This window comes from Vibrio sp. vnigr-6D03 (assembly GCF_002835515.1).
Taxonomy (GTDB): Bacteria; Pseudomonadota; Gammaproteobacteria; order Enterobacterales; family Vibrionaceae; genus Vibrio; species Vibrio penaeicida.
On record NZ_PIZL01000007.1, the window covers coordinates 133552 to 191222 of the forward strand.

Annotated in this window: 55 protein-coding genes and 8 tRNA genes (2 of these 63 only partly in view); 26 read left to right on the top strand and 37 right to left on the bottom strand. The window is 44.4% G+C overall.

What is annotated here, in order from left to right; translation table 11 throughout:
- Positions 1-1343 carry the 3' portion of an ABC transporter ATP-binding protein gene (locus CW749_RS06395; protein ID WP_101111203.1) on the top strand. It extends 574 nt beyond the left edge of the window, so the window shows 1343 of its 1917 coding nt (coding positions 575-1917); its start codon lies beyond the left edge, outside the window; its stop codon occupies positions 1341-1343.
- A gap of 1 nt (position 1344) precedes the next feature.
- A complete protein-coding gene (locus CW749_RS06400) occupies positions 1345-1815 on the top strand; it encodes a TIGR02444 family protein (RefSeq protein WP_101111204.1) in 471 nt (156 codons plus the stop codon).
- On the opposite strand, the gene CW749_RS06405 is transcribed toward CW749_RS06400, so the two are convergent.
- Together CW749_RS06405 and CW749_RS06410 are read right to left on the bottom strand one after the other, a co-directional pair.
- Complete coding sequence (locus CW749_RS06405; RefSeq protein WP_180958335.1) at positions 1773-2255, bottom strand: pyridoxamine 5'-phosphate oxidase family protein; 483 nt, start codon at positions 2253-2255, stop codon at positions 1773-1775. The genes CW749_RS06400 and CW749_RS06405 overlap by 43 nt on opposite strands.
- Before the next feature lie 5 nt (positions 2256-2260).
- Positions 2261-2857: a LysE family translocator gene (locus tag CW749_RS06410; protein ID WP_101111206.1), complete on the bottom strand. Its 597-nt coding sequence runs from the start codon at positions 2855-2857 to the stop codon at positions 2261-2263.
- A gap of 121 nt (positions 2858-2978) precedes the next feature.
- On the opposite strand from CW749_RS06410, the gene CW749_RS06415 reads away from it, so the two are divergent.
- The 6 genes from CW749_RS06415 to crp all read left to right on the top strand — a co-directional run bounded on the left by CW749_RS06415 (position 2979) and on the right by crp (position 7512).
- Positions 2979-3923 carry a PLP-dependent aminotransferase family protein gene (locus CW749_RS06415; protein ID WP_343232551.1) on the top strand — a complete coding sequence of 315 codons (945 nt, stop codon included), beginning with the start codon at positions 2979-2981 and terminating at the stop codon, positions 3921-3923.
- A 30-nt stretch (positions 3924-3953) separates the two neighbouring features.
- The gene (locus CW749_RS28570; protein ID WP_343232552.1) at positions 3954-4370 is read left to right on the top strand and encodes a hypothetical protein; all 417 of its coding nucleotides are present in this window, start codon (positions 3954-3956) and stop codon (positions 4368-4370) included.
- Positions 4367-5383, top strand: a complete 1017-nt coding sequence (locus CW749_RS06420) for a hydrolase (RefSeq protein ID WP_101111207.1) — start codon at positions 4367-4369, stop codon at positions 5381-5383. Before CW749_RS28570 ends, CW749_RS06420 begins: the two co-directional genes overlap by 4 nt.
- 15 nt (positions 5384-5398) lie before the next feature.
- The gene (locus CW749_RS06425; RefSeq protein ID WP_101111208.1) at positions 5399-5611 is read left to right on the top strand and encodes a YheU family protein; all 213 of its coding nucleotides are present in this window, start codon (positions 5399-5401) and stop codon (positions 5609-5611) included.
- Between the two features lie 155 nt (positions 5612-5766).
- Positions 5767-6636: a phosphoribulokinase gene (locus CW749_RS06430; RefSeq protein WP_101111209.1), complete on the top strand. Its 870-nt coding sequence runs from the start codon at positions 5767-5769 to the stop codon at positions 6634-6636.
- A gap of 243 nt (positions 6637-6879) precedes the next feature.
- Positions 6880-7512: a cAMP-activated global transcriptional regulator CRP gene (gene crp, locus CW749_RS06435; RefSeq protein ID WP_101111210.1), complete on the top strand. Its 633-nt coding sequence runs from the start codon at positions 6880-6882 to the stop codon at positions 7510-7512.
- A gap of 97 nt (positions 7513-7609) precedes the next feature.
- On the opposite strand, the gene rlmB is transcribed toward crp, so the two are convergent.
- On the bottom strand, positions 7610-8347 hold the full coding sequence (rlmB, locus tag CW749_RS06440; RefSeq protein WP_101111211.1) for a 23S rRNA (guanosine(2251)-2'-O)-methyltransferase RlmB: 738 nt from the start codon (positions 8345-8347) through the stop codon (positions 7610-7612).
- Positions 8348-8364: 17 nt separating this feature from the next.
- Complete coding sequence (gene rnr, locus CW749_RS06445) at positions 8365-10824, bottom strand: ribonuclease R (protein ID WP_101111212.1); 2460 nt, start codon at positions 10822-10824, stop codon at positions 8365-8367.
- Positions 10825-11100: 276 nt separating this feature from the next.
- Between rnr and CW749_RS06450 the strand changes: the two genes are divergently transcribed.
- On the top strand, positions 11101-12951 hold the full coding sequence (locus CW749_RS06450; protein WP_101111213.1) for a DUF3413 domain-containing protein: 1851 nt from the start codon (positions 11101-11103) through the stop codon (positions 12949-12951).
- 65 nt (positions 12952-13016) lie between these two features.
- Here the strand turns inward: CW749_RS06450 and nsrR are convergent, their stop codons facing one another.
- Positions 13017-13439 carry a nitric oxide-sensing transcriptional repressor NsrR gene (gene nsrR / locus CW749_RS06455; RefSeq protein ID WP_101111214.1) on the bottom strand — a complete coding sequence of 141 codons (423 nt, stop codon included), beginning with the start codon at positions 13437-13439 and terminating at the stop codon, positions 13017-13019.
- A gap of 111 nt (positions 13440-13550) precedes the next feature.
- Between nsrR and hmpA the strand changes: the two genes are divergently transcribed.
- On the top strand, positions 13551-14723 hold the full coding sequence (gene hmpA / locus CW749_RS06460) for an NO-inducible flavohemoprotein (protein ID WP_101111215.1): 1173 nt from the start codon (positions 13551-13553) through the stop codon (positions 14721-14723).
- A 47-nt stretch (positions 14724-14770) separates the two neighbouring features.
- On the opposite strand, the gene CW749_RS06465 is transcribed toward hmpA, so the two are convergent.
- The 11 genes from CW749_RS06465 to tsaE all read right to left on the bottom strand — a co-directional run bounded on the left by CW749_RS06465 (position 14771) and on the right by tsaE (position 26457).
- Positions 14771-15409: a tetratricopeptide repeat protein gene (locus tag CW749_RS06465; RefSeq protein ID WP_101111216.1), complete on the bottom strand. Its 639-nt coding sequence runs from the start codon at positions 15407-15409 to the stop codon at positions 14771-14773.
- Positions 15410-15587: 178 nt separating this feature from the next.
- The gene (locus tag CW749_RS06470; RefSeq protein WP_101111217.1) at positions 15588-16904 is read right to left on the bottom strand and encodes an adenylosuccinate synthase; all 1317 of its coding nucleotides are present in this window, start codon (positions 16902-16904) and stop codon (positions 15588-15590) included.
- 199 nt (positions 16905-17103) lie between these two features.
- Positions 17104-17289, bottom strand: coding sequence for a DUF2065 domain-containing protein (locus CW749_RS06475; RefSeq protein ID WP_101111218.1), 186 nt, complete (start codon positions 17287-17289; stop codon positions 17104-17106).
- A 76-nt stretch (positions 17290-17365) separates the two neighbouring features.
- Entirely contained in the window at positions 17366-18415 is a 1050-nt protein-coding gene (gene hflC / locus CW749_RS06480) for a protease modulator HflC (protein WP_101111219.1), read from the bottom strand.
- A 2-nt stretch (positions 18416-18417) separates the two neighbouring features.
- Entirely contained in the window at positions 18418-19599 is a 1182-nt protein-coding gene (gene hflK, locus CW749_RS06485; protein WP_101111220.1) for an FtsH protease activity modulator HflK, read from the bottom strand.
- Positions 19600-19644: 45 nt separating this feature from the next.
- Positions 19645-20934: a ribosome rescue GTPase HflX gene (gene hflX, locus CW749_RS06490; protein WP_101111221.1), complete on the bottom strand. Its 1290-nt coding sequence runs from the start codon at positions 20932-20934 to the stop codon at positions 19645-19647.
- A gap of 26 nt (positions 20935-20960) precedes the next feature.
- The gene (gene hfq, locus CW749_RS06495; protein ID WP_101111222.1) at positions 20961-21224 is read right to left on the bottom strand and encodes an RNA chaperone Hfq; all 264 of its coding nucleotides are present in this window, start codon (positions 21222-21224) and stop codon (positions 20961-20963) included.
- Between the two features lie 115 nt (positions 21225-21339).
- Positions 21340-22272, bottom strand: coding sequence for a tRNA (adenosine(37)-N6)-dimethylallyltransferase MiaA (miaA, locus tag CW749_RS06500; protein WP_101111223.1), 933 nt, complete (start codon positions 22270-22272; stop codon positions 21340-21342).
- Entirely contained in the window at positions 22272-24287 is a 2016-nt protein-coding gene (gene mutL / locus CW749_RS06505) for a DNA mismatch repair endonuclease MutL (RefSeq protein WP_101111224.1), read from the bottom strand. Before mutL ends, miaA begins: the two co-directional genes overlap by 1 nt.
- Positions 24287-25966 (bottom strand): N-acetylmuramoyl-L-alanine amidase, encoded by a 1680-nt coding sequence (locus tag CW749_RS06510; protein ID WP_237322350.1) that lies wholly within the window; start codon positions 25964-25966, stop codon positions 24287-24289. The genes mutL and CW749_RS06510 overlap by 1 nt, the downstream gene beginning before the upstream one ends.
- A gap of 26 nt (positions 25967-25992) precedes the next feature.
- Positions 25993-26457: a tRNA (adenosine(37)-N6)-threonylcarbamoyltransferase complex ATPase subunit type 1 TsaE gene (tsaE, locus tag CW749_RS06515; RefSeq protein WP_101111264.1), complete on the bottom strand. Its 465-nt coding sequence runs from the start codon at positions 26455-26457 to the stop codon at positions 25993-25995.
- Between the two features lie 438 nt (positions 26458-26895).
- Here tsaE and queG point away from each other — a divergent pair, with 438 nt between their 5' ends.
- Positions 26896-28008, top strand: a complete 1113-nt coding sequence (queG, locus tag CW749_RS06520; RefSeq protein ID WP_101111226.1) for a tRNA epoxyqueuosine(34) reductase QueG — start codon at positions 26896-26898, stop codon at positions 28006-28008.
- A 702-nt stretch (positions 28009-28710) separates the two neighbouring features.
- Here queG and CW749_RS06525 read toward each other — a convergent pair.
- The 9 genes from CW749_RS06525 to orn form a co-directional block, all read right to left on the bottom strand.
- A tRNA-Gly gene (locus CW749_RS06525) sits at positions 28711-28786 on the bottom strand.
- 32 nt (positions 28787-28818) lie between these two features.
- A tRNA-Met gene (locus tag CW749_RS06530) sits at positions 28819-28895 on the bottom strand.
- A 64-nt stretch (positions 28896-28959) separates the two neighbouring features.
- Positions 28960-29035 (bottom strand) — tRNA-Gly (locus CW749_RS06535).
- 49 nt (positions 29036-29084) lie between these two features.
- Positions 29085-29160 (bottom strand) — tRNA-Gly (locus CW749_RS06540).
- Positions 29161-29192: 32 nt separating this feature from the next.
- Positions 29193-29269, bottom strand: a tRNA-Met gene (locus CW749_RS06545).
- Between the two features lie 64 nt (positions 29270-29333).
- Positions 29334-29409: transfer RNA gene (locus CW749_RS06550), tRNA-Gly, on the bottom strand.
- Positions 29410-29441: 32 nt separating this feature from the next.
- A tRNA-Met gene (locus tag CW749_RS06555) sits at positions 29442-29518 on the bottom strand.
- A 63-nt stretch (positions 29519-29581) separates the two neighbouring features.
- Positions 29582-29657: transfer RNA gene (locus CW749_RS06560), tRNA-Gly, on the bottom strand.
- Between the two features lie 242 nt (positions 29658-29899).
- Positions 29900-30445, bottom strand: a complete 546-nt coding sequence (gene orn / locus CW749_RS06565; RefSeq protein WP_101111227.1) for an oligoribonuclease — start codon at positions 30443-30445, stop codon at positions 29900-29902.
- Positions 30446-30525: 80 nt separating this feature from the next.
- Between orn and rsgA the strand changes: the two genes are divergently transcribed.
- The 5 genes from rsgA to CW749_RS06590 all read left to right on the top strand — a co-directional run bounded on the left by rsgA (position 30526) and on the right by CW749_RS06590 (position 35864).
- Entirely contained in the window at positions 30526-31581 is a 1056-nt protein-coding gene (rsgA, locus tag CW749_RS06570) for a small ribosomal subunit biogenesis GTPase RsgA (RefSeq protein ID WP_101111228.1), read from the top strand.
- Positions 31582-31715: 134 nt separating this feature from the next.
- Positions 31716-32582, top strand: coding sequence for an archaetidylserine decarboxylase (asd, locus tag CW749_RS06575; protein ID WP_101111229.1), 867 nt, complete (start codon positions 31716-31718; stop codon positions 32580-32582).
- Between the two features lie 182 nt (positions 32583-32764).
- On the top strand, positions 32765-34180 hold the full coding sequence (locus tag CW749_RS06580) for an SLC13 family permease (RefSeq protein ID WP_101111230.1): 1416 nt from the start codon (positions 32765-32767) through the stop codon (positions 34178-34180).
- A 17-nt stretch (positions 34181-34197) separates the two neighbouring features.
- On the top strand, positions 34198-34911 hold the full coding sequence (locus tag CW749_RS06585; protein ID WP_101111231.1) for a glycerophosphodiester phosphodiesterase family protein: 714 nt from the start codon (positions 34198-34200) through the stop codon (positions 34909-34911).
- 65 nt (positions 34912-34976) lie between these two features.
- On the top strand, positions 34977-35864 hold the full coding sequence (locus CW749_RS06590) for a DMT family transporter (protein WP_101111232.1): 888 nt from the start codon (positions 34977-34979) through the stop codon (positions 35862-35864).
- Positions 35865-36198: 334 nt separating this feature from the next.
- Here CW749_RS06590 and epmA read toward each other — a convergent pair whose 3' ends face one another.
- Positions 36199-37173, bottom strand: a complete 975-nt coding sequence (epmA, locus tag CW749_RS06595) for an elongation factor P--(R)-beta-lysine ligase (RefSeq protein WP_101111233.1) — start codon at positions 37171-37173, stop codon at positions 36199-36201.
- 321 nt (positions 37174-37494) lie between these two features.
- Here epmA and frdA point away from each other — a divergent pair, with 321 nt between their 5' ends.
- The 5 genes from frdA (at position 37495) to CW749_RS06620 (ending at position 42165) form a co-directional block, all read left to right on the top strand.
- Complete coding sequence (gene frdA, locus CW749_RS06600; RefSeq protein ID WP_101111234.1) at positions 37495-39300, top strand: fumarate reductase (quinol) flavoprotein subunit; 1806 nt, start codon at positions 37495-37497, stop codon at positions 39298-39300.
- Positions 39300-40055, top strand: coding sequence for a succinate dehydrogenase/fumarate reductase iron-sulfur subunit (locus CW749_RS06605; protein ID WP_101111265.1), 756 nt, complete (start codon positions 39300-39302; stop codon positions 40053-40055). The genes frdA and CW749_RS06605 overlap by 1 nt, the downstream gene beginning before the upstream one ends.
- 2 nt (positions 40056-40057) lie before the next feature.
- The gene (gene frdC / locus CW749_RS06610; RefSeq protein WP_101111235.1) at positions 40058-40441 is read left to right on the top strand and encodes a fumarate reductase subunit FrdC; all 384 of its coding nucleotides are present in this window, start codon (positions 40058-40060) and stop codon (positions 40439-40441) included.
- A gap of 10 nt (positions 40442-40451) precedes the next feature.
- Entirely contained in the window at positions 40452-40829 is a 378-nt protein-coding gene (frdD, locus tag CW749_RS06615) for a fumarate reductase subunit FrdD (RefSeq protein WP_101111236.1), read from the top strand.
- Positions 40830-41184: 355 nt separating this feature from the next.
- Positions 41185-42165 (top strand): hypothetical protein, encoded by a 981-nt coding sequence (locus CW749_RS06620; RefSeq protein WP_145997829.1) that lies wholly within the window; start codon positions 41185-41187, stop codon positions 42163-42165.
- Between the two features lie 33 nt (positions 42166-42198).
- Here CW749_RS06620 and CW749_RS06625 read toward each other — a convergent pair whose 3' ends face one another.
- The 3 genes from CW749_RS06625 to efp all read right to left on the bottom strand — a co-directional run bounded on the left by CW749_RS06625 (position 42199) and on the right by efp (position 44395).
- Positions 42199-42879: a nitroreductase family protein gene (locus CW749_RS06625; protein WP_101111238.1), complete on the bottom strand. Its 681-nt coding sequence runs from the start codon at positions 42877-42879 to the stop codon at positions 42199-42201.
- 198 nt (positions 42880-43077) lie between these two features.
- The gene (locus CW749_RS06630; RefSeq protein WP_101111239.1) at positions 43078-43659 is read right to left on the bottom strand and encodes a carbohydrate-binding protein; all 582 of its coding nucleotides are present in this window, start codon (positions 43657-43659) and stop codon (positions 43078-43080) included.
- Positions 43660-43828: 169 nt separating this feature from the next.
- Positions 43829-44395, bottom strand: coding sequence for an elongation factor P (efp, locus tag CW749_RS06635; protein ID WP_101111240.1), 567 nt, complete (start codon positions 44393-44395; stop codon positions 43829-43831).
- Positions 44396-44427: 32 nt separating this feature from the next.
- Between efp and epmB the strand changes: the two genes are divergently transcribed.
- The gene (gene epmB, locus CW749_RS06640) at positions 44428-45450 is read left to right on the top strand and encodes an EF-P beta-lysylation protein EpmB (RefSeq protein ID WP_101111241.1); all 1023 of its coding nucleotides are present in this window, start codon (positions 44428-44430) and stop codon (positions 45448-45450) included.
- A gap of 35 nt (positions 45451-45485) precedes the next feature.
- Here the strand turns inward: epmB and CW749_RS06645 are convergent, their stop codons facing one another.
- A complete protein-coding gene (locus tag CW749_RS06645) occupies positions 45486-46049 on the bottom strand; it encodes a phaC PHA synthase (protein ID WP_101111242.1) in 564 nt (187 codons plus the stop codon).
- A gap of 217 nt (positions 46050-46266) precedes the next feature.
- Between CW749_RS06645 and CW749_RS06650 the strand changes: the two genes are divergently transcribed.
- Positions 46267-46746 carry an MgtC/SapB family protein gene (locus CW749_RS06650; RefSeq protein WP_101111243.1) on the top strand — a complete coding sequence of 160 codons (480 nt, stop codon included), beginning with the start codon at positions 46267-46269 and terminating at the stop codon, positions 46744-46746.
- 27 nt (positions 46747-46773) lie between these two features.
- Here CW749_RS06650 and CW749_RS06655 read toward each other — a convergent pair whose 3' ends face one another.
- The 3 genes from CW749_RS06655 to CW749_RS06665 form a co-directional block, all read right to left on the bottom strand.
- Positions 46774-48231, bottom strand: a complete 1458-nt coding sequence (locus CW749_RS06655) for a PDC sensor domain-containing protein (protein WP_101111244.1) — start codon at positions 48229-48231, stop codon at positions 46774-46776.
- A 207-nt stretch (positions 48232-48438) separates the two neighbouring features.
- Positions 48439-50085 carry a chaperonin GroEL gene (gene groL, locus CW749_RS06660; RefSeq protein ID WP_101111245.1) on the bottom strand — a complete coding sequence of 549 codons (1647 nt, stop codon included), beginning with the start codon at positions 50083-50085 and terminating at the stop codon, positions 48439-48441.
- 76 nt (positions 50086-50161) lie between these two features.
- Complete coding sequence (locus tag CW749_RS06665; RefSeq protein WP_005417156.1) at positions 50162-50452, bottom strand: co-chaperone GroES; 291 nt, start codon at positions 50450-50452, stop codon at positions 50162-50164.
- Positions 50453-50734: 282 nt separating this feature from the next.
- On the opposite strand from CW749_RS06665, the gene CW749_RS06670 reads away from it, so the two are divergent.
- Positions 50735-52093, top strand: coding sequence for an MATE family efflux transporter (locus tag CW749_RS06670; RefSeq protein ID WP_101111246.1), 1359 nt, complete (start codon positions 50735-50737; stop codon positions 52091-52093).
- 89 nt (positions 52094-52182) lie between these two features.
- Here the strand turns inward: CW749_RS06670 and pfkA are convergent, their stop codons facing one another.
- From pfkA to CW749_RS06695, 4 genes are all read right to left on the bottom strand, one after another.
- Complete coding sequence (pfkA, locus tag CW749_RS06675) at positions 52183-53145, bottom strand: 6-phosphofructokinase (RefSeq protein ID WP_101111247.1); 963 nt, start codon at positions 53143-53145, stop codon at positions 52183-52185.
- 295 nt (positions 53146-53440) lie between these two features.
- Entirely contained in the window at positions 53441-54367 is a 927-nt protein-coding gene (fieF, locus tag CW749_RS06680) for a CDF family cation-efflux transporter FieF (RefSeq protein WP_101111248.1), read from the bottom strand.
- Positions 54368-54574: 207 nt separating this feature from the next.
- Entirely contained in the window at positions 54575-55354 is a 780-nt protein-coding gene (locus CW749_RS06685) for a transporter substrate-binding domain-containing protein (protein WP_237322347.1), read from the bottom strand.
- Between the two features lie 454 nt (positions 55355-55808).
- Positions 55809-56309 (bottom strand): CpxP family protein, encoded by a 501-nt coding sequence (locus CW749_RS06695; RefSeq protein WP_101111249.1) that lies wholly within the window; start codon positions 56307-56309, stop codon positions 55809-55811.
- Positions 56310-56493: 184 nt separating this feature from the next.
- Here CW749_RS06695 and CW749_RS06700 point away from each other — a divergent pair, with 184 nt between their 5' ends.
- Positions 56494-57186, top strand: coding sequence for a response regulator (locus CW749_RS06700; protein ID WP_101111250.1), 693 nt, complete (start codon positions 56494-56496; stop codon positions 57184-57186).
- Positions 57186-57671, top strand: partial view of an envelope stress sensor histidine kinase CpxA gene (cpxA, locus tag CW749_RS06705; protein WP_101111251.1) — the start only. Its footprint extends 927 nt past the window's final position; the window shows 486 of its 1413 coding nt (coding positions 1-486); its start codon is at positions 57186-57188; its stop codon lies beyond the right edge, outside the window. The genes CW749_RS06700 and cpxA overlap by 1 nt, the downstream gene beginning before the upstream one ends.

Below are 57671 nucleotides of genomic sequence, written 5' to 3' on the forward strand. Positions count from 1 at the left end.
TGCAAAATTACCCCGGCACCTTAATTTTAATCTCACACGATAGGGACTTTCTTGATCCTATCGTTGGTCGAATCATACACGTAGAAAATCAGCTTCTTAATGAGTACACCGGTAACTACTCATCGTTTGAAAATCAACGTGCGCAAAAGCTTATTTTGCAACAAGCCATGTTCCAGAAGCAGCAAAAGCAAATGGCGCATATGCAGAGCTACATTGACCGGTTCCGTTACAAAGCTTCCAAAGCACGTCAGGCCCAAAGCCGAATAAAAGCGTTGGAGAAAATGGAAAAGGTATTGCCTGCTCAGTTTGATAATCCATTCAATTTTGAATTTAGAGAGCCCGCTGCGTTACCCAATCCGATTTTAATGATGGATCAGGTCTCCGCCGGATACGATGAAAACTTAATCCTCGAGAAAATTCGGCTTAATCTTGTACCGGGCAGCCGTATTGGTTTGCTTGGTCGAAATGGCGCTGGTAAATCAACACTGATAAAACTGCTTTCAGGCGAACTGCAATCGCAATCGGGTGACTTTACTTATTCTCAAGGCGTAAAGATTGGTTACTTTGCGCAGCACCAACTTGAAACTCTGCACCCTGAAGAAACACCGCTTCAACACATGATGCAGATTGCGCCTGACAAAAATGAACAGCAACTCCGAGATTACTTAGGCAGCTTTGGCTTCCAAGGAGATAAGGCTCTGGAAAAAGTCGCCCCGTTCTCCGGTGGTGAAAAAGCCCGTTTGGTATTGGCGTTAGTTGTGTGGCAAAAACCCAACCTTTTGTTACTTGATGAACCGACCAACCACCTTGATTTAGATATGCGCCAAGCACTCACCATGGCACTACAAACCTTTGAAGGCGCCATGGTAATAGTAAGCCACGATAGGTACTTACTGCGCGCAACCACCGATGATTTGTATTTGGTTCACGATCGTCAAGTTGCCCCTTTCGACGGTGACTTGAGCGACTACTACAAATGGCTGACAGAACAGCAAAAAGCAGAACGTAAAGAACTGCAAGCAGCCACTCCAGAAAAAAGTACGGATAACAGTGCAGCAGCGCGAAAAGAGCAAAAGCGAAAAGAAGCGGAGTTTCGTAAACTGACTGCGCCAATTCGCAAAAACCTGACAAAGCTGGAACAAAAGATGGATAAACTCGGTCAAATTTTGTCAGACACCGAAACACAGCTTGGCGATACCGATCTGTATCAAGCGGAAAATAAAGCTAAGCTTAATGAAGTACTGGCGCAACAAGCCTCTGCAAAGTCCGAGCTCGAAGACATAGAAATGGAGTGGATGGCAGAGCAGGAAGCCCTTGAGCAGATGGAACTGGAGATGAACTAGAATGCCCAAAGACACGCAATTAATGTCGCTCACTTTAGAACGTTTGTGGCAATTTAGCCTACAGTACTACAGTGTGCGTCAGGTAAAAGAAGCGTGTCTTACTCTTCAAAACCAGTACCAAGGAAATGTAAACCTTCTTTTATTGCTGAAATGGCTGGACGAGCAGAAGCTGGCTTTTGATAAAGAAGACTGGCACCTAGTACAAGATTGCCTGATTCGATCCGAGAACTTATTGGTAAATTACCGAGAACTGCGGCGTAAATCCAAGTCTCACCTGCCCGATACACTCTACCGAGAAACCTTGCAATTTGAATTGCTGCTGGAAAAACAGCAGCAATCTGATTTAGTTGATTGCCTCAATAACCTCAAACTGTCAGCAAACCATGGCGATTCTATGGTGAGTACATATTGCCAATACCTACAAGCCGATCACTTAATTTCATTTTTTGAAGATTCATCTTCTACTGGCTGAACCCCATAAGACGCCATCGCGTCGGCTACTTTCTCTTCCACACTTTGCTCTGGTTTTACCCAATAACTTGGTGCAATCACGGAAGAAATACTGGATATTTCAATGGTAATAATCCCTTTCAATGGGAAATTACCCGCTTTTTGAACCAGTATTCGTTCGCTCTCCAAGACAGATTCCCCCCGCCAACGTGCGTATTTTCCTTTTCCAGTTAATTTAACGCCGCGCTGGCGAAAAATATCCAACATACAAACGCAAACATTAGCGTTTTCCCTCAAATTCGTTACGGACTGAGGAGAGGCAATATCTGCGATCAATAACGTATTTGAATCCACTAAATGAAAAATTTCTTTTGGTGAGACATTAGGTTGCCCTGATAAATCAGACGTTGATAGCCAGCAAAGAACGCTGTTTTTAGCAATATCATTCAAATCAAATTGCATCGGCATCACCAAATAAACACAACACAACTAGCGGTAAGCAAACCCATAGTGACATTAAAACACTTCCACGCAGTGACACTCGACAGCCATCGTCGAATCAAAGTACCGAAACCCACCCACACTGATGACGTATGCAGCTGTACAAGCCAAAAAATCATTCCCATAGCCACAACAGACCACCAGAATTGGTCACCCGAAAATGAAAAGGTCCCTACAGCGGTAAGTGACATGATCCAAGCTTTAGGGTTAAGGTACTGGAACAGTGCTGCTTCAAACAGAGTCATTGGCCTTGAACTATCATCATCGCGACCTGTTGGTGGCGCTGCTGTGCCAATTCGCCACGCCAAAAGCAGTAAATAGGCACTGGATGCCACTCTCAGTATTTGCTGCACTTCCGGGTAACGTTCAAACACAACACCAAGCCCTGCCGCAATCAAGATCATTTGAGTCAAAAGCCCAAAGCCAATTCCAACAAAGTGTGGCACCGTTCGGCGGTACCCAAAGTTAGCTCCCGAAGCCGTCAACATAACGTTATTAGGCCCCGGGGTTCCAGTCATCACGGTTGCAAACAATGCGACCGAGGTAAAAAACTGCCAATCCATAAATTTGCTCCTCTTCACATTGTATCGATACAATTTGGTATTTAAGTTGAATAATTAAAATTGTGTGCACATATTGACCATAACAATGGAATAATCTCAGTGCAAAAGGTTTATTGTCACCATGACAATTGAAACAATCATCGTCGATAAAACGTTATCCTCCCCTTTGTATCATCAAGTGGCGGATGCCATTGCTCTGCAAATAGAAGAAGGCATCATCCGTGCTAACGATAAACTGCCAACCCATAGGGCATTAGCGGATAAGTTAGGGGTTACAGTTGGTACCATTACTCGTGCCTATGCAGAAGCCGAAAGGCGAGGGTTAGTCGAAGCGCGCGTGGGTGCTGGTACCTATATTCGAGATAATTCGAAAGCCAATTGGGTATTTGAAGAGAGTGTGGAAGAAGCCGAAGAGTGTAATTTTGGCTACAACATTCCCCCTTTACTGGATAGAGCCGGTATTTTGTCGGAAGCAATGAATTCTCTATCTCACAATAACGCGGCGTTGAATCAATTTATGCTGTACCAAAAACCTACAGGTATCGATTCGCATCGCATGATCGTAGCCAACTGGCTGAAAACCCAAGGGGTTCATGTGCAAGCTCAAAAGCTGTTGTTTAGTAGTGGAGCACAACACGCGATTCAAATGGTACTAAGCGCATTTACGCGAGCGGGAGATACCATTTTATGTGAGAAACTCACCTACCCAGGACTACTGAGTTTGGCGCGGCAAAACCAGTTGTCTTTAAAAGGCGTAGATATGGATGAAGAAGGCATTACGCCTACCGCTTTAGAGTCTGCATGTAAACAGAACCAGTCAGCGCGCTTTATCTACCTTACACCCACTCTGCAAAACCCAACCACCGCGACAATGAGTGTGGAGAGACGTGAAGCCATTCTTAACGTCTGTAAACAATACCAAGTCATTGCTATTGAAGACGACGTTAACGGTCTATTGCCAAAACAAGCGCCCCCTCCTTTGGTTAATTCTATGCCAGAACAAGTTATCCATATTGGTGCTTTTTCTAAATGTTTAGCACCGGGGCTGCGTGTAGGTTTCGTGTAAGCACCTGATCATTTGTATCAGCAATTGAGTATGACATTGCAAAACCATAGCTGGATGATCAGCCCACTGTTGACCGCATTAACGTGCCAAATGATACAAACCAACCAAGCCGAACATGTCATAGACACCATACGTAAAGAAATGGATGTTAGGCTCGCACTGGCAAAGCAATACCTTGGTTCGTTCGATATCAGCTACCAGAAAGATTGTTTCCATTTGTGGTTAACGCTTCCAGAGCAATGGCGATTAAGTGATTTCGTTCAACAAGCGGCTTCAAGGAATGTCATTATCAAATCAGGGGAGCTTTTTGTCCCTCCTGGTGGTGCCGTTCCTCCAGCTATTCGTTTATCTCTCAGTTCACCAGTTACTCACCAACAATTGGAACAAGGGCTTAACGTTCTGGCAGAATTACTTCACAGTAACCCTATTTCGGACTTTTCATTATGATCCCATTTAAACCCGCATTTGGGTTAAGCAATGCGCACATTCAAACGTTAGTCTCACGCTTTATCCGACGTAAGCCGTTGTTTGAACCAATAAGAGAAAGGCTTGAGCTGCCCGATGGTGATTTTGTTGATCTGGCGTGGAGTGAAGCCCCTACAGCCAACACCTCCAAACCCATATTTATTTTATTTCATGGTTTAGAAGGCAGTTTTGATAGCCCTTATGCCAATGGATTAATGCACGCATTTGCAAAAGAAGGGTGGTTAGCAGTAATGATGCATTTTCGTGGTTGCAGTGGTGAGCCAAACCGACTCCCTCGAGCCTACCACTCGGGTGAAACAGAGGATGCTCGCTTTTTCATCGAACACCTAACACAACGTTTTCCTCGGCAAGTAAAAGTAGCAGTAGGTGTCTCCTTAGGGGGGAATATGCTGGTCAACTACCTCGCAAAGTACACAGAAAACACTCTGCTTAATGCGGCATCGGTTGTGTCCGCTCCACTGGATTTATTGGCATGTTCTCAGCGCATTAATCGAGGCTTTTCCAAAGTGTATCAAAGCTACCTGCTCTCATCACTCAAAGAGAATGCCGTCGCTAAGCTGCCCTTAGTTCAGAAAGTCTTGCCCCTTACAGAAAGAGAAGTCAACGAGATTGATTCCATGTTTGATTTCGATGACGTCATTACCTCTCGGTTGCATGGATTTGAGGATGCACACCATTATTATCAAACTTGTTCTGGGCTTCCGATGCTCAAAAGAATTCGGATTCCAACGGACATCATTCATGCACAAGACGATCCTTTCATGACAGAAGCGGTTATTCCAACTACGCCTCTTCCTGAACATGTGAAGTACCATTTGCTCCCTAAAGGTGGGCATGTAGGATTTGTTAGTGGTCACCTCTTTAAGCCAACGTTTTGGTTAGAAGAAGCATTACCTGAAAATTTTTCTCATTACTTAAAAGAGGAAGCCTGTAACGCGCAGAGTGCGATTAATGGTAAGATTGCGACGACATAAAATTTTGAGGTATTTATGATCGTCCCTTGGGAACAAATTGAGACTGATACACTCACGAATTTAATTAAAGAGTTCGTACTAAGAGAAGGTACTGATTACGGTGCCAGTGAAATCAGCCTAAATGAAAAAGTGGACCATGTGCGTGCTCAACTGCAAAGTGGTCAAGCGGTTGTCGTGTTTTCTGAGCTTCATGAAACGGTTGATATACAAGTACATCCCAGTCGCTGAAATCAAGCGTTGCCTCAAGCTCCGATTCATTGAGTTCAAGTAAAAGTGCCCCTAATGGGTGTTTCATTCGATTACGTGATTAGGGCAGTGTTTATTATTTATACCGCTTCCCCTACACTGATTCCCTATAACGATAACTAGAGACAAGGACAGTCATGTCAGCAAAACACCCAATCATTGCCGTTACAGGCTCGTCAGGCGCGGGAACCACCACCACTTCTGAAGCGTTTCGCAAGATGTTCAATATGATGAACGTCAAATCAGCGTTAGTCGAAGGGGATAGCTTTCACCGATTTACGCGCCCAGAGATGGACGTGGAAATTCGCAAAGCAAAAGAGCAAGGTCGACATATAAGCTATTTTGGCCCTCAAGCAAACGACTTCCCCGCATTGGAACAGTTTTTCCGAACTTATGGCGAAAAAGGTTCGGGACAAGTTAGGCGTTATTTACACTCATTTGATGAAGCAGTACCTTACAACCAAATGCCCGGTACATTTACTCCGTGGCAACAACTGCCTGAAAACTCCGATGTTCTATTCTACGAGGGGTTACATGGCGGCGTAATGGATGGCGATGTCAATGTATCCCAACATGTTGATCTACTGATTGGCATGGTACCTATTGTAAACCTCGAATGGATCCAGAAGTTTGTGCGTGACACACGCGACAGAGGGCACTCTAAAGAAGCGGTTACAGACTCTATAGTGCGTTCGATGGACGACTATTTAAACTACATTACGCCACAATTTTCGCGTACACACATAAACTTTCAGCGTGTCCCTACTGTAGATACTTCTAATCCTCTTGCCGCAAAAGGCATCCCCAGTTTAGATGAAAGTTTTGTTGTCATCCGACTTCGCGGCATTAAAAACGTCGACTATCCATACCTACTGTCTATGATTCAAGGGTCATTCATGTCGCGTCATAACACGCTTGTTGTACCCGGCGGGAAGATGAGTTTTGCCATGGAATTGATCGTCCAACCGATACTTCAACAGCTCATCGAAACCGGTAAAATCGGCTAGTGATAAAAAGAAAAGTATGCAAAGTTGCCATAGCGTGATCATGTGCACATTTTTGCTTAGATAAACCCAGCCGCGTACCGATCAAAGTCAAGAAATCGTTTCAGAAAAAGGATACTATTTCTAACCGAAACATATGATAGCTTGCAGCATCAACTATAACACCCTATTCTAAATGACCAGTTCAATCTGGCTCAGTCGATACGGAAAGCTGCTGAGCAAACCCTGCAGAGGAAGAAAGATATTATGGTTCTAGGTAAACCTCAAACCGATCCAACATTAGAGTGGTTCCTTTCACACTGTCATATTCACAAGTACCCTTCTAAGAGTACTCTGATTCATGCGGGTGAAAAGGCAGAGACCCTGTACTACATCGTGAAAGGTTCTGTTGCCGTGCTTATCAAGGATGAAGAAGGCAAAGAGATGATCTTGTCTTACCTCAACCAAGGCGATTTCATTGGTGAACTTGGTCTATTTGAAGAAGACCAAGAACGTACCGCTTGGGTGCGTGCAAAAACACCATGTGAAGTAGCAGAAATTTCGTTTAAGAAGTTCCGTCAGTTAATTCAAGTTAACCCTGATATTCTGATGCGCCTTTCTTCTCAAATGGCTAACCGTCTTCAAACTACTAGCCAAAAAGTAGGCGACCTTGCTTTCCTAGACGTTACTGGCCGTATCGCTCAGACACTTCTGAACTTAGCGAAACAACCAGATGCGATGACGCACCCAGATGGCATGCAAATCAAGATTACACGCCAGGAAATTGGTCAGATTGTTGGCTGTTCACGTGAAACCGTTGGTCGTATCTTGAAGATGCTGGAAGAGCAAAACCTGATTTCAGCACACGGTAAAACTATCGTGGTATACGGAACGCGTTAATAAAGAAAGCGTTTCGATTAAGAATAAAAAAAACCACCAACATCGTTGGTGGTTTTTTATTTCTTTTGCTTATCTCTGATGAAGAGGGCAACAAGCTCTAAAGAGAGCGTTGCCTTACCGCTTCAAACAAGCAAATCCCAGAAGCTACTGAAACATTCAGGCTAGACACACTTCCAGCCATCGGGATCTTAATCAAGTCATCGCACGTTTCACGCGTCAAACGTCGCATACCATCACCTTCTGCCCCCATAACAACCGCTAACGGACCAGAAAGCTTCGCTTGATAAATGTCGTGAGTGGCTTCACCTGCCGTCCCCACAAACCAAACACCTTGTTCTTGCAACGCGCGCATGGTTCGAGCGAGATTGGTGACTCGCACTAACGGTACCGTCTCTGCTGCGCCACATGCGACCTTACTTACCGTTGCCGTTAAAGGAGATGAACGATCCTTCGGAACGATGACGGCGGCAACACCAGCCGCATCGGCATTCCTTAAACAAGCACCAAGGTTATGTGGGTCTGTTACGCCATCTAACACTAATAAAAGCGGCTGTTCGTGTTGAGCTAAGATTCCATCTAAATCATTTTCATTCAATTGCTTAGCGGGTTTAACACGTGCAATGATACCTTGATGGTTTGCACCACTGGCTTTGTCATCCAACGCTTTTCTGCCCATTTGCTGAATGGATACTCCAACATTTTGCAATTCATTCAGCAACGGCAGCAGTCGCTCGTCTTGACGACCTTTTAAAACGTATGCCTCAATAAAGCGCACCGGATCTTTTTCCAGCACCGCTTTTACGGCATGAATGCCATAAATAAATTCGTTACTCATTACCTGACCTGTTCAGATTATTTCTGTTTTCCCTGAGACTTTCGATTTTTCGCTCGGGACTTCTTCTTGCGCGCTTTTTCAGATTTACTCTTCTTTTTCGCAGAGGAAGACTCTTTCGAACCATCGGGACGCTTAGTTGGTTCAACCATCGCTTTCGCTTTTGCACCCGGCTTTCTCGATTTTACTGTTGCCTTCTTTTTACTGTGCGCTTTTTTATCAGACTGCGCCGCACGCTTCTTGGCTGTTTTGCCTTTTCCGCGTAGCTTACGGCTTGTTTCGACCAATTCAAAGTCAATTTGACGATCGTCTAAATTCACCGACAACACTTTTACTTTTACAGCATCGCCTAAACGATAGATATTACCGAAGCTTTCACCAATAAGCCTTTGACCAATTGGATCAAATTGATAGTAATCATTTGCAAGGGAAGAGATATGCACAAGACCATCAATGTGAAGCTCAGTTAGACGTACAAAAAAACCAAAGCCCGTAACATTGGCAATCACACCATCCAACTCTTCACCGACATGATCTTGCATGTATTCACATTTCAGCCAATCTGACACGTCACGCGTGGCATCATCAGCACGACGTTCGGTCATGGAGCACTGCTCACCATACACATCCATATCGTCAAAGGAATAATGGAAACCACCGGTTGGGGTCCAGCGATCGGTATTGCGACCTTCCTCCTTGGCAATCAGGTACTTAATAGCACGATGCAGTAACAGATCGGGGTAGCGACGAATAGGCGATGTAAAGTGCGCGTATCGTTTTAGTGCCAGGCCAAAGTGACCCGCATTATCGGCATTGTAAACCGCTTGCTTCATTGAACGAAGCAGCATGGTCTGAATAAGCTCTTTATCCTGACGCTCACCGATTTGTTTCATCAGGCTGGCGTAATCTGTAGGAGAAGGTTCTAAGCCACCCGTTAGGTTAAGCCCAAGCTCACCAAGGAAATCTCGAAACCCTTGCAGACGCTCTTCTCCAGGAGTTTCGTGGATACGATACAGCGAAGGCTCTTTTGCTTTTTCAACCAAAGACGCCGAGGCAATATTGGCTAAAATCATGCATTCTTCGATGATCTTATGCGCATCATTCCGAACCACTGGCTCAATGCGATCAATCTTACGGTCCGGGTTGAAGATAAACTTAGCTTCTACTGTTTCAAATTCAATGGCGCCACGACTATCACGAGCTTGCTTCAGAACGCCATACATTTTATGAAGCTCTTCTAAATGCGAAACCAGTGGTTGGTATCGTTCACGGAGTTCTTCATCTCCATCCAAGATAGCACCAACTTTGTTGTACGTTAGGCGAGCATGAGAATTCATGACAGCTTCGTAGTGCTTGTATCCAGATAACTTCCCTGAAGCAGAAATCGTCATTTCGCATACCATGCACAAACGATCAACTTGCGGGTTTAAGGAGCACAGCCCGTTAGACAGCACCTCAGGGAGCATAGGAACAACCTGCGATGGAAAATAAACGGAGTTACCTCGATTGATGGCTTCTTTATCCAGAGCCGTATTCGGGCGAACATAATAGCTCACATCTGCAATCGCCACCCAAAGGCGCCAACCGCCGCTGCGCTTCGCTTCGCAGTAAACGGCATCATCGAAATCTCGAGCGTCTTCTCCATCTATTGTGACCAATGGCAATTCACGTAAATCGACTCGCCCTTTCTTTGCTTCTTCTGGGACGTGTTCCGTTAGGTCGGCAATTTGTTTGTCGACCTCTTCCGGCCAAACATCAGGAATTTGATGGGTTCGAATGGCAATTTGGGTTTCCATGCCTGGTGCCATATTTTCACCAAGCACTTCCAATATTTTTCCTGTCATACCTCGAGAGCGGCTTGCACGGCTTGTAATTTCGATGACGACGACATTTCCCATCCGAGCTCCACAACGGTGCTCTTTAGGGATCAGGATATCTTGGCTGATTCGGGAGTCATCAGGCACCACATACGAGTACTCGTGCTCCATAAAGTAACGACCAACAATTTGGGTCTTGCGCTCTTCCAATATCCGAACAAGGCGTCCTTCTTTACGACCGCGCTTATCTGTCCCTGTCGGCTGTACTAATACGTAATCACCATGGATGATGGTTTTCATCTGGTGATGAGGCAGCAAAATATCATTATCTCTTCCTTTGCTACCTTCTGGTCTTACCCATCCAAATCCGTCTTTGTGTCCAATCACATGCCCTTTAGCCAGCTCAAGTTTTTCTGGCAATACGTAACATTGACGGCGAGTAAATACCAACTGCCCATCACGCTCCATCGCACGTAAACGTCGACGAAGCCCTTCATACTGCTCTTCCCCTTTTAGCTCCAGTGCGTCAAATAAATCGTTTCGATTCATCGGCACATTTGCCTGAGTCAGAAATTCAATAATGAACTCCCGGCTAGGAATCGGGTTTTCATATTTACCGGATTCGCGCTCAGCAAAAGGATCAATGGGAGTGTTTTGAGACATAAGCAGGCCTGCTATAGATTGGATAGATCTTAAGTATATCTAAATCTGACGGTTACCGACAGCGCACACCGCTTTCTCAGGAAATATATCGTCACGTACGAGCAATCCACTACAAGTCAGTTATCCGTCATATTGGTCAAATTGTGACAATTCAGTGGCACATATATTCAGCTAAACAAAAGTTAGGCAATATATAAACAAAGCAAATACCTGCTTGAAACTTTGTATGGTTCTTTTGTAAGATGCGCGACTCTCTTTGTTCGTCCAATAATATTTATGTCATTTTCTAAACTTCGCGAGAATCTTCGCTTTAACTCGCGGTGGATTTTTTGCCTTTTAATATTGAACGCTGTTTTATTATCAGCGATAGGCATCCCTTATGTAAGCTGGATGGATATTCCAGAAGGTAGCTGGCTATCCTACCCTTACATTTTTTCTACCCAAATTGGGCTGTTTGGTCTGATGGCGTTGCTGTGCTCGCTTCCTTCTCTATTACTAATCTGGCTGCCAACACGGCTCTTTAGATGCATAGCCGTATTACCTTTCATCGTCACCGCAATACTAGTTGCTGTCGATACCCAGGTGTATAACCAATATCGCTTTCATCTAAATGGCTTTGTCTTTGAGTTGCTGATTCAAGGTGGAGACCAAATCATTGATGTGTCATGGTTTACATTACTCGTTGGCGGGGTGGTCGCCTTTGGCCTTATCAACGCTATTATCATGACTATTGTTTTAGCAAACCGTTGGATTGAAACAAAGAAACGCTACTTGTTACTTGGAATCACGGTTTGGTTTAGCTGCTTGGTATTCAGCCAATTTACTCATGCTTGGAAATACGCCAATTTCGATCAAGTGATACCGAGTTACAGCCATCACTGGCCACTATATTTGCCATTAACCGCAAATGATTACCTTGAAGATAACGGCTGGGTAGAGCAACAAGCAGGACGCGATGCTCATACAAAAATTGATCACCAAAAAGTAACCAACTTGAACTACCCGTTGAAACCCATTCAGCAGGCTGAAAATGCAAAAACACCTAATATCTTGATGATCGTATTGGATGCATGGCGTTTTGATGATGCCAATGTGCAGGTAACACCAAATATTGAACAATTTGGTCAGAGAAGTTTAGTGTTTAAAGAGCACCTTAGCGGTGGCAACTCGACCCAAATGGGGATATTTAGCTTATTCTATGGCATCCCTTCCACCTATTGGGATGCGGTACGCTCTGGCCAGCAGCAGCCCGTGTTAATGGAGACCTTGCACTCAAAGAATTACGAAATGTCCATCCACGGATCTGCGCCTTTACATAGCCCACCATTCGATCGCACAGTATTTGCTGGCGTGAAAGATTTAACCGTTACCACACCAGGTAATACGCCAGCAGAGCGCGATCGTAAAATCACAGACGACTTCTTACAGTTCTTGGAAAAACGAGATCCAAACAAGCCTTACTTTGGATTCATGTTTTACGATGCCGCGCACGGGACTTCTTTTCCAGCAGAGATGGAGACACCTTTTACGCCTTATTGGGATCGCGTCGATCACGTTAAATTAAACAATGACTTCGACCCAACAGAGTACCGTAACCGCTATAGAAACTCGCTGTACTACATCGACAAATTGGTCGGGGAAATATTGGACGAGTTGGAAGCATCAGGTGAATTGGAAAATACCATCATCGTTATTACGTCTGATCACGGTGAAGAATTTAACGATTACAAAAAGAACTATTGGGGACACGGCAGCAACTACGCTCCCGCTCAGGTTCACGTTCCGTTCTACTTATATCACCCTGAAAAAGAAGCCGATATTATTCACACCAGAACCAGTCATCTAGATGTAGCGCCAACATTAATGAAGCAGCCATTGAGTGTGTCGAACGATGTTCGTGATTATAGTGTTGGAGAAGATTTGTTCACCACGAACAGACAAGAAAACTGGGTTATTGTCGGCAGTTACATGGATTATGGAATTGTGGGCGGAAATGAAATTATCGTCAATCGACCGGGTGGCTATACGGAAATCACCGACCTAAAGCTCAACAAAAAAGCTGAGCGTACTATGCCAAACCGTGAATTAACAAAACTGCTTCAGCAAATGTCTGTATATGCAAAGTGATTGCTTACGGAAATACTAGAAGCTAAAACGATAAGACGAGAGTATAAGCGCACTTAGCCGTCCGCTTATCTTTTTAATAAAATGAGAAGCTCAGCGTTGTCGCTCAACATATCGGCGATCGTACAATGGTCCAGCTCTGCTAAAAAAGCCAATTTTGCACGTGCCAGATGCGCTTTCAGTTTACACGCTGGCGTAATATGGCAAAAATCCGGTGCGCAGTTCACCACGTCTAAAGGCTCGATATCCCTTACCACATTTCCTATAACAATGGTTTCTGCTGGGCGACCTAAGCATATCCCACCATTTTTACCACGAATCGTTTTCACGTAACCAAGCTGACCTAGCTTATTAATAATCTTAACCATATGATTTTTAGACACATCAAAAGTGTCACTGACCTTTTGGATGCTCGTCAATTCACCCGCAGGCAAAGAAGCCAGATATATCAAGGCGCGAATACCAAAATCGGTAAAGTTCGTAAGTTGCAAATCAATTTCCTCTTGTCTGAGTAAATTGTAAATCTTCCATTGACTAAAAGATATATTTTAGATACAACTTTAAACATGCATTATAAATACATGTTTAAATAGGAAGCCCAAATGCTCAAGCAATCAACCATAGATATCGTAAAATCCACAGCACCACTTTTAGCCCAAACGGGTCCAGCTTTAACCGCACATTTCTACAATAGAATGTTTACCCACAACCCTGAATTAAATGACATATTTAACCTAACTCACCAAGAAAATGGAGCGCAAAGAGAGGCGTTATTCAATGCTGTACATGGGTACGCGGCAAACATTGACAATATTGAAGTGCTTCTTCCTGTCGTTGAAAAAATAGCCCAGAAACACACAAGTTTTAATATCACTGAAGAGCAATACCAAATCGTTGGTAGCCACCTTCTGGCAACCATAGATGAGTTGTTCACACCTGGTCAGGAAGTTTTAGACGCTTGGGGAGAAGCTTACGGATTCTTAGCTCAAGTGTTTATCGATCGGGAGGAAACAATCTACTCTGAGACGGAAGCAAAAACAGGGGGATGGCGCGGTACCCGAGAGTTTGTACTAAAAGAGAAGCACAAAGAAAGTGCCGTCATCACCAGCTTTGTTTTTGAACCCGTAGATCAGCAACCAGTCGTTGATTTTATACCTGGGCAGTATGTAGGCATTTATTTAACACCAGAGCAATTTGAATACCAAGAAATCAGACAATACAGTTTGTCAGATACACCAAATGGCAACAGCTATAGGATTTCGGTAAAGCGCGAATCAGAAGGTGTTGTTTCAAACTTCTTACACGACCACTTGAATGTTGGCGACACAGTTAAGCTGGCACCACCGTGTGGAGACTTTTTTTTCACCAGTGATCAGTTTACACCCGTCGCTCTCATTTCTGCGGGCGTTGGAGTCACTCCATTACTCTCAATGCTAGAAACGATAAAAAGTACTCATAAAGCCCCTATTCACTGGCTACATGCAGCAGAAAACCAAATTCATCATGCATTCTCTAAACGTGTAAACGAGCTAGAAAAGTCCTATGAATTCGTTAACCAATTCAATTGGTATCGAGAACATAAAGGGGAAGAAGGAGTGAGATCGGGGTTAATGGCGCTGGAACAGATCAAGGAACGTATTAACTGGGAAGAAACGGATTTCTATTTCTGCGGTCCTGTCGCCTTCATGCAGTTCGCAGCTAGTCAGCTATTGGAGCTAGGCGTGTCAAAAGAACGTATTCATTATGAATGCTTCGGTCCTCATAAGGTACTGTAAGCCTAACTGACAAAATCAACATGCCCGACACGTTGGGCATGTTGAATCTACCAGAATGTGGAACGTCGTTTTGCTCTCGCGATTATGTTTTCAGGCATACGTTGCTCTAGCCCTTGCCGCAACATAGAAATCCTTCGGTGTTGTCGTTTATCTGGTGTTACCGAATTATACAGCCACCGATAGGCGTCTTCATAATCCAAAGGGCTGCCATAGTCTCGAAGTAAAAGTTCAGCTAAATGAATTCGAGCGTTAATGTTCCCCATGGATGCTGCTTCTCGAAGGTAAGGAATAGCACGCTCTTTATCTTGCTGAACCAAAGTCCCTCTAGAATAATACCGCCCTATTTGCTCTAGAGCCGCAGGTAAACCTTGGTGTGCTGCATTTTCCATATAGTAGAGACCTAACTCCACATCTTGATCAACACATACTCCCCAAGCCAGCATATCGCCATATAGAAATTCATAAGCAGGCAGGCTTATTCGAGTCGCACGAGCAACGATATCCTCTACAAGCTGGCAACTGTCGGCCTTCACTCGCTCGAGATGTTTGTTCTTTTCAATCAGATTGATCAGTTCAGCTTCGGAGTAAACTGGCACTGGCCCCCCAATATGGCTATCTGCACTCGCAATGCCAACTCGGGAACACAATGCGAGTAACAACGAAGCCGTCACAGCTCGTAGTTTCATAATCGCACTCTTTATTCATACCGTGCTTTTGTATCGGCAATAACTGCTAACTCTTTAGACAAGTATTGCCGATCTTTGGCAATATTTTGCCAGAGAGCGAATAAAAAGTAATCGGAAAAGATATAAAAAATGCCAGCTTAAGTAAGCTGGCATTCTAAATTATCTAAAGTTCAGTTGGTTACGAGTTGAATGGGTGAACTTTGATGATGGTTTCATTGCGGTCAGGACCTGTAGAAACGATATCTACTGGTACACCTGTCAACTCTTCAATGCGCTTAATGTAGTCAAGAGCAGCTTGAGGAAGCGCATCGATTGACTTAGCACCGAAAGTAGTCTCAGACCAACCAGGCATGGTTTCGTAAATTGGCGTAGCTTCTTCAAATGATTCAGCAGCCATTGGCGAAACCTCTAGGATAGAGCCATCTTTCATCTTGTAACCAGTACAGATTTTCAGCTCTTCTAGACCGTCCAGTACGTCCAGCTTCGTTAAACAGAAACCAGAAATAGAGTTGATCTGAATTGCACGGCGCATCGCCACTGCATCAAACCAACCAGTACGGCGTAGGCGACCCGTTGTCGCACCAAACTCGTGACCTACATCACCTAGGTGTTTACCAACAGGATCTTGCTTATCTAGACCATCATACAGCTCGGTAGGGAAAGGACCTGAACCTACACGTGTACAATATGCCTTAGTAATACCAAGGATATAACCGATGTGACGAGGACCAAAACCAGAACCTGCTGCAACACCACCAGCTGTCGTGTTAGATGACGTTACATATGGGTAAGTACCATGGTCAATATCAAGTAGCGTACCTTGAGCACCTTCAAACATGATCTTATCACCACGCTTACGAGCAGCATCAAGTTCATCAGTCACGTCGATAACCATAGACGTTAGAAGGTCGGCATAGCTCATCGCTTGCTCAAGCACTTCTTCGTAACTTACTGGCTCAACTTTGTAGAAGTTCGCTAACTGGAAATTATGGTATTCCATAACTTCTTTCAGTTTCTCTGCGAATGCTTCTTTATCGAATAAATCACCCACACGAAGACCGCGACGAGCAACTTTATCTTCATAAGCAGGGCCGATACCACGACCTGTTGTACCAATTGCTTTTTTGCCAAGAGCGATTTCGCGCGCTTGATCAAGAGCAATGTGATAAGGAAGAATTAAAGGACAAGCTTCAGAAATGAAAAGACGCTCGCTCACTGGGATGCCACGCTCTTCAAGAGGTTTCATTTCTTTTAGAAGTGCTTCAGGTGATAGAACAACACCATTACCGATAACACATTTTACGTTATCGCGAAGAATACCTGATGGAATTAAATGAAGAACGGTTTTTTCACCGTCGATGACTAGAGTGTGACCTGCATTGTGACCGCCTTGGTAGCGAACCACGTATTTTGCATCTTCAGTTAAAAGGTCTACGATTTTACCTTTACCTTCGTCACCCCACTGGGTGCCTAGAACGACTACGTTATTTCCCATCTTTCCAAGTCTGATTGCTAGTTAAAAATGGATTCTAGCACCTTAAAATAAAAGATGCAGTCATTTTTTAGGCATAAAAGTGAAACACTTGCTTAACCTTATGTCCCGGAAGGAATAATAATCAAGTATTAGAATAATAACAGGCGAAAGCCCTTATATTTATAGTGAAAATCGTTGTGTACTAAGCTCTGAAAGGCATCTAAGCAAATACGTAAGCGATGACCGCTCCAGTCACAACTAAACAACCGCCAATTCTTCTCAGCTGATTATCTTCTTGATCGCTAAGCTGCTTGATCATATTACGCCACCCGTTAGGGGCAAGTAACGGACCAAGACCTTCAACAACGAGAACTAATCCAAGTGCAAGCCATAGGGAGTCTGACATAACGTATCTTCTTGATATTAGGTTAATGGGTACAAAAAAGCCCCTTTCGGGGCTTTATATATCTTATTTCTTGGCGCTACTTAGCTACTTGGCCTCTAGCGTCATTCATGTACTTGAAGAACTCACTGTTCGGGTCAAGCACAAGAATATCACTCTTACTGCTGAATGATTTCTCATACGCATTTAGAGAGCGAAGGAAGCTAAAGAATTCAGGATCTTTACTGTATGAATCAGAGTAAATCTTAGCAGCTCTCGCATCGGCTTCACCTCGTGTGACTCGCGCAGTTCTGTCTGCTTCAGCCAGCACGGTTGCCACTTCAAGTTCCGCTTGAGCACGAATAACTTCGGCTTTCTCACGACCTTGAGAACGGTGCTTACGCGCTACAGATTCACGCTCAGCACGCATACGACGATAGATGGATTCACTGATTTCATCTGGTAAGTTGATTTTCTTCATACGGAAGTCAACTACTTCAATACCTAAATCGTTACTTGCGCTTACGCGAGTATCGTTAAGTACATCAGCCATGATCTTGTCACGCTCACCGTCGATCTCTAGCGCTTGTTTAGCCGCTTCAGATGCTAACTCTTCGGTGTTCAAATCTTCTGGAAGTACATCGACATTTCGAGGACCAGATACAATCTGCTTGATCTCACGAGCACCGATTTCAGAACGAAGAACATCCGTTACTTTACGCTCAAGTAGTGCTTGAGCTGTCAGTGAGTCGCCGCCACCCGTTGCCAGGTAGTACTGACCAAAGTCATCAATTCTCCACTTAACGTAAGAATCGATGATCACGTCTTTTTTCTCAGATGTTACAAAACGGTCGGCACGTCCATCCATCGTTTGAATACGAGCATCAAGACGTTTTACGCGATCAAACAACGGTAATTTGAAATGCAGACCAGGGTTATAAATCTTTGAGATGATAACAGGTTCCCCGTTTTCATCTAGAACGTCTACAACTGTTTCTATGTCGTTTTCAACAACGGTTTCCGTTTTCGTGTCTTTTTGTACCTCACCGAAGCGGATTACAATACCCTTTTCACCTTCAGGAATCACAAACACAGACATGAGAAACAGCGCGAGTGCTACAACGAGTACAGGGATCATTAATTTACGCATAATTAGTATCTCCCTTGACGTGAGCCGTTAGAGCGAGACTGCGTAGATGATGAGGTATCAGTACGCTCTGATTCCAATTCAATCTGATCATATGCAGATGTCGATTTCGCCTTACGTTTAGTATTTGAAGCCTCTGCTGCCTGACCTGTAATCTTGTCGATTGGCAAGTACAGTAGGTTACCGCTAGACTCAGAGTCAATGAGAACCTTCGATGTACTGGTGTACACCTCTTCCATTGTATCTAAGTACAAACGATCACGAGTTACATCAGGAGCCGCTTGATATTCAGGCAGTAGCTTCTCAAATTGAGCAACCTGACCAAGAGCTTCATTGATTGTCCGTTCAGAGTAACCCAAAGCTTCTTTCTTCAAACGTTCTGAACGACCAGTCGCTTTAGGTAAGATTTCATTCTTATAAGCTTCTGCTTCACGAACAAAACGCTCTTCATCTTCTCGAGCCGCAATCGCGTCATCAAACGCATCTTTAACCTGCTCAGGTGGACGCGCTGATTGGAAGTTCACATCCACAACCACAATGCCCATATCGTAACCATCGATAATACGATTTAACGTTTCTTGCGTGCTTTGACGAATTTGCTGACGGCCACTCGTAAGAATGCTATCCATCAGGGAATCACCAATTACCGCACGAAGCGCTGAATCAGTAGCCTGACGCAAGCTGTCATCGGCATTAGTTACTGTATACAGATATTTGTATGGGTCAGAAACACGGTACTGAACACCCATTTCAACGGTTACAACGTTTTCATCTTTTGTAAGCATCAAGCCAGAAGCTCTTAGTGAGCGAATCGCTTGTACGTTAACCAGTTCATAAGAATCGATAAATTTAGGGTGCCACTTAAGACCAGGACCTTCGATACGGTCTTCTTTACCTAGGCGTAAAACAACAGAACGCTCTGCTTCGCCGACGGTGTAGAAACCAGACACTACCCAAATTACGATGGCAACAACTGCAATCAAACCTAAACCGATAGCACCACCGCCACCGATAGAAGCTCTGTTGCCTCCGCGCTTACCAAATTTTCCACCCAGTTTCTGACTCAGTTTATTAAACACTTCATCTAAATCTGGTGGACCTTGATCACGACCACGATTTTTATTCCCCCAAGGGTCTTTATCGCGGCCATTATCGCCGTTGTTATTTCCAGGCTCATTCCACGCCATTAGAAAGCTCCATCATTTGATATGACGTTATACTGTAGCAGTCCTTTAAGTAACTATAAAGTCACCTAAAACTGCCCCTTCTCTTTTTTCTAGTCTAGACCAATCTACTTGTTGCATTCGGACGTCGATCAGTAAGTTACCTTCCTTATCATACGCTTCTTGTTGAATACTTTTCAATTGGAAGAATGTACTTCGAAATTTCCCCTGATATTGGGGCGGAATTCGGAGGTGATACTGCACCATTTGACTAGCCAACCGTTTGGTTAGCGCATCAAACAACAGTTTCAAGCCTTCGCCTTCCATTGCCGAAACCCATACACGTTGAGGTATACCCTCTTCGTCATATTCAATTCTGGGTTTCTGACCTTCCATATTGTCAATCTTGTTCATGACGACGAGCATTGGCACCTCATGGGCATCAATCTCTTCTAGTACTTCATGAACAGCATGGATATTCTCACGAAAACGCTCGTCACTGGCATCGACAACATGTAACAAAATGTCAGCTTCTTGCGTTTCTTGTAATGTGGCTTTAAATGCAGCAACTAAGTCATGGGGAAGATGTCGGATAAATCCAACGGTATCCGCCAAAATAGCAACTCCCACATCGTCTAATTCAATCTTACGTAAAGTTGGGTCTAACGTAGCAAATAATTGATCCGCTGCGTAAACACCCGCTTCTGTGATCCGATTAAATAATGTCGATTTACCCGCATTGGTGTAACCGACCAAAGATAAGGTTGGGATTTCTGCACGATTACGAGCTCGGCGACCTTGCTCCCTTTGCTTCGCTACCTTATCAAGGCGTCGAAGAATGGCTTTTATACGATCACGCAATAAACGTCGGTCAGTTTCTAGCTGAGTTTCACCTGGTCCTCGAAGACCTATCCCACCTTTTTGTCGCTCCAAATGCGTCCAACCACGAATTAGGCGCGTCGAGAGATGGCGTAATTGAGCCAATTCGACTTGCAGCTTACCTTCATGGGTTCGAGCTCGTTGAGCAAAGATATCTAAGATCAGACCGGTTCGGTCCAATACACGACACTTAAAGAGTTGTTCGAGGTTTCTTTCTTGGGCAGGAGAAAGGGAGTGGTTAAAGATCACGATTTCAGCTCCAGCGCTTAGCACTGCTTGAGCAATTTCCTGAGCTTTACCCTCCCCGACATAGTATTTAGGGTGTGGGGACTGACGACTGCCTGTGACAACTTGCAGAACTTCAACCCCTGCGGACTTCACTAGCATTTCACATTCTGCTAGATCATCCCATTCACCTTCTTGCGTGAAGTTGATATGAACAAGTACAGCCTGTTCACCGGCTTCATAACGGTCAAACAAGCACTCAACTCCTTACTAAAGTACTATTAATCTTCAGATTTCTCTTGTGGACGCTCAGAAGAACGTTCTGTGTTGCTGTGGTGCGTTACCGCACGAGCAGGTACCACAGTAGAGATCGCATGCTTGTAAACCATTTGGTTAACAGTGTTTTTCAACAAGATCACAAACTGATCAAAAGATTCGATCTGACCTTGAAGTTTAATACCGTTAACGAGGTAGATAGATACGGGTACACGCTCACGACGTAGCGCATTTAGAAATGGGTCTTGTAAAGACTGCCCCTTAGCCATTTTATTTTCCTTATTTGATTGTATTTTTAATTTTATTTAGCTATTCCGAGAGCTGTTTTTGCATTCGAGCTAAATGAAAAAGTGCGCAAAAACGATCACATTATACACAGTGAAGTCAATCAGATGCTATGGCATTTGACATAGTTTCTTGTGCATCTTCAATGTTTTCGCTATCTAACCAAGTTAAATCATTCCAGCTGCGCAGCCAGGTGATCTGTCGCTTGGCCAATTGACGGGTTGCACAGATTCCGCGAAAAACCGCATCATCCAACGTACAATTCCCATCCAAATAGTCCCACATTTGCCTGTAACCAACACATCGAATCGAAGGTAGATCCGGATGAAGATCTTTTCTAGCGTATAACGCTTGAACTTCTTCTTCAAATCCAGCACTGATCATTTTTTCGAATCGAAGCTCGATACGGCGGTGGAGCTCTGCCCTTTCCTTGGGGGCTATCGCAAATTGCTTTACCCTAAATGGCAAGGGTTTACCTTGCTTTTTGGTCAGTTCAGTAAGAGTTTTACCTGAAATTTTGTAAACTTCCAATGCCCGTGACAATCTTTGTGGATCATTCGGGTGAATTCTCTTCGCTGATACAGGATCAATTTCTTTCAGTTTATCGTGCAACGCTGACCAGCCTAAAGTCAACGCATCTTGCTCTATTTCTTGACGAATTGCAGGATCTGCCGCAGGCAAAGGCGATAGTCCTTCTAATAGAGCTTTGTAATACAGCATAGTTCCGCCAACCAGTAGCGGAATTTTCCCTTTCGAAGCGATATCATGCATTTGTTCGAGTGCGTCTCGACGAAAATCCGCTGCGGAATACGATTCGCTAGGATCGAGAATATCGATCAGGCGGTGCGGTGCAAGTTCTTGCTCTCGCTCATCGGGTTTTGCCGTTCCAATATCCATACCTTTATAGATCAAAGCGGAATCAACGCTAATGATCTCAACAGGGTATTTTTGTCTTAATCGTATTGCTACTTCGGTTTTACCCGACGCTGTCGGTCCCATTAAAAACAGGGCCAATGGAAGTTTATCTGTCATCACGAATTCAATACTGCAATGGTTGATGCGAAGTCAATCGGCTGACAAAACACTGGATCATCGACAGGCAGTCGCCCGTCATTCAGGTTTTCAATATCCGATATTAATTGTATGGCTTCTGATGTTGAATAGGTTGCTTTAACCTGAGTGACTTCAGTCGCCAACCAATTAGAAACTAACTTCGCTTCAATCTCTTGGGTTTGGTTCTGCAGATACGATAACAGATCTGGTATCAAGAGTTGTAAGTTTTGCTGCCTGATAGGCTGTGGCACCGCCATTACCATGATACTGCGTGCATTTTTTTCACGCAGCTGAATTCCGAGCCGTTGCAGCAAAGTATCAAATTGTGAAACCTGCTCAACCAAGTTCTTATCCAGTTTGATCGAAAGTGGTACAAGAAGAGGCTGCGCTTTTAAAGGCGCTTTACTCGCCGACAGTTGGCATTGAGTTCGGTGCCACTCTGCTCTCGGTAAGTTAACCAGCACACATTCTGGCTTCGCTTCCATCAACAAATATTGCTTACCAACAATCGTAAATGCTTTACCCAATACAAAGTGATCACGTTTCGTTTCTAGAGCATCTTGGGGTTTTGATGTACTTGCCCCTGTGTGCTCAATGGGTTTTGTATCTTCAGGGGTGTTAAGTAGCTCTTTGTATGCTTTGACTTCCTGCCAACTTGGCGCTTCTTCTTTAAACTGCGGTTTACTTCTACTGCCAACAGACCCGGAAATATTTGGCGTTTTTGTTTGCTGCCATTCATTGTTTGTGGCTGATGAGCGGTTTGTCGTTGATGAGAAGCTTGTTGATGGTGACAAGTTTTTTTGATGATGCTCGGTAATATCACTTGGTATAGCATCGGTAATTCGCTGAGTGGAAAGTGCTTCGTTGTAGGACACTGGCTCAGCTTTTCTTGGGTATGCTGGCGAACTCGCAATAGCTTCCATTACACGGTGTTGTTCTTCATTAGTCGTCGGTTGATGATATGCCGACGCACGTGTTTCTACAGGAGTAATAACTTCGCTTTGCGACAATGCATCACTCAATGCTTGGTAAATAAAGTCATGTACCAGCCTTGCTTGATGGAAACGTACTTCGTGTTTCGCAGGATGCACATTCACATCAACCTGGTGTGGGTCGAGTTCAATGAACAATACGTAGGTGGCATACTGATCGGGGCTTAAGCTGTTTTCATAGCTCTGGCGAATGGCATGATTGATCAGTTTATCTCTCATCATTCGCCCATTCACATAACAATATTGTAAGTCGCTTTGCTGACGCGCCCCTTCTGGAGTCGTTATCCAGCCATGTAATTTCAGCCCCTGGTGCTCCAGCTCAATCTTCAACATGTGCCTAACAAATGCACCGCCACAAACCGCTGCAATACGCGCCTCTTCCTGCCTTTCGGTTTTTGCTGCGCGATACTGTCGAATCATTTTCCCGTTATGACGTAAATTGATGGTCACATCAAAGCGACTTAAGGCAATGCGCTTCAGCAATTCATCAATATGTGAGAATTCTGTTTTCTCAGTACGTAAGAATTTTCGGCGAGCAGGCGTGTTAAAAAACAAATCCAACACTTCAACGGAAGTCCCAATCGGGTGTGCGGTTGGCTGGAGTTTTACTTCCATATCTCGACCTTCACTGTACGCAGACCATGCCTGATCTTGAGTTGCAGGTCGTGATGTCATCGTCAATCGAGCAACGGAGCTAATACTGGCCAGCGCCTCACCTCGAAACCCTAAACTCATGATGGCTTCGAGGTCATCTAACGTATGGATCTTCGATGTAGCATGACGACTCAGCGCAAGTCCAAGCTCATCTTTAATGATACCTTTGCCGTTATCTCGAACACGAATAAGCTTAGCGCCACCTTTATCAATATCGATATCTATACGAGTTGCGCCTGAATCTAAACTATTTTCAACCAGTTCTTTTACAACAGACGCGGGTCTTTCGACCACTTCACCTGCGGCAATTTGGTTCGCTAATCGTGCAGGCAGTATCTTTATCGTCATTATTTGCTCGGGATGATCAAAATCTGCCCTACTGATAAGGTGTCAGATTTAAGGTTGTTCACTTTTTTGATTGCGGAAGTCGTTACGCCATATTGGGAAGCAATTTTGCCAAGGTATTCACCTTTTCTCACTTTGTGTTTCACCACTGGCTTATCTTTCAATTTAACTTGAATTTTTAACTTCTGCCCTACTCTTAGCGTATTCGATTTCAACTTATTTTGCTGTTTAATGCTCGCAACAGACACCTTATATTTACTCGCAATCTTACCTAGATACTCGCCCGGTTTGACTACATGCGTAATGACCTGTGTTTTCACAGACGGTGTAGTTGGGGCGTCTCCAGAGATGAGTAGCACTTGCCCAACCGAAATATTGGTGCTTTTTAGCTTATTCGTCGCGACAATGGCTTTTGTTGTCGTTCCGTATTTTTGTGCAATTCGCGACAGCGACTCTCCGCGTACCACTTTGTGTTTAATGGTCGCCCCTTTGTTCGCCAACCAGGTACCTTCCGGTGGGTTTGCCTCAAAGTAACTCACAATCGCTTTCGATAATGCTTTTGCTAGTTTGTTTTGATGCGAACGCTGGAACAACAGTTTTTCTTCTACCGGGTTAGACATAAAACCCGTTTCAACCAATACCGATGGGATATCGGGAGATTTCAAGACCGCTAAGCTTGCATGAACGGGCTCTTTCTTATGAAGACGAGTTACTTTGCCCATTTCTTTCAGAATTTTGGTCGCAACCTTGTACCCTTCTTTTTGTGAATGACTGAATTTGAGATCCAGTAAAGTCTGGCTGACGTTTCTGTCGTTATTAACCTTAGATAATACTTCACCCGCACCACCTAAAAGCTCTGATTGTTCCTCGTGTTTTTCAACCCAGCGAGCAATTTCACTATTGGCACGGCGAACATTGAGCACAAAAACAGAACCACCGCGTGGCTGTGGTGAACGGAAACTGTCAGCATGCACTGACACAAGAAGGTGTGCTTTATTCTTACGAGCGATCGAAGAGCGCTTGTTCAGATTAACAAAGTAATCCCCTGTTCGAGTAAGAACAGCTCGTACCCCGCGGACTTGGTTTAATTCGCTGGCTAATTTCTTTGAAATGATGAGCGTGGCATGCTTTTCATATTTTTTTGTGGGGCCAATAGATCCGGGATCTTCACCGCCATGCCCTGGATCAATGGCAATAATCACGTCAGCATTGCCTAAAAATTGGGAAGCATCCTTACTCGGGGAAGGTTTAGAAGGAACAATTGGATTTGATGGCTGAGCTTTGACTGGTTTACTGACTTTACCGTGAGGCAAATCAATCACAAGACGATGACCATACTGACCACCAGGTGTCGGTCTTAATTTGAATAAATTCGGGGTAGTTTTCTTCTTCAGTTCGAAGACTAAGCGATAAGTCCCTTTAGTCGGTGGGGTACTTTTTCGAATTTTCTTCAATACGGCTGAATCTTTCACATTGATGGGAAGTTTAGCCTTCACATTCGTTTGTTTAAGATCGACAACCAATCGCACTGGATTCGTTAGTGTAAAGTAGCTGTAATTGGCTTCACTGCTCAAATCAATGACGATACGAGTTTCTTCAGGTGAGGGCCAAACCCTCACTCCCTCAAGCGTATTCGCCGATACTTTGGCAGTAACCCCGAACAGAAAAAAGAAAGCAAGCAGTAAAAACGCTCGAAATTGCTTATAAATCAACACGACTCCAAGTTCTTAAGCAAAGCATGACCATAATCCGTATTCGCTGTGACCGTAGCAATACGCTGAGTCTGGTCATATTTCAATTCAATATCCAAGTCAGGAGAAGGCAGAAGCCCTTCACCTTTTTCGGGCCACTCTACCAGGCAGATCGCATCAGGAGTAAAATAGTCACGAATACCCATAAATTCCAATTCTTCTGGGTCTGCCAGTCGATACAAGTCAAAATGATAAACTTGCCAATCTTTTAACTGGTAGGGCTCCACCAATGTATAGGTTGGGCTTTTAACATTACCAATATGCCCTAAAAACCGTATAAAGCCGCGGCTGAATGTCGTCTTGCCTGCACCCAGATCACCATGCAAGTAAATAGTTGTTTGCTGGGTACATGCCTTCGCTATTCGCTGTCCAAATTCGACCGTCGCGTTTTCATCAATGAGGGAATATTGTTTCATGTTCATTTGTTGCATGTTCCAGTGCCGATCAACGACTATATAAAATTCAAAAGAAACGGAATAGTAAACCGTGTTGGTTTTGAGAGACAAGATCTTATCTGTCAAGAAACGATAAAAAATGCTCCATATGGCACCTCCTATCCTAGACTAGCCCTATTTAACCTCAGCTTTGTATAAGAAACAGCATAACTCATTGAATTAACTGAAAGCTGTACTTTATGCCCTTTCTAGCCAGAGGTTTTTGTTGATAACAAGGCGAATTAACGCGTCAATAGCGAGCCTAGTACAAGTAAATTCAACGCCGTTAGCGGTAAAAACAGCGACTAGAAAGATGTTCTGTTATCCAAAGCTGAAGTTATATATCTAAGCTCAGTTCTGGAAAGGTGTTCTTTTTACTTATAGGATCAGTTAGAATCGTCGCCCATTTTTCACGCTATTAGCATCATGGATTACTCCGAACTCGCCGTCAAAATTAAACAGTGGGCTATAGAACTTGGCTTCCAGAAAGTTGGCATTTGCGATGTCGACTTAAAAGAGCACGAGAAACCGCTGCAAGACTGGCTGGATGCAGGATACCACGGAGAAATGGACTGGATGGCTCGACACGGTATGATGCGAGCTAGACCCAATGAGTTATTGCCTGGAACCGTTCGGGTGATCAGCGCTCGTATGAACTACCTTCCTCCAGAAGCTCAATTTGCAAGTAACCTTAACGACACCACCCAAGGTTACATTAGCCGATACGCCCTTGGTCGGGATTATCACAAATTAGTGCGCAATCAGCTTAAAAAGCTTGGACAACGTATAGAGCAAGAGGCGGGAAAATTTGGATACCGTCCATTTGTTGATTCGGCACCACTCTTAGAGCGCCCATTAGCTCAGAAGGCTGGGTTAGGCTGGACAGGAAAACACTCACTTATATTAGATGAAGGCGCCGGTTCTTGGTTCTTTCTAGGTGAACTGTTGATTGATTTGCCTTTACCTATTGATGAGCCATCTACCGATCAATGCGGAAGCTGCAAGGCATGCATAACCTCATGCCCAACGGGTGCCATCATAAGTGAAGGCGTAATCGACTCTCGACTTTGCATTTCATATTTAACTATTGAGTTGAGTGGAAAAATTCCAGTAGAGCTTCGCTCTAAAATGGGGAACAGGATATACGGTTGTGACGATTGCCAATTGGTATGTCCATGGAACCGAGAAGCAGACATCACGGATCAAACCGATTTTTATCGACGCGATGCATTTGGGTCTTCCGATCTGATTACTTTGATATCTTGGTCTGAACAAGAATTTTTGAAAAAGATGGAAGGCTCTGCGATTCGACGCATTGGCCACATTCAGTGGATGAGAAATATTGCGGTCGCGATGGGAAATGCGCCCTTTTCTCAGGATATCGTCTATGCTCTTCGTGAACGAATTGGAATAGATGACAATTTAGATGAACACATCCAATGGGCAATCGACAGTCAAATGGCAAAAACACCCATCAAGGACAGGAAAAAAGAACGCTTAATCAGGATAATCCAAAAGGGTTTACCTAGAGATGCATAGCAGCCTATGTAACTGACCACTTATAAAACGCTACCAAATTTATTTCCTGTAATTAAAAGTTCAAAATCTGAGACGGTATTTGTACCTATAATTTGATGTGATTCTCAAAAAGTGCTCTATGTGGAAAAAAGTGAATTTGGTAGCACAGATAGCTGGATAACGAAAAGTTAAACACAGACACAATAAATGACGAGGATCAAAAAAATACGAGTTAATGATCTTAACTCTTACATTTACTAAAAAATGAAAATACCCCTCATCGCTTGATATACAAAGACTTACATGAGTTTCATCTTTAGCTGTGACGCCGAAAGTAAAAGAAAGATCCTTGCAAATCCTTTCAAAATTTCTTAATAAAACAATTTATCAACCAAGTTATCCACAGAACGTTGATTGTGGATAAGTCTGTTAGCTAAATTGTAAACATGCGGCACGCTCCCCTATATACTTATCAAAAGCAGTGGAAAACTGAGCGCCGTCTATGGCGTTGACTAGCTGTAAATTGAAAACGAAAAAAAACACCCGACTGGGTGATTGTTTTGTTTCTTTCTGGGGTAATGCTTCACAGCATTGATAAAGAGCGGTTGATGCGTCTTCACATCATTCCCTTTCGGGAGAATCGTCACTAACAGTTTTAGTGAGAATTTTTACTTTCTAAGCGCTTTTAGTATCTAAACAAGTTAGTTTCTAAGCGAAGAAATTTGGAGCGACACACGAGGTTCGAACTCGTGACCTCAACCTTGGCAAGGTTGCGCTCTACCAGCTGAGCTAGTGTCGCATGATTCATCGCAGTAGCAATCAATCTGAATGTGGTTGCGGGGGCCGGATTTGAACCGACGACCTTCGGGTTATGAGCCCGACGAGCTACCAAGCTGCTCCACCCCGCGTCCGTATTGTAGTCATCATTTAAAGCATGATGAGCGCTTATTTTTCCCTTCGAGGGAAAGAATCTGGAGCGACACACGAGGTTCGAACTCGTGACCTCAACCTTGGCAAGGTTGCGCTCTACCAGCTGAGCTAGTGTCGCAGATCATCGTTAAGCACGATAAGAGCTTTTGTACTTTCTTGCTAGAAAGTGGAGCGACACACGAGGTTCGAACTCGTGACCTCAACCTTGGCAAGGTTGCGCTCTACCAGCTGAGCTAGTGTCGCATGATTCATCGCATTAGCAATCAATCTAAATGTGGTTGCGGGGGCCGGATTTGAACCGACGACCTTCGGGTTATGAGCCCGACGAGCTACCAAGCTGCTCCACCCCGCGTCCGTATTGTAGTCATCATTCAAAGCATGATGAGCGCTTATATTTCCCTTTGAGGGAAAGAATTTGGAGCGACACACGAGGTTCGAACTCGTGACCTCAACCTTGGCAAGGTTGCGCTCTACCAGCTGAGCTAGTGTCGCATGATTCATCGCAATAGCAATCAATCTAAATTTGGTTGCGGGGGCCGGATTTGAACCGACGACCTTCGGGTTATGAGCCCGACGAGCTACCAAGCTGCTCCACCCCGCGTCCGTATTGTAGTCATCAATTAAAGCATGATGAAAGCTTTTCATTTCCAAACTAAGTGGAAATTGGAGCGACACACGAGGTTCGAACTCGTGACCTCAACCTTGGCAAGGTTGCGCTCTACCAGCTGAGCTAGTGTCGCATTCACAACGTTTCCGTCGTTTAGGGCTGCGAATTATAAGAGCATTTTCTTTTGATGCAAGCCCTTCATTCAAAAAAATCAAAAAAACTGTCAGTTTGATTGAAAAAGAAACAAAAGCCACTGTATTCGTTCATCCCTTAATCAATTCAATCATTAAGGTTGATTCTAAAAGACTCGAAATTCACAGATACCCGTATTCTCCAACACCTCAGAAAGACAATACGGGAAGAATTGAGAAGTACTTAGATGCTAAATACTTGCTTGCGATAAAACTGAAGTTCAGCAATGGACTCTCGAATATCATCCAAAGCAAGGTGGCTACCTGTTTTAGAAAATTGTGTTAGCACCTCTGGCTGCCAGCGACGTGTCAGTTCTTTAATGGTACTGACATCGATATATCGGTAGTGGAAGTATGCTTCAAGCTCTGGCATGAACTCATAAAGAAAACGGCGATCCTGCCCAACACTGTTGCCGCAGATTGGCGACTTACCAGCAGGTACCCATTTTTTTAAGAATTCTATGGTTTGATCGATGGCTTGCTGCTCTGTCACTGTACTTTGTTTAACACGAGCCACTAAGCCACTGCCTGTATGAGTGGTTGTGCACCATTCATCCATTTTCGCAAGCTCTTCTTCAGGTTGATGAATAGCGAGAACGGGTCCTTCAGCGAGAATATTGAGCTCACTATCGGTAACAATGGTAGCGATTTCAATGATCTTATGGGTTTCAGGGTCTAACCCTGTCATCTCGAGATCGATCCAAATTAAGTTTTGATCGCTGAACGACATAGATGAATTGCCTATTTTGTTGATAAAAGAGGTATCATACCCACCTATTTTGGAATTCCAACCAAAGAAGTTGATAATCCGTGGCAAAAAAGAAAAAGCTCACAAAAGGTCAAGTACGACGCGTTCGTCATAACCAAAAAAAGCGATTAACCCAAGAAGAAACCATCCAATGGGAAGAGTCTATGTTGGGAGCAGCCAAGTCAGGGCTGGTCATCACTCGTTTTGGTCAACACGCCGACATTGAAGACAGTGAATCTGGAAACGTTCATCGCTGCAATCTCAGACGTGGTATTGAAAGTTTAGTCTCTGGTGACAAAGTTATCTGGCGATCTGGTCATGAATCTATGGCAGGCATCGCGGGGGTGGTTGAAGCCGTCGAGCCGAGAACCTCCATTTTGACCCGTCCTGACTACTACGACGGCTTAAAACCTGTCGCTGCGAACATTGACCAAATGGTGATCGTATCCTCTGTATTACCTGAACTTTCTCTGAATATTATTGACCGCTACCTTGTTGCTTCCGAGACATTGAATATTGAACCTTTAATCGTCTTGAATAAAATCGACTTGCTTGACAGTACCCAGCGCGAAACCTACAGCGAATGGTTAACGGCATACGAAAAAATTGGCTACAAAGTTCTGTTGGTCAGTAAGGAATCCGGAGAAGGGATAGAAGAACTGCAAGTCGAGCTTAAAGATAGAATTAACATCTTTGTGGGACAATCTGGTGTCGGAAAATCCAGCTTAGTCAACGCACTAATGCCAGAAGTTGATGCTGAAGAAGGCGCCGTTTCGGAAAACTCGGGATTGGGGCAACACACAACGACCACCGCGAGACTGTACCATTTCCCTAAAGGGGGCGACCTTATCGACTCTCCTGGAGTTCGTGAATTCGGTCTTTGGCACTTAGAAGCAGAAGAAGTTACGGAAGCTTTTGTCGAATTTCGACCGTTCTTAGGTGGCTGCAAATTTCGCGATTGTAAACACAATGATGACCCTGGCTGTATTATTCGTGAAGCGGTCGAACGCGGAGAGATCAGCAGTGTTCGTTTTGAAAACTACCACCGCATTATTGAGAGCATGGGCGAGAACAAAGCCAACAGGCAGTACTCACGCAATAAAAAAGCAGATTTGTAATCATAAGACTCCCACTTGGCGATATTTGCCACAAATTTGTGGCAAATCGTAAACCCTTATTGTAAAGAAGCTGACAACAGAAGTGAGATTCAGTAACATCTCGCGCCGACTTGTAGAACAAATTGGAATCAATTGTGTTAGATAAAATTAAAGTGAGTCTCCAGTATTGGATTCCACAACATGGATTAACGCGCCTTGTCGGTAAACTGGCGAGCGCAAAAGCAGGCAGCCTAACCACAGCCGTAATTCGTTGGTTTATCAAGCAGTACAACGTCAACATGGACGAAGCTTTGCATTCGGACCCTGCTTATTTCAAAACTTTCAATGAGTTTTTCGTACGTGAGCTAAAAGAAGGGGCTCGCCCTCTTGCTGAAGGTGATTCCGTCATTTCGCACCCAGCCGATGCCTGTGTAAGCCAATTCGGTCCAATTGAAGACGGTCAGCTTATTCAAGCAAAAGGTCACAACTATTCGGCGCAAGAGTTACTAGGTGGCAGTGAAACCTTGGCTAAAGAGTTTGTTGATGGCGAATTTGCAACGCTTTATCTATCTCCACGTGACTACCACAGGGTACATATGCCTTGTGATGGCACACTGCGTAAAATGATTTATGTGCCAGGCGATTTGTTTTCAGTAAACCCATTAACAGCGGAAAACGTTCCTAACTTATTCGCTCGCAACGAACGTGTTGTTTGTATCTTCGATACTGAATTTGGTCCGATGGCACAAGTGCTGGTTGGAGCAACCATTGTTGGCAGCATCGAGCTAATATGGGCAGGCACTGTCACTCCACCTCGTGGTAACACGGTTTATACTTGGGATTACCCAGCAGAAGGCAACAAATCTGTTGTACTGAAAAAGGGTGAGGAAATGGGTCGCTTTAAGCTTGGTTCAACCGTTATCAACCTATTCGCGAAAGACAGCATCAAGTTCGATGACAGTATGCAGCTAAACGCTCCGACGATAATGGGTACACCTTACGCGCATCAATCGAAAGACTAACTGCACAGTATACTCAAATAAAGATACCCCGATGAAGGCAGGTGAAAACCTGCCTTTTTTGATAAAAAACAAACTTCTATTCAATAGCCACGCGCACCTTTCCAAATTACCGACACGATCTAAGTACACCACCGAATCTTAATTTATTCTGCCTCTAGGTTAAGGCTTCAACGAGATAGATTATGGTAAAAAGCAACTCCTCGGTTTGGTTTAAACTCGCTTTCAGTTTCGCCATTCCCGTTATTGTCCTTCTTGTTCCTACCGATTCTATTCCTATCGATAACCTGACGTTGGTACAACATCGTTTACTCACGATATTCTTGCTTGCAGCATTGCTTTGGGTTTTGGAGCCAGTCCCTGTTTTCGCAACTTCAATCCTCATCATTGCACTTCAACTCGTGATGATTTCGGATAAAGGGCTATATCCATTTCGAATCGCCCCCGAACATCATGAGTTAGGAGAACTTCTCACATATACCGATATTTTTAGTGCGTTCTCTTCACCCATTATCATTTTGTTTATGGGTGGATTTGCGCTCGCGATTGCCGCCGCCAAATACGATCTAGACAATAATTTAGCCCGAGTCCTCCTGAAACCCTTTGGCCACCAGCCTAGATTCATCATGTTAGGTCTTATGCTGATAACCGCTGTGTTTTCCATGTTTATGTCGAACACCGCAACGACAGTAATGATGCTTGCCCTACTTGGTCCGATTGTGGCTTCAGCTCCAAAAGGAGACACAGGCATCAAAGCCTTGGTGCTTTGCATTCCTATTGCCGCAAATACGGGAGGTATTGCCACACCAATAGGGACACCACCCAACGCTATCGCTTTACAGTATCTAACTGGTGAGCACAGTATTGATTTTCTATCTTGGATGATGATGGGGCTGCCATTTGTCTTTATTCAACTGACCATCGCTTGGCTACTTCTGCAAAAGCTTTTTCCTGCCTCTCAAAAAAGTATGACACTCAAACTCAGTGGCACTTTTAAGCGAGGTTGGCGAGCCATTACAGTTTACATAACCTTTGCACTCACCATTGTGTTGTGGATGACGACGAAATTTCACGGCATGAATACGTATGTGGTTTCCATCATTCCGCTCACGGTATTCACCCTCACCGGAATTATGGGAAAAGCAGAGCTCAAGCAAATCAATTGGGACGTGTTATGGCTGGTTGCAGGTGGCATAGCGATTGGTATCGGGCTGGACAAAACGGGGTTAGCCAGCGCTCTGGCTCATGCTATCGATTATGAATCGCTATCGCCAATTGCCGTCGTACTCACACTGTCTGTCGTGTGCTGGCTGATGGCCAACTTTATGTCGAACACCGCGACCGCTAACCTTTTGATGCCCATTGCTGCTGCGATTGGAGCATCGATGCCTTCACTGGCAAGTATTGGGGGTTTGCAATCACTGCTCGTCGTTGTGGCTTTTTCGGCATCCTTAGGCATGATTTTGCCCGTTTCCACTCCACCGAATTCTCTAGCGTACTCCACAGGGCTAATAGACAGCAAAGATATGGCAAAAACTGGCGTTATCATGGGCATAATTGGACTTGGAATCGTATACTCTGCGATGTGGATATTTTACTGATCTGACGGAGCCCAAACATGATCATCATTGCCCATCGTGGTGCACGAGCGACCCACCCTGAAAACACCTTGTCTGCTTTTCAAGCAGCCCTTGATAGTGGTGCACCTGCGATAGAGCTGGATATCCACGAACACGATGGTGAACTATGGGTTATCCACGACAAATGGCTTAATCGGACCACAAATGGCATAGGGTTACTCAAGTGGTTTGACCGTGATGCATTAAGCAAACTTGATGCGGGCAATGGCGAGAGGATCCCAACATTAAAGCAGGTGCTCGCTCTTGTAAAAGGTCAATGTGCTTTGAATATTGAGCTCAAGGGGATCTCGGATCTGTCTTTACTCTATCATCATATCGATCTCGCTACGGAGCAGTTCCAATTCTCGAATCACCAGTTAATTGTTTCTTCTTTTAACCATGACTGGCTTGCCGAAATACAGCGAACTAAGCCAAGCGTGCTCATTGGCGCTTTAACTAGCTCAAAGGGTCTCGATAAAGCTGAGTTTGCTGAAAACCTGAACGCAGTATCGATAAACATTAGCCTTGATGTGATGGATGAAGACTATGTCAAAGACGCGAAACAACGTGGACTTTCTGTTTATGTTTATACCGTTAATCAACTTGAAGACTGGCAATGGCTGAGTGAAATCGGAGTGGATGGCGTATTCTGTGATTGCCCAAATAAAGCAATAGAACACTTCCCACAACCCCAAAAATTTCACTGGAAATAAAGCTAGTTGTTGCCCAGTAATTCAGGCATAGTGAGTTTTTTATAACCACCTGATCTTCAAACGCGATGTCATACGAATGGCTTGCTTTAGCAGCCGCTTTTCTCTGGGCAATTTCCAGCATTATATCTGTCACACCCGCGAGACATTTAGGTTCCTTTTCCTACAGCCGGTGGCGGATGGGTTGTACTTCCATCATTCTCATTATTATGGCGCTATTTACCGGTGGTTGGGCAACCATCACCAGTGAACACATTTTACCTATGGCGCTATCTGGGCTAGTGGGAATATTCATTGGGGATACCGCTCTGTTCGCGTGTATGAACCGTATGGGGCCAAGACAAGCAGGCTTGCTTTTTTCTTGCCATGCCGTGTTTTCAGCCATTCTGGGGTACTGGATATTCAGCGAAACATTAAGCGGAACTGAACTATTCGGATCGGTACTGGTTTTTTCAGGTGTAATGACCGCCATTTTCTTTGGAAAGAAAAAACAAGGTCAACACGAGTGGGAAGTGATACAAGGCAGCGTCGCCATTGGGCTCGCGTTAGGTTTGCTCGCGGCGATTTGTCAGGCTTTAGGTGGGGTCATTGCAAAACCTGTCATGCAGGGCAACATCGACCCCGTTGCTGCGTCAGCCATTCGGATGATTACCGCATTTCTTGCGCATTGTGCTTTTAGAATGACCGGAGCCAAACTGTCTCGCCCGATTAAACCCATCAATTTACGCATCCTTTGGATATGCGCCATTAATGGTTTTTTAGCAATGGCGGTTGGTATGACACTGATTCTTTATGCCCTGCGAGACGGCAATGTCGGCATGGTCGCATTACTCTCTTCAACCACACCAATCATGGTATTGCCTTTACTGTGGGTTTACACGCGACAACGCCCAAACCCCTATGCTTGGATAGGCGCAATCTTAGCGGTAATAGGGACGGGTATTCTTGTTACTTAACGGGTCCTCTAGCTAAAAATAAAACAAAAAAACCAAACGCTATTGAGAACCATTTGCATTTAAAATATTTTAGAGATATATTGGCAAAGTCTGTGGAACGAGAGTACGACTCAATCCCGACCTTGAATCCTAAATACCTTTGGTAATGAGGTATCGAAGCTTCCTACTTCGAGAAACATTACTGCATCGACAAGTTAAGATACTTGTTTCAACGTAAGTGCTGCTTATCGAATTGTTGATGCCAAATACATTGTGATAAACAAAAACCACCGCTTAGGTGGTTTTTGTTTATTTGTACTCGCCCAGCCGCAATTCGTGCTCTCTCTAGCCGAACTCAAGCTCTTGGAAACGAAAACGCTGTGACGCGATCAATATGCTCTTCGCCCAGTGCTAACATAACCAAACGGTCGATCCCCAGCGCAACACCAGCACACTGTGGCAACCCTGCTTTTAAGGCCTCGATTAGATGATAATCAATGGGCTGCTCGCTCAAACCCATGCCGATTCGCTGCTGATTGTCTTGTTCAAATCGCGATAACTGCTCGGAGGGGTTATCCAGTTCATGGAACCCATTCGCGAGTTCAATCCCCTTGAAATAGACTTCAAATCGATCCGCTACTCTCGGGTCTTGTTGATTGATTTTTGCTAGTGCTGCTTGGGAGGCAGGAAAATCATACACAAATACAGGGGCATCCTGCCCTATCTTGTTTTCAACACCAACGCTAAACAACAGCTGTAATAACGTGTCTCTGTCTTCTTCTGACTGCGCGATATCACTTAAGCCCAATTCGCCTGCCGCTCGCTTTAAGGTATCCATGGAACCTTCCAGTGGGCACACCCCTAACACCGACAAAAAGGCATTTTGATAGGTCATGCGATCCGCTTTCTCGCAAGTAAGAGTAAGTTGAAGTAGCTCATCCATTTCATCCATCAAATCATGATGATTAAATCCAATTCGATACCACTCCAACATAGTAAATTCGGGATTGTGAAATCGCCCGTTTTCTTCATTTCGAAACGACTTACAAATCTGATAGATCGAGCCACTGCCTGCGGCAAGCAGACGTTTCATGTGAAACTCAGGGCTGGTCATTAAATAGAGAGAACGCCCGCCAGCATAGTCTGGTCCCACAAATTGGGTTTGGAAGGTATGTAAGTGAATATCCGTTACCGTTGCGTGGCTCATCGCGGGTGTATCGACTTCCAATACATCGTTGCGTTGAAAAAACGCACGTATCTTTCCAATCAATTCCGCGCGTTGCTTCAACTGCGCAATATCAGCGGTCGGTTGCCAGTTCATGGTGGACATACAATCTCTCTTTGAGTGTTTAAGCGCCTTATTTTAGCCCTGCACCTCTCTCTCTTCCAGCGGTGATTCCTCATCCGCCACCATTATTGTTCACATTGGACGTCAGTGACTAAAATCACATATTTTGGAAATTTTATGCTCTTGTTTGCATTACCGAAGCAAAAACCTAAATGAATCAATTTTTCCGTATTGGAGCTCTTTTAATATACCTACAGGAATCAAGGTTTTTTAGGATTAATGGGTTCAACAGAATCCAGCAGGGACGGCTCGCTACACGTGCGCTGTCGTTTTTGCATTTGTCGTTACTAACCGGAGGTAACTGTGCAGACTATAACCACAGATATCGCAGTCATCGGCGCTGGCGGCGCTGGTCTTCGCACTGCAATCGCTGCTGCTGAAGCAAACCCAGAATTAGACATCGCTCTTATTTCTAAAGTCTACCCCATGCGCTCTCATACCGTTGCTGCAGAAGGGGGATCCGCAGCCGTTATCAAAGATGAGGACAGCCTCGACAACCACTTCAACGATACCGTTGGTGGTGGAGACTGGTTGTGTGAACAAGATGTGGTGGAATACTTCGTAGAAAACGCCACTCGCGAAATGATTCAAATGGAACAATGGGGCTGCCCTTGGAGCCGCAAAGAAAACGGCGAAGTGAACGTTCGCCGATTTGGTGGCATGAAAGTGGAGCGCACTTGGTTTGCGGCAGATAAAACGGGCTTTCACATGCTTCACACCCTGTTCCAAACCTCGATAAAATACTCCAACATTCATCGGTTTGATGAGTATTTTGTGGTCGACTTGCTGGTCAACGACGGTGAAATTCAGGGGGTGATTGCCATTCACATGTCAGAGGGTGAACTCGTTGTCATCAAAGCCAAATCCGTGGTTCTCGCAACGGGTGGCGCTGGACGCGTTTATCACTGCAATACCAATGGCGGCATTGTGACTGGCGATGGAATGGCGATGGCATACCGCCACGGTGTACCACTCCGCGATATGGAATTTGTGCAATACCATCCAACAGGATTACCGGGAACCGGTATTTTAATGACCGAAGGTTGCCGTGGTGAAGGCGGTATTATCGTCAATAAAAACGGCTACCGATATTTGCAAGATTACGGCATGGGGCCGGAAACGCCTGTTGGTCAACCCAAAAACAAATACATGGAGCTAGGTCCAAGAGATAAAGTTTCCCAAGCTTTCTGGCACGAGCAACAAAAAGGCAACACCATTAAACATCCTTTGGGTGATGTGGTTCACCTCGATCTTCGCCACCTTGGAGAAGAGTATCTGCATGAGCGCTTGCCTTTCATTTGCGAACTGGCCAAAGCGTACGTAAATGTCGACCCAGCCAAAGAACCCATTCCAATTAGACCAACAGTGCATTACACCATGGGTGGTATAGAAACGGATAAAGGTTGTGAAACTCGCATTAAAGGTTTATTTGCCGTCGGTGAATGCGCATCGGTTGGGTTGCACGGCGCGAACAGGCTGGGTTCCAACTCTCTGGCTGAATTTGTGGTCTTCGGACGAGTCGCAGGTGAAAACGCCGCGAAGCATACCGAAGAATTCACTGGGTGGAACGACGACGCTATCGCTTCTCAAATCCAGGATGTAGAAGCTCGAATTCAAGCATTGCTGAATCAAGAAGGTGATGAAAACTGGGCGGATATTCGCACAGAAATGGGTCATACCATGGAAGCGGGTTGCGGTATTTATCGTCAAGAAGATCTGATGCAAGCCACCATTGAAAAAATCACCGAGCTCAAAGCGCGATATAAGCGCATCATCATTAAAGATAAAGGAAAGGTATTCAATACGGATTTGTTGTATGCCATTGAGGTCGGCTATGGGTTAGAAGTTGCGGAAACCATGGTGCATTCAGCCATATTGCGCAAAGAATCCCGTGGGGCTCATCAACGTTTAGATGATGGCTATACCGATAGAGATGACAAGCAGTTCTTGAAGCATTCACTTGCTTTTTATCAGCCCGATGCTGCACCCACCATCGATTACAGCGAAGTAAGAATCACCAAGTCACAGCCTAAGGCACGTTTATACGGAGAAGCCGCAGAAAAAGCCGCTGCCGCTGAAGCCGCCAAATCCGCAGAGGAGAAAGCATGATGTCAGCCACTCGTATTCAAAAAGTCGACATTCTGCGTTATGACCCTGAAAAAGACGCAGAGCCTCACTTCCAGACATTTGACGTCCCATTCGATGAAACCATGTCGGTACTCGATGCTTTAGGCTACGTGAAAGATCATTTGGACAAAGAGTTGTCTTACCGTTGGTCGTGTCGAATGGCGATTTGTGGCTCATGTGGGATCATGGTCAATGGGGTGCCCAAACTGGCTTGTAAAAGCTTCCTACGAGATTACCCCGACGGTGTGAAAATCGAGCCTTTGGCGAATTTCCCTATCGAAAAAGATCTAATCGTGGATATGACCCCATTCATTGAGCGTCTCGAAGCCATCAAACCCTACATTATCGGTAACGATCGTAAGCCGGAAGATGGAACAAACATCCAAACCCCAGAGCAAATGGCGAAGTATAAGCAGTTTGCTGGCTGCATCAATTGCGGGCTCTGCTACGCGGCCTGCCCTCAATTTGGTCTTAACCCAGAATTCATGGGGCCTGCAGCATTAACACTGGCGCATCGCTACAACCTCGACAGCCGTGATCACGGTAAAGCAGAGCGTATGGGTTTGATAAACGGTCAGAATGGCGCGTGGGGCTGTACTTTTGTGGGCTACTGTTCCGATGTTTGCCCTAAAAATGTCGACCCAGCAGCAGCGGTAAACCAAGGCAAAGTAGCATCGTCTATGGATTTTGTTATCGCCATGCTGAAGCCACAAGATGAACAGGTAAAGGAGGCATAACCATGAGTAACCGCAAACCTTACGTTCGTGAAATCAACCGGACGTGGTGGAAAGATCATCCCTTCTACCGATTCTATATGCTTCGTGAGGCAACAGTACTTCCGTTGGTGCTTTTTACTTTATTCCTCACTTTTGGTTTGGGTGCTTTAGTAAAAGGACCAGAAGCTTGGCAAAGCTGGCTAGCCTTCATGGCAAACCCGATTGTTGTTGCCATAAACGTCGTTGCGCTGGCAGGTAGCCTGCTTCACGCTCAGACGTTTTTCAGCATGATGCCGCAAGTGATACCAATTCGTTTGAAAGGAAAACCCGTCGAGAAGAAGCTCATTGTAATAAGCCAATGGGCAGCAGTGGCGGTAATTTCTCTGGTTGTACTCATCGTGGTGTAAGGAGCATAAAATGAAACCTAATTATTCGGTAAACAAAACGCCTCAACGCTCCGACGAACCGATTTGGTGGGGGTTGTTTGGTGCAGGGGGAACGTGGTTTGCCATGATTACCCCTATTACTATCTTAATCCTCGGCGTACTGGTTCCACTAGGGATTATTGATGTACAAGCTCTCAGTTACGAGCGTGTTTCTGAGTTTGCGACCTCACTCATTGGTGCTCTATTCATCATTGGTACGCTTTCTTTACCTATGTGGCATGCGATGCATCGAATTCACCACGGAATGCACGATTTGAAATTCCATACTGGTGTTGTTGGGAAAATTGCGTGCTATGCATTTTCTGGTCTTATAACGGCACTTTCTATTGTATTTATCTTTATGATTTAAGCTGAAAAAGAAAGGGAGGTTAGCTCCCTTTCTTTTCCTACAGCAGAAGTTTCTATCACCTTGCTTACAAATATGTACAATTTTCACTCTATAAATTTACTCACTTACTCACTATAATCCCGCCGCTTATCGCTTAAGACCCTCTATAGCTCATTTGTTCGAGGTAGAGACAACCCGTTCTCAGCAGCAACAAATTGAGCCAAATAAGAAATCACGGAAGAGCATAAATAAAGACTGGTGATTGCCAGAGCTTTGACACATTAACCATGACCGAAATACCCCGAACTCGGGATAAAAGGTTCTGGTTCTCATTGGAACCGAAGCACAACTCGCTTCATTTTAAATAGTAAGTGTAATGTTCAAACCATCTGTTTTTCTGACTGTAATATGTACCTGGATGCTCTCTGGCTGCCAAATTGATCCTAATACCGTTAATCATGAATTGGGTCAGCCAGCGCTCACCAAAACTACCGTTCATGTTTACTCTGAGATTGAGCACTGCCAAACGGTCGCTGATATCCCTAACTGCGATTTTAAGAAGGGTATTTATGTATTAGCTATCGACCCAACGGTCACGAAAGAGCAGCATCAACGAGTCGTTGATCAAGCTGAAAATTTTGTCCATTGGTCGAACCAAGATGTTCATAACCAATTCAATAATAAGACGATTGTTATAGGCATTTTGGCAAGTAACCCAACAAGCGCATCCGATCAAGATCCGTTTGCCGTCGCATTGGCATCCGCTACCCAGCAAGTACACGCGATAGAGTGGATTTATACCCAGAATGGTGAAGATGAAACGTTGCGGCTTACGGCTTACCAAAAGCTCATGCAGATGTTTGACTATTATGTGGATGGAAACAGCCATACTTTGGTGGGCAGTGACCTCAACGATGCCTACCAAGATTTTAAAAACAAGTTGAACATCTACAAACAAACAGCAAAACAACAAAGCTTCGAGGCACTCCACCTCAATGAGTGCCTGCATGGGAACGGACAACTCAACGCTGATCGTGCTCTTGGTACTCCAACACCTTGCAAGAAAGACGGAACTATCCACGCTGGAGGCATCGTCAATCCATTGCATGAGAAAACACACAGCAACTTAAATGCCGGTGTTTTACTCGGGCTATTGTACGAATACAAAGTAGACTCAACACGAAATGCAGGCGGTGGTGAGTTTATTGGCAGCCAAGGCTCCCCTTTTATCAATAAAGGCGACATCGCATCTGGGCTCTATCCGTCAGATGGTCCCAATATGTACTTAACATGGGCGAACCCAGCGCTTAAGCCCTTGAATGATTACTTAAATACGTACTTCTTCTCGAACAAGTAATCCAATGGCGCTCTAGATTAACAAGGGCGTCTCTTATTCCATGAATGTCGCTATTTCATCGAGTGGTTTCTTATAGGTAGCGTGTTGAGGAATGGTAGCGCCTTCCTCAGGGTAGCCAGTTACGATCAACATGTATGGGCGGTCGTTGCTATTGTCTCGTCCGCATATTTTGCTCAAGAAACTCATGGGTTTTGGTGTGTGAGTAAGCGTACCCAACCCTGCGTTGTGCAAGGCTTGTAGTAAAAAACCTGTCGCAATACCAACCGACTCATGCACATAGTAGTTGGTTTGGTTTTCGTCGTTCTCCATCCCTCCGCGCTTTTGAGAAAATACAGCAATTAGCCACGGTGCTTTTTCTAGGTAAGGTTTGCTGGCGTTAGTCCCAAGTGGTTTAAGCGCATCAAGCCATTCTTGCCCTGCCCTTCCTTGATAAAAAGACTGTTCGAGCTCTTCTGCCGCTTGGCGAATTTGAGCTTTCACGTCTGCACTATTGATCGCGACAAAGTGCCAAGGTTGATGATTCGCTCCGCTTGGCGCTGTTCCAGCCGCTTTAATACAACTTTCAATAATGGACTTGGGCACTGAACGGTCGGAGAACTGACGAATAGAGTGGCGTCGCTTGATGAGATCGTAGTTTTGATTCGCACGTTTCGACATTTCTTCCACTGGGTATTCGATAAAATCATCCAGTGGCAATTGAGATTCTTCAGACATACGGCTTCCTTGCTTTTTTATTTATCAGGTTACTATAGCGACAAATAAAAGGCAGAAGCGTGCTTTGTATTTATGAGGGTGTGAGACTGAGAGCGTTATTCAATTTTTACCACAATAAAACAAGAACAGCCCCTAGAAGTTGAGACAAAAAATGCGCCACTAAGGCGCATTTTTGGGATGTGTACTCAAACACTCTCTTTAGCTATTTGGGCATTCAAATGGACCCACATAACGCCACTCTTTGCTTCGGTTATGCTGAGAAACATTTGCAGGTGGTAATTTGCCTTTGCTCCAATGATTCGCTTCGTATACATGCCCCATGAACAAGACATTCTCACCACTGTTGTACTGATGGTTTTGATTCCAAGTCTTAGGTTGAACGTCTTTCACATCCAATGTCCATGCTTCTGATGTAGCAGGAGTACCTTTTCTGGTCCACCATTTTGCGCGGTATACTTTGTTGTTGAACAGTACTTTATTGCCGCCAACGTAAGTACGCCCTTTCTTCCACGCAGGGTATTTCGCTTGTTCTGCTTTCGATGCGTTCAAACATTTATGAGCACTTTGAGATTCGAAAAATACCCAGCCTTGAGTACTACAAGCCCAAAGCTTTCCAGTATTAGCATCAAATGCATTCTTTCCTGCATCAGATAAGTAGCGACATTCTTGCGCGTCAGGTTGACCTGCGGTGCTATCAAATGTCTGGAAAGCACTAGCTTGACTAGAAAAACCAAGAGTAAGCGTAAATAGGGTTGCAAGTGCCTTGGTAGGTAAGTTCATCAGAGAGCTCCTTTATATGTGATCTTAGTTCCAACTAAACGCCGCGAATCATAAAGGATGACGATACCGCTTCATATAAACTTAAGTTTATTTAATAAATTTATAACTTAAATTATAAAAAAACCGCTCACGTAGGAGCGGTTTCGTAACGATTTGTATCAGGTTATCGTTATTTTACACGACCAACGTATTCGCCGTTACGTGTATCAACCTTAATAACTTCGCCGATAGCGATGAACAGAGGTACACGAACAACTGCACCTGTTACCAGCGTTGCTGGCTTGCCACCTGTACCTTGAGTATCACCTTTCAGACCAGGATCTGTTTCAGTGACTTCAAGCTCTACAAAGTTTGGTGGTGTTACTGCAATTGGGTTACCGTTCCAAAGCGTAATCATACAAGTGTCGTTTTCTACCAACCACTTAGCGTTGTCACCCACCGCTTTAAGATCCGCTGCGATTTGCTCAAATGACTCGCTGTTCATGAAGTGGTAAAACTCACCGTCGTTGTATAGGTAGTCCAGATCGATGTCCATTACGTCTGCAACTTCAACTGTGTCGCCAGACTTGAACGTCTTTTCCAAAACTTTACCGGAAAGCAGCTTACGGATTTTTACGCGGTTGAATGCTTGACCTTTACCCGGCTTAACATACTCGTTTTCGAGAATGACACACGGCTCATTATCAAGCATAATTTTAAGACCGCCTTTAAATTCATTCGTGCTAACAGTAGCCATTTTTTCCTCTTACCATCTTCGAGTTCAATTTAATGCCGCACATCATAACCCGAAAAGCTGTTTCTGTTGAGCAAAACTGGCTCAAACAATTAGCGAATGCGATCTCCGATCCCTACAAGTTGTTGCAAGCGGTTGAAATAGACCCTACCCCTTGGCAAAAAGGGTTAGCCGCACGCGAACTGTTTGCGATGCGCGTGCCACAAAGCTTTGTCGAACGAATGGAAAAGGGCAACCCTAACGATCCTTTACTCAAGCAAGTTCTGCCCTTAATGGAAGAATTTGACGTGCATAAAGGCTATTCGGCCGATCCTCTGGAAGAGCAAGATAACGACCAGCCGGGGTTGCTGCATAAATACAAGTCTCGCGTATTGATGATCGTTAAAGGTGGCTGCGCCATCAACTGCCGTTACTGTTTTCGCCGTCATTTCCCTTATCAAGACAACAAAGGCTCTAAATCCGTTTGGGAGCAGAATTTGGCGTACATTGCCAAGCGCCCAGAGATCAATGAAGTCATTCTTTCTGGTGGCGATCCTCTTATGGCGAAGGACAGCGAGTTGGAATGGCTGGTCTCACGTATAGAAGCAATAGAGCATGTGAGAACGCTAAGAATTCACTCTCGGCTCCCTGTCGTCATTCCTTCTCGTATTACCGATGAGCTGTGTTACTTACTTAGGGGAAGTCGTTTGAATGTCGTGATGGTGACACACATTAATCACGCCAATGAAATCGATGGTGAACTTTCAGCTTACCTTGCCAAGCTCAAACAAGCTGGCGTGACGTTATTGAACCAGAGTGTGTTGCTGCGTGGGGTTAATGATTCTTCAGAGGCACTTATAAAGCTCAGTGAAGCTCTGTTTGCATCCGGTGTCTTGCCTTACTACATCCATGTTCTGGATAAAGTTCAGGGCGCGGCGCACTTCTATGTTTCGGATAAACAAGCAAAAGCACTAATGGCCGAAGTCATTGAAGAAGTATCAGGGTATTTAGTACCCAAGTTAGCACGCGAGATCGGCGGTAGAAAAAGCAAAACGCCACTGGATTTACACTTGGAATAAAGCTCCTGACCAATCAGGAGCTCCAAATTCGAATTTTAAATCGAGAAGTTCACAAACGGGAAACAAGGCAAAAATCCATTGTCTGCGCAGTTTAGCAAGCCAATCTGTACACCTTCAATTTGCTTGGTTTTGTTGAACACGCCAAGCTGGACGTTCGACTTCTCAGACAAGCTAACCAAGCCAACATCAGCCATGGTAAATCCTTCTGAATAGTTTACAGCACTGAAGTTGACGCCTTTTACATCGTGAGTCACATTCACTACGCCTAAGTTGGCGCCTTTCGTCGTGCCCATATTCCAGTTAAACATCCCAAGAGACACCCCTTTCATCTCTTGGTTTACTTTTGATGCGCCAAAGAACATGCCTAAGTTTAAACCTGTCATCGTATCGGTCTCAGACATGCCTAACACTGACACATCGACACCTTTAACAGCACTCACTTTTCCGTGTAAAACAGACAAACGAACACCACCAACCGCATCACTAGCAGGTGCGTTAAAGCCATCCAGCGTAGAGAACATTGCGGCAGAATCTTGCGCCAATGCATAAGGGGATGCCATAGTCATCGATAGAGCAATTACTGACATTTGTTTTTTCATTGATCAAGTCTCCAAAGACTCAAAGGAACAGGAGCGCGAAATATAAGCGACTTATGCCTACCTTGCAATCTATTGATCATGACGTATTTAAACGTCAAATATAGCCATTTTTACGATCAATATTTGTTGTCATTTCCATAAAAATAATTCATTAAAAAGCCTAGTGGAATAAAGAAATTTTAACCCCATATTTGCACTCTATTCGGGAGTGTATTACATGATTGAAATTTCAAATTGGTTAGACTTAGGACCATTTTCTTGGTGGGACCTACTTTGCTGCACCGTATGTGGCTCTCTTATTGGCATTGAACGCCAAACACGTGGAAAGCCAGTTGGAATACGTACGTCTATTCTGATCATTTCTGGAACCTATTTTTTCATGTCGCTGGCGGTACACCTTTCTCCCAACAGTTTGGATCACGCTCGTGTACTTGGGCAGATTATTACTGGGGTAGGATTTTTAGGGGCTGGGGTTATGATGACACTAGATGGGAAGATCCACGGCGTCACCTCCGCGTCCATTATATGGGTACTGGCCGCACTTGGACTCATGACTGGGTTAGGGTTTGGTCAACAAGCAATACTTGTCACGATCCTAATGCTTTCCATTTTGCTCGGTGTCGATAAGCTGGAAAGCAGTTTTAGGAGCTTGCGTCGAGGTGTCCATCAAACAATGGGGAAACGGAGTAAGAAATAAAGCAGCCATTCATACATCACAGACGTTCTAATGGCTGACAGCTTGAATGATCTCGTTAGGCTCAGCGTCTTGTGCGATAAATCGAGTTCTTACACTGCGCCAAAGGTGAAGATACCCATCATATTTGTGAACAGGTATTAATTCAAAATGCCCTTCGAGTAAACAATCTTGGGTTACACCTTCAGGTAATCGATAAGGTGTTAAACGCACTTCGGTTTCTAGTTGTTCTATAAGCTGTGAACCTAATTCTATCGATTCACAAGGCAAAATAAGAACCCAACCTCCATCTCCTGATGAAGCGAAAATATCAAACGAACGAAGCCTCTCCTTAAGAACGACTTGTACATGCGATTTAACTTGTTCTTTTGCTAACTCAGATAGGCATTCTGTATCTTTTACGGAGTACGCCGCAATGCAAAGAAAAGGACGCTCCTTAAGCGAAGAAAGTTTTGCCTCTAACCCTTTGAGATTTAATAACCCAGTTTCATCATCGAGGTGCATCAGTTTATCTTCATAAGATTGAATCAAAGACCAATTCTTATTAATCAATAACGTAACGACGAACAGATAAGAAACAAACCATGTTACCAACCAATAGTGTTTGTATTTCCACAACTGATATAAATGCTGTTGCCAATGTTGGTCGATACTCAAATGCAAACGCGTATTTTGAGAAGCATCGCTGATCTCACCAGACTTTTTGTAAGTAAACAGACCCGTTTGGTTGTCGCCTGGATAGGGAAGGATAAGGTACTCCTTCCCTAAATTGCGCTTAATCTGGCTCGCCAGAACATCCATTGCCAACACGCCTGCTAACTCTCCATCTCGATACACTGCTGCACTTAAAGTAACCACCGACTTTCCGGTAAAGAGATCGCGGTATTCTCCTGTAAAAGTGATATCACGACGGTTATTGGCAAGCCCGTACTGCAAAGTGTTTCGCCAAAAAGGTCGATGTTTGAGAACATCATCAAAAGTACTGCTCGTGATGTTTCGCGCCAGCTTAGAAGGCGATGAAATAATGTATTTATCTTTAGAAATAAAGTAGATGGAAGAAATTGCTTCGCGGGTGTTCACTAGATAAGACATCACGTGAGCGCTAGGCACCCAAAAATGCGCATCTTGGTATAGTGAGGTACGCGCATCACACATGTCGGCAACACCAGTGATGATAAAATCCGAATGAATGGTAGAACGTCCCTCACCTAGTCCTTCGAACGAGCACGTTTTGCCTTCCACAACGGTATGTAAATGAGGGGGAGAATCAGAGACATTAAATTGCGATAGCACCGTCATTTCATGCTCCACCGCTCTTAATGTGTTCGACATATCTTTCAACGCCACAGCCACATGCTTTTTTTCTGCTGTAAATTCTTCCGACGCTTCATTAAGTGCGTCCACAACAAGAAGAAGCAGAAAAAGACCGTACAAAGCCGTTACGCCCAGCGAAGAACGCTTAATTGGAAAGTTGTGATGATGGCTCACAGGATTAACCTAGCTACTTATTTTTATGCCTCTAACATACCAGAACAATATGCGACATAAAGTGAATTTTCAGCTTAGATTAACGAAACCCACTCCACCTATAGAGCGTTTATCTAAATTATATAAAATCGATAAAATAATTGAATGTTTAAGATATAAAAAAGCCCCGCATAACTGCGAGGCTCTTATCATCCGAGAGGAGGAGGCTTACATCATGCCGCCCATGCCGCCCATTCCACCCATGCCGCCCATATCAGGCATTGCTGGTGCATCTTTCTGAGGTAAGTCAGTCACCATCGCTTCTGTTGTGATCATAAGACCCGCAACCGATGCTGCAAATTGCAGTGCTGAACGCGTAACTTTCGTTGGGTCAAGAATACCCATTGCGATCATGTCGCCGTATTCACCCGTCGCAGCGTTGTAACCGTAGTTATCTTCACCAGCACGTACATTGTTTGCAACTACAGACTCTTCATCACCTGCGTTGCTTGTGATTTGACGAATTGGTGCTTCCATTGCACGTAGTGCAACGCGGATACCTACGTTTTGCTCTTCGTTGTCACCTTCAAGCTCAGTCAGCTTAGAAGCTGCGCGGATTAGTGCAACACCACCGCCCGCTACTACACCTTCTTCAACCGCTGCACGAGTCGCATGAAGTGCATCTTCAACGCGGTCTTTCTTCTCTTTCATTTCAACTTCAGTCGCTGCGCCGACTTTGATTACTGCAACACCGCCTGCTAGCTTAGCAACGCGCTCTTGTAGTTTTTCTTTGTCGTAGTCTGAAGTTGCTTCTTCGATTTGCTGACGGATTTGAGCAACACGACCTTCAATAGCAGTTTGCTCACCCGCACCATCGATGATGGTAGAGTTTTCTTTCGTGATGGTTACACGCTTCGCTTGACCTAGGTCTTCTAGCGTTACTTTTTCAAGTTCTAGACCAATCTCTTCAGAAATCACAGTACCGCCAGTTAGAATAGCGATATCTTGTAGCATTGCTTTACGACGGTCACCAAAACCAGGCGCTTTAACTGCTGCTACTTTCACGATGCCACGCATATTGTTCACAACAAGTGTTGCTAACGCTTCGCCTTCTACATCTTCAGCGATGATAAGAAGAGGACGAGAGGCTTTCGCTACTGCTTCTAGAGTAGGAAGCAATTCGCGGATATTAGATACTTTCTTGTCAACAAGAAGGATGAATGGGTTTTCTAGGTCAACCGCACCAGCTTCTTGGTTGTTGATGAAGTAAGGAGACAGGTAACCGCGGTCAAACTGCATACCTTCAACAACGTCTAGCTCATCTTGCAGTGCCTGACCTTCTTCAACAGTGATTACACCGTCAAGACCAACACGCTCCATTGCTTCTGCAATGATTTCGCCTACGCTCTTGTCAGAGTTAGCTGAAATCGTACCAACTTGCTCGATCTCTTTCTTGCCTTTACATTCAACTGAAATGTTGCCCAGCTCAATCACAGCAGCCGCGACTGCTTTATCGATACCACGCTTAAGATCCATTGGGTTCATGCCAGCTGCGACCGCTTTCAAACCTTCGTTAACGATAGATTGAGCCAGTACAGTAGCAGTGGTTGTTCCATCACCTGCCGCGTCATTTGCTTGAGAGGCCACTTCTTTAACCATTTGTGCGCCCATGTTCTGGAACTTGTCTTCCAGTTCAATTTCGCGCGCAACAGAAACACCATCTTTAGTAATGGTTGGAGCACCGAACGATTTGTCTAGGACAACGTTGCGGCCTTTAGGACCTAGCGTGACTTTTACAGCGTCAGCCAGAACGTTAACACCTTCTAGCATTTTGATTCGTGCGTCGTTACCAAATTTAACGTCTTTAGCAGCCATCTTTAATTTCCCTTTCTTAATTCGTTTTTAGTCTGTCGTTTTTTGAATCAGAGTAAAAATTACTCAACGATTGCTTTTACTCAACGATTGCCATGATGTCATTTTCAGACATGATCAGAACTTCTTTGCCGTCAATCTTTTCAGATTTCGTGCCGTAGCCTTCAGCAAAAATAACGCTATCACCAACTTTAACGTCCAGCGGTTGCACAGTACCGTTTTCTAGGATGCGGCCCTTGCCTACAGCCAAAACCGTACCACGTGTCGATTTTTCCGCAGCAGAACCAGTTAGAACGATGCCGCCGGCAGATTTGGATTCAACTTCTTGGCGTTCAACGATAACTCGGTCGTGTAAAGGACGGATATTCATCGGTCGTCTCTCCTGATTAGATGATTCTATTTGATGTAAGAAATGCCGTTAAAACGGCTTGTGGATCATATATAGGGCGTACATAGAGATAACCCAAGGGGGGCAATGCGTTTTTTTGTGACGAGTGTTGAAAAATCAAACAGCTTTTCGAGAAATTTCACGTTTGTTGCTCGAAGTAACTGTTTCCACCTCAACTTTCGAGCCCTCCGTCGCATTGTGGCTCCAATGTGTATTCTTCTGTATCCTACGCGTTCTTCAAGATAAATTAAGTTGTCACTATCAATGCAAGATAAACATGGATTACTCACTGCACCTATCCCCGCAGTGCTCAGAAACATGACCCTACCGATGATTGTGGGTCTGATTTCGATCCTTATGTTTAATCTTGTGGACACTTTTTTCATTTCTTTGCTTGGTACTCAGGCTCTGGCTGCGATCAGCTTTACTTTTCCCGTCACCTTTGCCGTCAATTGCATCACGATGGGTATTGGCATGGGGCTTTCGACCAACGTCGGTCGGCTGCTTGGGCAAGGTAACAATCAAGATGCGGCAAGGTTTTCTTCCCACGGTTTAATCCTAGCGGTCATTCTCGTCAGTATCGCATCAACCATCGGATTACTGACCATCACCCCGCTGTTTTCTCTTCTCGGGGCGACCCCAGATCTGATCCCACTCATCAAAGAGTACATGGTGGTATGGTATTTAACGATCCCAATGTTAGTCATTCCCATGGCGGGAAACAGTGCGATTCGTGCAACTGGTGATACCAAAACTCCGGCAAAAATTATGATGCTGGCTGGTGTCATTAACGGCGTACTCGACCCACTGCTTATCTTTGGTTACGGCCCGTTTCCTGAATTGGGAATAAAAGGGGCTGCTATAGCCAGTGCACTCAGCTACATGGGCGCTTTGTGTGGATCTTTGTACGTACTCATAAAAAGAGAAAAGCTGCTGGCACTCCCGTACTTTCCGTCCCTCATTCAAGATTGGCGTGCCATCTTAAAAATTGGCACACCCGCCGCCTTGTCTAATGCGATGTCACCTATTTCAGGTGCGATACTCATGATTATATTAGCGAGCCACGGTACAGAAGCCGTTGCCGCTTATGGTGCCGCGCAACGTGTCGAATCTATTTTGATTTTGGTTTTGATGGCACTGACCTCCGCTTTAACGCCCTTTATGGCGCAAAATTTTGGTGCAAAGAATCCAACGCGCAGTTTTAACGCCTTATTTGTGTGTATGCGATTTTCGATTCTTTTTCAGCTGCTCATCTTTATCATGATGGTTCCATTGAGCATGCCTATTGCTTCACTTTTCTCACAAGAGCAAAGTGTGAGAGATTTACTTTGGCATTACTTGCTGGTGGTCCCGTTCAGTTATGGGTTTCAAGGCATATTAATGGTGCTGGCTAGTGGGCTCAATGCACTACATAAACCCATGCACGCCTTTAGTTGGAGTGCGATGCGTTTGTTTATATTCACATTGCCTTTTGCCTACATTGGTAGTGAGTGGTATCAGGTTGAAGGGCTTTTTATCGGTATTGCGGCAGGTAATATCGTTGGTGGAACACTGGGATACTTGTACGCACTTAAAATACGCAACGAAGTGATCGAAGCTCACGAGCTGGAAACAAGTCGATAGCTAAAAACCAGAGAAAGTCTCTTTCAAACAAAAAAACCGCTGAAAAGTCAGCGGTTTTTATTAAGTAAGTTAGTCTTGAATGTTCAGTATTAGAACAACTCTTTCGCAACTTTGAACAAGTCATCGCGTACTGGACGCTTCATGTTCTCTATGCAGTCAATAATGTCGTGGTGAACAAGTTGTTCTTTCTGAATACCCACACAACGACCGCCATGACCTTCTTGTAGAAGGTGAACAGCGTAGTTACCCATGCGAGATGCAAGAACACGGTCAAATGCTGTTGGACGACCGCCACGTTGGATATGCCCCAATACTGTCGCACGAGTTTCGCGTCCAGTAGCAGATTCAATCTCTTTAGCAAGCTCGTTAGCATCCATCATCAGCTCAGTTAAAGCGATGATTGCGTGCTTCTTACCTTTCTTGATACCGTCTTGAATATTGGCAATCAACTCATCATTACTCAAACCTGTTTCTGGCGTAATGATGTATTCACAACCACCAGCAATTGCAGACATCAACGTCAAATCACCACAGTGGCGACCCATGATTTCTACAATCGAAATACGCTGGTGAGAAGATGACGTATCACGCAGACGGTCAATGGCGTCGATAACAGTATTCAATGCTGTTAAGTAACCAATGGTGTAATCTGTACCAGCGATATCGTTATCAATCGTGCCCGGCAAACCAATACATGGGTAACCCATTTCGGTCAGCTTTTTCGCGCCCATGTAAGAGCCGTCACCGCCAACAACAACTAGGGCTTCAATACCGTGCTCTTTCAGGTTTTCGATCGCTTTCTCGCGAACTTCTACTTCTTTAAATTCTGGGAAACGAGCTGAACCAAGGAAGGTACCGCCTTTATTGATCACATCAGATACACTGCAGCGATCTAATTTCTCGATACGGTTTTCGTATAGACCTAAGTAACCGTCATAAATACCGTACACTTCTAGCCCTTCTGAAAGTGCCGTACGAACAACACCACGAACTGCTGCATTCATGCCTGGTGCGTCACCGCCACTTGTCAAAACACCGATCTTCTTAATCATGCTCACCCTCTGATATCTGGGAATCTAATCTCTAATTCTAAATGCCATTCTCGGCGAAATCTTATCTTATTCACGTTATGTTACATTTCCGCTCCACACGGCGCACATAACGAATTATTGAAACTTTTCTACTTATGAAAGAGTATTACAATTATGCTATCAAACTTTGTTGATTCACATCACGTTCAATAGTGGTTTGTGTGGTTTGCACAAAAGATAGCTAATTATCTTCCATTTGTCTTCTTTCTTTCACGGTTCGTAATAATTAACTTAACAGCAGCCGTTCCTCAGTGATTTAAACCTGAGAATTTCCCGGCTCATGCTCGTTTTGTTTATTTTTCGCCCATGGCACAACAGAAATTGGATCTTGATGGATCAGAATGTCACCTTCTGGGAATCTTTCGATCAGTTTTTGTTCAACTTCGTCAGAAATGCGATGCGCTTCAATCAGCGGCATGTGATCATCCAACTCTAAATGAAGCTGGATAAAACGAACAGGGCCAGACATTCGAGTCCGTATTTGATGGGCACCCAACACCCCTTTGACTGAGCATGTGATTAAATGGATGTCTTCAATTTCATCATCTGGAAGCTGCCTGTCTAGCAGAGATTGCACTGCGGTATAAACCATGCGAATGGCGCTTGAAAGAATGAAAACACCTATCCCAATTGCAAATACAGCATCGGCTTGCCCTATTCCATACCAGCTTAACCCAAGCGCTACAATGATGGCTGCGTTCATGTAAAGGTCGGATTGATAGTGAAGAGAATCAGCGGCAATAGCTTGGCTACCCGTCCTTTTGACTACATGCTTTTGAAATGCCACTAACCCGCCAGTCACCAGTATGGCGAACATACTGACATACACGCCTAGTTCAGGAGAATGCAGTTCATGAGGCCGGAAGAACCTATCCACGCCATTCAAAATCAGAAAGCAAGCAGAGCCCGAAATAAACATAGCCTGCGCCAATGCGGCGAGTGATTCAGCTTTTCCATGACCGAAAGAATGTTCTTTATCCGCAGGTTGAAGGGAGTAACGCACTACGATGAGGTTCACGACAGAAGCCGCGATATCCAATAATGAATCGATCAATGAGGCTAACAAACTCACAGAGCCGGTTACCCACCAAGCCGAGACTTTGACAACTAACAGTAAAGTAGCAACCCCAGCTGCCAACCAAGCCGCAGTAGTAACAAGTTTGGAATAATCAGATTTTTGCATTGGAAAACGGGTCAGGAATAATCTTTCAATGTAGTCACGTTACTTTAATTTCTGTCTTGTATAAAATAGTTAATTCCCGATTGTGGCGAATTTCTGAATCAAATCTCAAATCTCTCTTACAAAACATTGTTAACGAACGAATAACGGTAAAAGGCATTAAATATCATTAGCTTAAATTTACTTTCTATGGCTCACACTTATCATTTCCTAATGATAGTAGTATTCATACAATGCTCGTGTTTCTCCGTTTAACTTCATGCTCTTAAGCACTTGCGAGAATTCATACGACTTACTCTCGACAGACATTAGAATCGGGTAATTATCCGCACTGATCGGTTGGTCTTCTTTATATTTAGGGTTTGTCATTCCTTTAAACCATTTCGACTTTAAAGAAAATCCGAGATACAGCGGCAACACACCACCACAACAGTCTGGGTGTAATTTCAGCCCTTCCAATGGATGCTGCTTCAACAAGTATTCCAATGTCGACTTATTGTAGATATAGAAATCGCCTTTTTTATTTAAAAGAAACGTCATTGCTTGCATGGATGTCATTTCAGGCGGCTGCTTTATGTCAATACCCCTGATATCTCTCGTGATATCGGGCGAACCCTTCGCACGAAGCAGTACTTTACCTTTTAGTTGTTCAAGCTGGGTAACCTCCGCCATATCATCACGTGAAATACCGACATCACCTCCCGGTAAACCATTTTCGATAAAATAAGCGAATGAAGATCGTTTTTTAGTTAAATTGAAACCGGGATAGAAATCGACTTCACCTCGTTTTAACAAATTGACCACTTTGTTTTTTGGAAGACGAGTGATCTGTAGCTCACAGCCCACTTTCCTTGCTGCTTTTTGGTACAAATCTAGATATAGACCCGAGTTATCTGGCGCTCTTGCAATATTGGGTAAGCGTTCATTGGTGCGATACCCCATTTTCAACACACATGTTGATTCAGTGGCACCAACGGTTTGAGAAATCATAAAATACAAGCAAACAATTATTGGTAGGGCTATTTTCCGCACTGTCTTATATTCCCTCTAACTATCGAGCTACTTTGAGCATAGTCAAGGGCAGTTTTATATACAAAAAGAAAGCAGCCATGAAGGCTGCTATCGTCGCGTATGTAAGCTTTGTTTACTTAGGGTCTGTTGACCTTTCGTGGTTAAATTTTGTTCGAGTTCTATGCCTTTTAATCGCGGCGCAAGGTGTGTAGCCCATTCTTTAAGAACAAAAGTATTTCTAAGCAAATACCTTGCAACAAAGAGTAAAAGGCATGGGAACGGGGACGCCTAGTCGAACCCTTCGGGCAGCATTTGTGGCTTATTTCTACTGCGTTATCGCTCATTGATGTAGAGCGACTACACCGAATAAGCTCTGCCTTGTATAAATCACCCACAAATTGCTGCAAAAATCATCTCGAAAGGTCAACAGACCCTAGTCATCTTGATGACGCTCAGCAAATTTCTCGGCACACTTAGCAGCTTTCTCTTGTTGTAATTCTTGAAGTTTGACCTTCTGTTCTGCCGTTAAGATACTCATGGCTTTATGCTGTTGTTCCAGCATTTTTACACGCTTTTCCGTTTGGGCATCTACCATTTTTGCGGCCAACTCTTGCGCTGCATTTTCATCGAATGTATCAGCCAAAATCAATTGTTGGATGTTTTGCTGGTGCGATTGCATCTTGGCGAACATTTCTTCTGATTTGCCTTTTCGATTATTTTTGGCATTTTCTCGCAATTGGCTGAGCTGCGACTTCTGATCGTCGGTTAAGTCAAGCTGGCGAAGCACACGTTTGTCCACGCCCATACCGCACTTTCCGCCGAAATCGTGCCCCCCTTTATGATGCCCTTTACCACCAAAAGCCCATGCACTCGCGCTGCCTAAAACTAAAGGAAGTGCCGCTGCCATTAGAACCATTTTTTTTGCTAGTTTCATAATTGTATCCTCGATTCGTCATTGGAATTCGTTTTGTGTGCTGTGCTGCTTTTGCAGCGCTTGAGGATAGAATACGAACTGGGTTGTAAAGCAACGTGAAGAAAGCGTAAATCAACGTAAAGAGTTCTGGTTACACCGTAAATGTGAGTATCATGAAGACAGAAAAACCGTAAGTGAGGCAACAATGGCACATATACTATTAGTGGATGACGATACAGAATTGACCAGCCTACTCAGTGATATTTTGACCTTTGAAGGCTTTCAAATAAGCCAAGCCTGCGATGGTTTAGTCGGGCTTGAATTAGTGGATGAAAGTGTCGATTTAATTCTTCTGGATATCATGATGCCTAGGCTCAATGGCATGGAGATGCTTAAGAAATTACGTGAAAACTGGCAAACTCCAGTACTGATGCTCACAGCCAAAGGCGAAGAAATAGACCGAGTCATTGGGCTTGAATTAGGTGCCGACGACTACCTACCTAAGCCATTCTCTGATCGTGAATTGATGGCACGTATTCGCGCTATATTGCGGCGCACTCAACAATCCGATGCTAATACCAGCAAAGATCCGGAGTGCATTGCTTATCAAGATCTGAAAGTTTTCCCAGGTAAACAAGAAGCTTATTGTGGAGATGCTCTGCTCGATCTCACCACCACAGAGTTTGCCTTGCTCAGCCACTTTATTGCACACCCAGGAGAAACGCTTACCAAAGAGATGCTCAGTTTAGACGTGCTGGGTAAGCGCTTAGCACCGTTTGATCGCGCGATTGATATGCATGTATCAAACCTTCGCAAAAAAATCCCACTACTGAGCGACAACAAACCTCGAATTAAAACGCTACGTGGTCGTGGGTACATGCTGGTGGAGGCAGGGTAATGCGGTTGCGTCTTTTTTCTAGTTTATATGGGCGAATTTTTGCCATTTTCTGGCTTACGATGTTGCTGGTATTGATCGCTGTTTTAATCTTACCCTTTCTGGATCCACGCCAACCTCATGACATTCCTAAAGATCATTTTGAACGTGTTAAACAATCCATCAGCAAACTAGAAGAAAAATACTCTGATCATCCGAACATTCAGGCTGTCGCAAGAAAACTAACAAATAGAGGGGGAAAGCATCATGGAAAACGCCCTTTGATTTATCTGACTGACTTGGAGGGAAATTTGATTACCCGAGAGCGAGGTCCGATTCGTAAAGCAATGCAAAATTACATCACTGAACTGGATTTAACCCAAATTCAGCCCCAGCAAAAATTGTATGGCCGCATGATGGTGGCAGGTCCATTCCCAGCAAAAATAGCAAACCAAGACGTATTGCTATTCAACGCCATGAAATGGAATCAAACACCACCCTTTTTACTT

What these genes read in the sequence shown, in the direction of transcription:
- CW749_RS28570 (WP_343232552.1), top strand. Translation starts at nt 3,954, where the DNA reads ATGACATTGCAAAACCATAGCTGGATGATCAGCCCACTGTTGACCGCA.
- CW749_RS06590 (WP_101111232.1), top strand. Translation starts at nt 34,977, where the DNA reads ATGTCATACGAATGGCTTGCTTTAGCAGCCGCTTTTCTCTGGGCAATT.
- CW749_RS06695 (WP_101111249.1), bottom strand. Translation starts at nt 56,309, where the DNA reads ATGAAACTAGCAAAAAAAATGGTTCTAATGGCAGCGGCACTTCCTTTA.
- CW749_RS06685 (WP_237322347.1), bottom strand. Translation starts at nt 55,354, where the DNA reads ATGATTTCTCAAACCGTTGGTGCCACTGAATCAACATGTGTGTTGAAA.
- mutL (WP_101111224.1), bottom strand. Translation starts at nt 24,287, where the DNA reads ATGACGATAAAGATACTGCCTGCACGATTAGCGAACCAAATTGCCGCA.
- CW749_RS06475 (WP_101111218.1), bottom strand. Translation starts at nt 17,289, where the DNA reads ATGTCAGACTCCCTATGGCTTGCACTTGGATTAGTTCTCGTTGTTGAA.
- CW749_RS06630 (WP_101111239.1), bottom strand. Translation starts at nt 43,659, where the DNA reads ATGAACTTACCTACCAAGGCACTTGCAACCCTATTTACGCTTACTCTT.
- CW749_RS06420 (WP_101111207.1), top strand. Translation starts at nt 4,367, where the DNA reads ATGATCCCATTTAAACCCGCATTTGGGTTAAGCAATGCGCACATTCAA.
- hmpA (WP_101111215.1), top strand. Translation starts at nt 13,551, where the DNA reads ATGCTCAAGCAATCAACCATAGATATCGTAAAATCCACAGCACCACTT.
- efp (WP_101111240.1), bottom strand. Translation starts at nt 44,395, where the DNA reads ATGGCTACTGTTAGCACGAATGAATTTAAAGGCGGTCTTAAAATTATG.
- miaA (WP_101111223.1), bottom strand. Translation starts at nt 22,272, where the DNA reads ATGACAGATAAACTTCCATTGGCCCTGTTTTTAATGGGACCGACAGCG.
- CW749_RS06625 (WP_101111238.1), bottom strand. Translation starts at nt 42,879, where the DNA reads ATGTCTGAAGAATCTCAATTGCCACTGGATGATTTTATCGAATACCCA.
- epmA (WP_101111233.1), bottom strand. Translation starts at nt 37,173, where the DNA reads ATGTCCACCATGAACTGGCAACCGACCGCTGATATTGCGCAGTTGAAG.
- CW749_RS06605 (WP_101111265.1), top strand. Translation starts at nt 39,300, where the DNA reads ATGTCAGCCACTCGTATTCAAAAAGTCGACATTCTGCGTTATGACCCT.
- fieF (WP_101111248.1), bottom strand. Translation starts at nt 54,367, where the DNA reads ATGCAAAAATCTGATTATTCCAAACTTGTTACTACTGCGGCTTGGTTG.
- CW749_RS06645 (WP_101111242.1), bottom strand. Translation starts at nt 46,049, where the DNA reads ATGAAAAAACAAATGTCAGTAATTGCTCTATCGATGACTATGGCATCC.
- CW749_RS06425 (WP_101111208.1), top strand. Translation starts at nt 5,399, where the DNA reads ATGATCGTCCCTTGGGAACAAATTGAGACTGATACACTCACGAATTTA.
- epmB (WP_101111241.1), top strand. Translation starts at nt 44,428, where the DNA reads ATGCCGCACATCATAACCCGAAAAGCTGTTTCTGTTGAGCAAAACTGG.
- CW749_RS06580 (WP_101111230.1), top strand. Translation starts at nt 32,765, where the DNA reads ATGGTAAAAAGCAACTCCTCGGTTTGGTTTAAACTCGCTTTCAGTTTC.
- CW749_RS06665 (WP_005417156.1), bottom strand. Translation starts at nt 50,452, where the DNA reads ATGAATATCCGTCCTTTACACGACCGAGTTATCGTTGAACGCCAAGAA.
- rlmB (WP_101111211.1), bottom strand. Translation starts at nt 8,347, where the DNA reads ATGAGTAACGAATTTATTTATGGCATTCATGCCGTAAAAGCGGTGCTG.
- orn (WP_101111227.1), bottom strand. Translation starts at nt 30,445, where the DNA reads ATGTCGTTCAGCGATCAAAACTTAATTTGGATCGATCTCGAGATGACA.
- CW749_RS06430 (WP_101111209.1), top strand. Translation starts at nt 5,767, where the DNA reads ATGTCAGCAAAACACCCAATCATTGCCGTTACAGGCTCGTCAGGCGCG.
- frdD (WP_101111236.1), top strand. Translation starts at nt 40,452, where the DNA reads ATGAAACCTAATTATTCGGTAAACAAAACGCCTCAACGCTCCGACGAA.
- queG (WP_101111226.1), top strand. Translation starts at nt 26,896, where the DNA reads ATGGATTACTCCGAACTCGCCGTCAAAATTAAACAGTGGGCTATAGAA.
- CW749_RS06415 (WP_343232551.1), top strand. Translation starts at nt 2,979, where the DNA reads ATGACAATTGAAACAATCATCGTCGATAAAACGTTATCCTCCCCTTTG.
- groL (WP_101111245.1), bottom strand. Translation starts at nt 50,085, where the DNA reads ATGGCTGCTAAAGACGTTAAATTTGGTAACGACGCACGAATCAAAATG.
- CW749_RS06585 (WP_101111231.1), top strand. Translation starts at nt 34,198, where the DNA reads ATGATCATCATTGCCCATCGTGGTGCACGAGCGACCCACCCTGAAAAC.
- pfkA (WP_101111247.1), bottom strand. Translation starts at nt 53,145, where the DNA reads ATGATTAAGAAGATCGGTGTTTTGACAAGTGGCGGTGACGCACCAGGC.
- tsaE (WP_101111264.1), bottom strand. Translation starts at nt 26,457, where the DNA reads ATGAACATGAAACAATATTCCCTCATTGATGAAAACGCGACGGTCGAA.
- hflK (WP_101111220.1), bottom strand. Translation starts at nt 19,599, where the DNA reads ATGGCGTGGAATGAGCCTGGAAATAACAACGGCGATAATGGCCGCGAT.
- CW749_RS06620 (WP_145997829.1), top strand. Translation starts at nt 41,185, where the DNA reads ATGTTCAAACCATCTGTTTTTCTGACTGTAATATGTACCTGGATGCTC.
- CW749_RS06465 (WP_101111216.1), bottom strand. Translation starts at nt 15,409, where the DNA reads ATGAAACTACGAGCTGTGACGGCTTCGTTGTTACTCGCATTGTGTTCC.
- CW749_RS06700 (WP_101111250.1), top strand. Translation starts at nt 56,494, where the DNA reads ATGGCACATATACTATTAGTGGATGACGATACAGAATTGACCAGCCTA.
- CW749_RS06410 (WP_101111206.1), bottom strand. Translation starts at nt 2,857, where the DNA reads ATGGATTGGCAGTTTTTTACCTCGGTCGCATTGTTTGCAACCGTGATG.
- frdC (WP_101111235.1), top strand. Translation starts at nt 40,058, where the DNA reads ATGAGTAACCGCAAACCTTACGTTCGTGAAATCAACCGGACGTGGTGG.
- CW749_RS06670 (WP_101111246.1), top strand. Translation starts at nt 50,735, where the DNA reads ATGCAAGATAAACATGGATTACTCACTGCACCTATCCCCGCAGTGCTC.
- CW749_RS06650 (WP_101111243.1), top strand. Translation starts at nt 46,267, where the DNA reads ATGATTGAAATTTCAAATTGGTTAGACTTAGGACCATTTTCTTGGTGG.
- CW749_RS06470 (WP_101111217.1), bottom strand. Translation starts at nt 16,904, where the DNA reads ATGGGAAATAACGTAGTCGTTCTAGGCACCCAGTGGGGTGACGAAGGT.
- CW749_RS06450 (WP_101111213.1), top strand. Translation starts at nt 11,101, where the DNA reads ATGTCATTTTCTAAACTTCGCGAGAATCTTCGCTTTAACTCGCGGTGG.
- hfq (WP_101111222.1), bottom strand. Translation starts at nt 21,224, where the DNA reads ATGGCTAAGGGGCAGTCTTTACAAGACCCATTTCTAAATGCGCTACGT.
- CW749_RS06405 (WP_180958335.1), bottom strand. Translation starts at nt 2,255, where the DNA reads ATGCAATTTGATTTGAATGATATTGCTAAAAACAGCGTTCTTTGCTGG.
- CW749_RS06400 (WP_101111204.1), top strand. Translation starts at nt 1,345, where the DNA reads ATGCCCAAAGACACGCAATTAATGTCGCTCACTTTAGAACGTTTGTGG.
- hflC (WP_101111219.1), bottom strand. Translation starts at nt 18,415, where the DNA reads ATGCGTAAATTAATGATCCCTGTACTCGTTGTAGCACTCGCGCTGTTT.
- crp (WP_101111210.1), top strand. Translation starts at nt 6,880, where the DNA reads ATGGTTCTAGGTAAACCTCAAACCGATCCAACATTAGAGTGGTTCCTT.
- rnr (WP_101111212.1), bottom strand. Translation starts at nt 10,824, where the DNA reads ATGTCTCAAAACACTCCCATTGATCCTTTTGCTGAGCGCGAATCCGGT.